Origin of the sequence: Butyricimonas sp. Marseille-P3923 (genome assembly GCF_900184685.1) — a bacterium.
Lineage (GTDB): Bacteria > Bacteroidota > Bacteroidia > Bacteroidales > Marinifilaceae > Butyricimonas > Butyricimonas muris.
In genome coordinates, this window is record NZ_FXXL01000004.1 from 1 (window position 1) to 57,671 (window position 57,671).

General features: G+C 46.6%; 38 protein-coding genes and 1 rRNA gene (1 of these 39 running past the window's edge). 30 read left to right on the forward strand and 9 right to left on the reverse strand.

The annotated features are described in order from the left end of the window. Nucleotides 1–7: 7 nt before the first annotated feature. Nucleotides 8–118: ribosomal RNA gene (rrf, locus tag CS948_RS01805) — 5S ribosomal RNA — on the forward strand. Between the two features lie 287 nt (nucleotides 119–405). On the opposite strand, the gene CS948_RS01810 is transcribed toward rrf, so the two are convergent. The 4 genes from CS948_RS01810 to rsmA all read right to left on the reverse strand — a co-directional run bounded on the left by CS948_RS01810 (nucleotide 406) and on the right by rsmA (nucleotide 5,464). After that, nucleotides 406–1,755, reverse strand: a complete 1,350-nt coding sequence (locus CS948_RS01810) for a deoxyguanosinetriphosphate triphosphohydrolase (RefSeq protein ID WP_099290054.1) — start codon at nucleotides 1,753–1,755, stop codon at nucleotides 406–408. A gap of 79 nt (nucleotides 1,756–1,834) precedes the next feature. Next, a complete protein-coding gene (locus tag CS948_RS01815) occupies nucleotides 1,835–3,142 on the reverse strand; it encodes an acetyl-CoA hydrolase/transferase family protein (protein ID WP_099290055.1) in 1,308 nt (435 codons plus the stop codon). 137 nt (nucleotides 3,143–3,279) lie between these two features. Continuing rightward, nucleotides 3,280–4,647: a magnesium transporter gene (gene mgtE / locus CS948_RS01820; protein ID WP_099290056.1), complete on the reverse strand. Its 1,368-nt coding sequence runs from the start codon at nucleotides 4,645–4,647 to the stop codon at nucleotides 3,280–3,282. A gap of 28 nt (nucleotides 4,648–4,675) precedes the next feature. Next, the gene (rsmA, locus tag CS948_RS01825) at nucleotides 4,676–5,464 is read right to left on the reverse strand and encodes a 16S rRNA (adenine(1518)-N(6)/adenine(1519)-N(6))-dimethyltransferase RsmA (protein WP_099290057.1); all 789 of its coding nucleotides are present in this window, start codon (nucleotides 5,462–5,464) and stop codon (nucleotides 4,676–4,678) included. Between the two features lie 130 nt (nucleotides 5,465–5,594). Between rsmA and CS948_RS01830 the strand changes: the two genes are divergently transcribed. The 5 genes from CS948_RS01830 (at nucleotide 5,595) to nifJ (ending at nucleotide 14,252) form a co-directional block, all read left to right on the forward strand. Continuing rightward, the gene (locus CS948_RS01830) at nucleotides 5,595–6,599 is read left to right on the forward strand and encodes a lysylphosphatidylglycerol synthase transmembrane domain-containing protein (RefSeq protein WP_099290058.1); all 1,005 of its coding nucleotides are present in this window, start codon (nucleotides 5,595–5,597) and stop codon (nucleotides 6,597–6,599) included. After that, nucleotides 6,586–7,212, forward strand: a complete 627-nt coding sequence (gene rsmG / locus CS948_RS01835) for a 16S rRNA (guanine(527)-N(7))-methyltransferase RsmG (protein ID WP_099290059.1) — start codon at nucleotides 6,586–6,588, stop codon at nucleotides 7,210–7,212. The genes CS948_RS01830 and rsmG overlap by 14 nt, the downstream gene beginning before the upstream one ends. A gap of 130 nt (nucleotides 7,213–7,342) precedes the next feature. After that, nucleotides 7,343–9,343, forward strand: a complete 2,001-nt coding sequence (gene rho / locus CS948_RS01840; RefSeq protein ID WP_099290060.1) for a transcription termination factor Rho — start codon at nucleotides 7,343–7,345, stop codon at nucleotides 9,341–9,343. Nucleotides 9,344–9,484: 141 nt separating this feature from the next. Beyond that, nucleotides 9,485–10,660 (forward strand): AAA family ATPase, encoded by a 1,176-nt coding sequence (locus CS948_RS01845; RefSeq protein ID WP_099290061.1) that lies wholly within the window; start codon nucleotides 9,485–9,487, stop codon nucleotides 10,658–10,660. Between the two features lie 55 nt (nucleotides 10,661–10,715). Continuing rightward, nucleotides 10,716–14,252, forward strand: coding sequence for a pyruvate:ferredoxin (flavodoxin) oxidoreductase (gene nifJ / locus CS948_RS01850; protein ID WP_099290385.1), 3,537 nt, complete (start codon nucleotides 10,716–10,718; stop codon nucleotides 14,250–14,252). A gap of 143 nt (nucleotides 14,253–14,395) precedes the next feature. On the opposite strand, the gene CS948_RS01855 is transcribed toward nifJ, so the two are convergent. Next, the gene (locus tag CS948_RS01855; RefSeq protein WP_099290062.1) at nucleotides 14,396–15,718 is read right to left on the reverse strand and encodes a TIGR01777 family oxidoreductase; all 1,323 of its coding nucleotides are present in this window, start codon (nucleotides 15,716–15,718) and stop codon (nucleotides 14,396–14,398) included. Nucleotides 15,719–15,879: 161 nt separating this feature from the next. On the opposite strand from CS948_RS01855, the gene CS948_RS01860 reads away from it, so the two are divergent. Further along, the gene (locus CS948_RS01860) at nucleotides 15,880–16,653 is read left to right on the forward strand and encodes a glucose 1-dehydrogenase (protein WP_099290386.1); all 774 of its coding nucleotides are present in this window, start codon (nucleotides 15,880–15,882) and stop codon (nucleotides 16,651–16,653) included. A gap of 57 nt (nucleotides 16,654–16,710) precedes the next feature. On the opposite strand, the gene CS948_RS01865 is transcribed toward CS948_RS01860, so the two are convergent. Then, nucleotides 16,711–17,322 (reverse strand): hypothetical protein, encoded by a 612-nt coding sequence (locus tag CS948_RS01865; protein ID WP_099290063.1) that lies wholly within the window; start codon nucleotides 17,320–17,322, stop codon nucleotides 16,711–16,713. Between the two features lie 149 nt (nucleotides 17,323–17,471). Here CS948_RS01865 and CS948_RS01870 point away from each other — a divergent pair, with 149 nt between their 5' ends. The 3 genes from CS948_RS01870 (at nucleotide 17,472) to mgtA (ending at nucleotide 22,294) form a co-directional block, all read left to right on the forward strand. Further along, nucleotides 17,472–18,161, forward strand: coding sequence for a response regulator transcription factor (locus CS948_RS01870; RefSeq protein WP_099290064.1), 690 nt, complete (start codon nucleotides 17,472–17,474; stop codon nucleotides 18,159–18,161). Further along, nucleotides 18,158–19,525, forward strand: coding sequence for a HAMP domain-containing sensor histidine kinase (locus CS948_RS01875; RefSeq protein ID WP_099290065.1), 1,368 nt, complete (start codon nucleotides 18,158–18,160; stop codon nucleotides 19,523–19,525). Before CS948_RS01870 ends, CS948_RS01875 begins: the two co-directional genes overlap by 4 nt. Before the next feature lie 114 nt (nucleotides 19,526–19,639). Next, nucleotides 19,640–22,294, forward strand: a complete 2,655-nt coding sequence (mgtA, locus tag CS948_RS01880; protein ID WP_099290066.1) for a magnesium-translocating P-type ATPase — start codon at nucleotides 19,640–19,642, stop codon at nucleotides 22,292–22,294. Between the two features lie 116 nt (nucleotides 22,295–22,410). On the opposite strand, the gene CS948_RS01885 is transcribed toward mgtA, so the two are convergent. Further along, nucleotides 22,411–22,761, reverse strand: coding sequence for a DUF1622 domain-containing protein (locus CS948_RS01885; protein WP_099290067.1), 351 nt, complete (start codon nucleotides 22,759–22,761; stop codon nucleotides 22,411–22,413). 128 nt (nucleotides 22,762–22,889) lie between these two features. Between CS948_RS01885 and CS948_RS01890 the strand changes: the two genes are divergently transcribed. From CS948_RS01890 to CS948_RS01910, 5 genes are all read left to right on the forward strand, one after another. Continuing rightward, a complete protein-coding gene (locus CS948_RS01890; protein WP_099290068.1) occupies nucleotides 22,890–24,854 on the forward strand; it encodes an OPT family oligopeptide transporter in 1,965 nt (654 codons plus the stop codon). A 92-nt stretch (nucleotides 24,855–24,946) separates the two neighbouring features. Next, nucleotides 24,947–26,164, forward strand: coding sequence for a peptidase T (pepT, locus tag CS948_RS01895; protein ID WP_099290069.1), 1,218 nt, complete (start codon nucleotides 24,947–24,949; stop codon nucleotides 26,162–26,164). 109 nt (nucleotides 26,165–26,273) lie between these two features. Next, a complete protein-coding gene (locus CS948_RS01900; protein WP_099290387.1) occupies nucleotides 26,274–27,125 on the forward strand; it encodes a GNAT family N-acetyltransferase in 852 nt (283 codons plus the stop codon). 80 nt (nucleotides 27,126–27,205) lie between these two features. Next, a complete protein-coding gene (locus CS948_RS01905) occupies nucleotides 27,206–28,054 on the forward strand; it encodes an AAA family ATPase (RefSeq protein WP_099290070.1) in 849 nt (282 codons plus the stop codon). 9 nt (nucleotides 28,055–28,063) lie between these two features. Next, nucleotides 28,064–29,851, forward strand: coding sequence for a hypothetical protein (locus tag CS948_RS01910; protein ID WP_099290071.1), 1,788 nt, complete (start codon nucleotides 28,064–28,066; stop codon nucleotides 29,849–29,851). Between the two features lie 118 nt (nucleotides 29,852–29,969). On the opposite strand, the gene CS948_RS01915 is transcribed toward CS948_RS01910, so the two are convergent. Then, complete coding sequence (locus tag CS948_RS01915) at nucleotides 29,970–31,169, reverse strand: aminopeptidase C (protein WP_255301828.1); 1,200 nt, start codon at nucleotides 31,167–31,169, stop codon at nucleotides 29,970–29,972. 66 nt (nucleotides 31,170–31,235) lie between these two features. After that, entirely contained in the window at nucleotides 31,236–31,616 is a 381-nt protein-coding gene (gene crcB / locus CS948_RS01920; protein ID WP_099290072.1) for a fluoride efflux transporter CrcB, read from the reverse strand. Between the two features lie 129 nt (nucleotides 31,617–31,745). On the opposite strand from crcB, the gene CS948_RS01925 reads away from it, so the two are divergent. From CS948_RS01925 to CS948_RS01995, 15 genes are all read left to right on the forward strand, one after another. After that, the gene (locus CS948_RS01925; protein WP_099290073.1) at nucleotides 31,746–33,851 is read left to right on the forward strand and encodes a M3 family metallopeptidase; all 2,106 of its coding nucleotides are present in this window, start codon (nucleotides 31,746–31,748) and stop codon (nucleotides 33,849–33,851) included. Nucleotides 33,852–34,068: 217 nt separating this feature from the next. Continuing rightward, nucleotides 34,069–37,179: a SusC/RagA family TonB-linked outer membrane protein gene (locus CS948_RS01930; RefSeq protein ID WP_099290389.1), complete on the forward strand. Its 3,111-nt coding sequence runs from the start codon at nucleotides 34,069–34,071 to the stop codon at nucleotides 37,177–37,179. A gap of 12 nt (nucleotides 37,180–37,191) precedes the next feature. Continuing rightward, nucleotides 37,192–38,817: a SusD/RagB family nutrient-binding outer membrane lipoprotein gene (locus CS948_RS01935; RefSeq protein ID WP_099290074.1), complete on the forward strand. Its 1,626-nt coding sequence runs from the start codon at nucleotides 37,192–37,194 to the stop codon at nucleotides 38,815–38,817. Between the two features lie 222 nt (nucleotides 38,818–39,039). Beyond that, complete coding sequence (locus tag CS948_RS01940; protein ID WP_227215446.1) at nucleotides 39,040–39,525, forward strand: Dps family protein; 486 nt, start codon at nucleotides 39,040–39,042, stop codon at nucleotides 39,523–39,525. A 120-nt stretch (nucleotides 39,526–39,645) separates the two neighbouring features. Continuing rightward, nucleotides 39,646–40,716 (forward strand): A/G-specific adenine glycosylase, encoded by a 1,071-nt coding sequence (gene mutY, locus CS948_RS01945; RefSeq protein WP_099290075.1) that lies wholly within the window; start codon nucleotides 39,646–39,648, stop codon nucleotides 40,714–40,716. Nucleotides 40,717–40,774: 58 nt separating this feature from the next. After that, nucleotides 40,775–41,365 (forward strand): sigma-70 family RNA polymerase sigma factor, encoded by a 591-nt coding sequence (locus tag CS948_RS01950; protein WP_099290076.1) that lies wholly within the window; start codon nucleotides 40,775–40,777, stop codon nucleotides 41,363–41,365. A gap of 368 nt (nucleotides 41,366–41,733) precedes the next feature. Next, nucleotides 41,734–43,815, forward strand: coding sequence for a hypothetical protein (locus CS948_RS01955; protein ID WP_099290391.1), 2,082 nt, complete (start codon nucleotides 41,734–41,736; stop codon nucleotides 43,813–43,815). A gap of 91 nt (nucleotides 43,816–43,906) precedes the next feature. Further along, entirely contained in the window at nucleotides 43,907–45,070 is a 1,164-nt protein-coding gene (locus CS948_RS01960) for a FecR domain-containing protein (RefSeq protein WP_099290077.1), read from the forward strand. Nucleotides 45,071–45,177: 107 nt separating this feature from the next. Next, nucleotides 45,178–48,792, forward strand: a complete 3,615-nt coding sequence (locus CS948_RS01965) for a SusC/RagA family TonB-linked outer membrane protein (protein WP_141560858.1) — start codon at nucleotides 45,178–45,180, stop codon at nucleotides 48,790–48,792. Nucleotides 48,793–48,804: 12 nt separating this feature from the next. Next, nucleotides 48,805–50,283 carry a RagB/SusD family nutrient uptake outer membrane protein gene (locus tag CS948_RS01970; protein WP_099290079.1) on the forward strand — a complete coding sequence of 493 codons (1,479 nt, stop codon included), beginning with the start codon at nucleotides 48,805–48,807 and terminating at the stop codon, nucleotides 50,281–50,283. A gap of 4 nt (nucleotides 50,284–50,287) precedes the next feature. Next, nucleotides 50,288–51,580: a hypothetical protein gene (locus CS948_RS01975; protein WP_099290080.1), complete on the forward strand. Its 1,293-nt coding sequence runs from the start codon at nucleotides 50,288–50,290 to the stop codon at nucleotides 51,578–51,580. A gap of 103 nt (nucleotides 51,581–51,683) precedes the next feature. Next, nucleotides 51,684–52,658, forward strand: coding sequence for a metallophosphoesterase family protein (locus CS948_RS01980; protein WP_176554867.1), 975 nt, complete (start codon nucleotides 51,684–51,686; stop codon nucleotides 52,656–52,658). Next, nucleotides 52,649–53,791, forward strand: a complete 1,143-nt coding sequence (locus CS948_RS01985; RefSeq protein WP_255301840.1) for an alkaline phosphatase — start codon at nucleotides 52,649–52,651, stop codon at nucleotides 53,789–53,791. The genes CS948_RS01980 and CS948_RS01985 overlap by 10 nt, the downstream gene beginning before the upstream one ends. Nucleotides 53,792–53,795: 4 nt before the next feature. Beyond that, complete coding sequence (locus CS948_RS01990) at nucleotides 53,796–55,463, forward strand: metallophosphoesterase (RefSeq protein WP_099290083.1); 1,668 nt, start codon at nucleotides 53,796–53,798, stop codon at nucleotides 55,461–55,463. Next, on the forward strand, nucleotides 55,463–57,671 hold the 5' portion of the coding sequence (locus CS948_RS01995; protein ID WP_099290084.1) for a GH92 family glycosyl hydrolase. It continues 677 nt past the right edge of the window; only the first 2,209 of its 2,886 coding nucleotides appear in the window; its start codon is at nucleotides 55,463–55,465; the stop codon falls past the right edge of the window. Before CS948_RS01990 ends, CS948_RS01995 begins: the two co-directional genes overlap by 1 nt.

A 57,671-nucleotide genomic window follows, 5' to 3' on the forward strand; every position in this document is an offset into this window, starting at 1 on the left:
TTTATTAAACGGTGTCTATAGCGACGGTGATCCACCTCTTCCCATCCCGAACAGAGAAGTTAAGCCCGTTAGCGCCGATGGTACTGCCGAGAGGTGGGAGAGTAGGTCGATGCCAGATTTAGAGAAGAGCGATTCTGAAAAGAGTCGCTCTTTTTTTATGGTGTAAATAGTATTTTAGCTCTCCCTCTGTTTATAGAGGGAGTACCCCGGAGGGGGGAGGGAGTTCTTTAATTTTAGATTTAATGATTAACGAAGCGTCGCTTATATGACGAGAGGTATTTAATCAAAATCTCTCGATTTAAAATCAACAAACTCCTCCGGCACTTCGTGCCACCTCCTCTATAAACAGAGGATGAGGTGGAATACTATCTTGCTTCGGAAGATATTTCTCTATTTTCAATTGTTTTACCTGATTTCGGGTAGTTCTATGCCTTTTATTTTTCGATATAGGTTTAAGGCATAGGAGTCTGTCATACCGGAAACGTAATCCGTTACGGTTTGTATTTTCGTGTATATGGAGTCGTCTTTATGTACTTTGTATTGTTCCGGCATAACGGAAAGGATATTGCGGGCATAATAAGTTTCCGGTTTTAGAACGGCATCAATGTATTCTTTTAGTATGGTCGCGAGTATTTTGAAACCGGCAATCTGTATTTGGGTGACGATGTTCGTGTGATAAATCCGAGAATATGCCACTTCCGTACAAGCTTCGTAAGCTATTTTGTTAGTACCACTAAGATGGCTTATTAAGCTGCCCTTGAATGTACCGTTCATGATTGCCTCGTAGTTCTGGCAAAAGATGTCGGCACAGGCGTTGATTAATTTATTGATGATCCCGGCTCGTAAGAAGGCGATATATTCATTCTTGTCCGTTACAATTTTGAAGGTACGCGCAATGGTTTTCAAGTCTTCTTTGTCTGCTTCTTTATCGTAGAAATTGAGTAGAATTTTTGTTGTCTCTTCATACGATAGGATTTTCAGTTTGTGGGAATCTTCGATATCCATGATTTGATAACAAATATCATCCGCGGCTTCCACGAGATAGACTAATGGATGGCGGACGTATTGCAGCGGTTTTTCGCTTAATTGGATAATTCCGAGTTCTTCGGCTACTTCTTTGTAAATTTCCTTTTCACTTTGGAAGAAACCGTATTTATGTCCCTTGAGGGAGGCTTTGGATTCAAAAGGATATTTAACGATGGAAGCGAGGGTGGTGAAAGTCATGGTATATCCCCCCGGGCGTCTTCCGTTGAAACTGTGAGTCAATAGACGGAATGCGTTTGCATTTCCTTCAAAGTGACTGATGTCAGCCCATTCTTCGTCAGTCAATAGTTTTTTGAGGTATTGTCCTTCGCCTTCGATGAAAAAATAAGATATGGCTTCTTCGCCCGAATGTCCGAAAGGTGGATTTCCTAAATCGTGGGCGAGACATGCCGTACTCACGATTGTTCCGATTTCTTCCAATATTTCCGGGTGTTCCAGAATTTCTTTGGTTTTGACAAATTGAGCTATCTTATTACCTAGTGAACGTCCCACGCTGGCAACTTCAAGACTATGAGTCAAACGGTTGTGCACGAATATATTTCCCGGGAGGGGAAATACTTGTGTCTTGTTTTGTAAACGACGAAAGGGGGATGAGAATATCAAACGATCGTAATCTCTTTGAAATTGTGAACGATCGTGTGAATGAAACATCGTGATAGTGTTTCCCGGTTGATAGCGTCTTGACGATAATAATTTATTCCAATCCATCATAGTGGTTGCCAGTTTATTTGTGTCACACAAATGTAGTAATAAAAAAAAGAGGAAGCAACCGGCTTCCTCTTTATTGTTCTTATTTTGAAATGAAGTGGTAGTGACTACCAAATCTTTCGAATGCTGCTTTGTCAAGCGACTCTCTGTGATCCGGGTGAGCGATGTTTATAAGTGCTTTCGCTCTGTCTTGGAGTGTTTTGCCGTAAAGGTCCGCAATACCGAATTCCGTTACGATGTAGTGTACGTCGAAACGAGTGGTAACGACTCCGGCTCCATTCAACAGTGTCGGGCAGATTTTGCTAACACCTTTGTTGGTTACGGCGGGAAGGGCAATGATGGGTTTACCACCTTCGCTGGCTGCCGCACCGCGGATGAAATCCAACTGGCCGCCGCTACCGCTGTAGAATTTGGTTCCGAGTGAATCGGCATTTACTTGTCCGGTGATGTCAACGGAAAGTGCAGAGTTAATAGCCGTCATTTTCGGTTGTTGAGCAATGATGAACGGATCATTCGTGTAGCCCACGTCCATCATGGCAACTCCCGGGTTGTCATCAATAAAGTCGTACACTCGTTTTGATCCCATGAGGAAGGTAGAAACGATTTTACCTTTATCGAATTTCTTGTTCATGTTGTTTACAACGCCTTTTTCGTATAACGGTAATACTCCGTCTGCGAACATCTCCGTGTGGATACCCAAGTTTTTGTGGTTTCCCAATTGTGAAAGTACTGCGTTCGGAATGGCACCGATACCCATTTGCAGGGTAGCCCCGTCCTCGATTAGGGTAGCCACGTTTTTACCGATAGCGATATCTTGCTCGGTTAAAACTGACGGGTGAGCCTCGATTAGCGGAGTGTTGTCTTCGCAGAAGATGTCAATGTCAGATAATCTGATGATGGCATCTCCCCATGCTCTGGGAACATTCGGGTTGATGACGCCAATAACCGTTTTCGCATTCTGTACGGCGGCTAACGTGGCGTCCACGGAGGTACCCATGGATACAAAGCCGTGTTTGTCGGGAGGACAAACTTGAATCATAACAACATCCACCGGGTGAATGCCGCTTCTGATTAATTTTTGAGTTTCGCTCAAGTGAACAGGTACATAATCAGCGTATCCTTCTTGGGTGGGTTTACGCACGTTACCGCCCACGAAATAAGACTCCAAACAGAATACACCCTCGAATTCTCCCTCCGCGTAAGGGGCGCTACCCTCGGTGTGCAGGTGTTGTATTCTCACGTTTTTTAATTCGCCGGCACGACCTCTTTTGCAAAGTGCTTGAATTAGACCTTGGGGGGCACAAGCCACGCTGTGAATGTGAATCCGATCGTTGGATTTTACTACTTTTACAGCCTCGTCAAATGACACTGTTTTTATTCCCTGATACATAGTAATTTATTTTATTCTATTCTTATGATTTAATAATAGCTTTCTCGTTTAAAAAACGTCGCAAGTTAGCAACACTCTTTTAATTAAACAATTTTTTCCGTAATTATTAGCTGCCAAATTCGGGCGTTGTGGAATCGTCACATTAGCCACCCCAGAATGGCTTTTCCGGTGAAAAGGTAGATGTTCAGTCCGATAATATCATTTGTCAGTGTGATAAACGGTCCGGTTGCCAGCGCGGGGTCGATTTTCATTTTGTTGAGCAATAGAGGAAATGCGGTTCCGAATATGGATGCGAACATGATCACGATGAATAAGGATATGGTTACCGTGATTGGCATCGCGTAGGAGTTCAAGTTGAAAAAGAGGGATAATATGAAGATGATCGAGGAGCAGATACAGGCGTTGATAGTGGCACACGATATTTCTTTCGTGATACTTTGAAAGATATTTTTCGTGTTGAATGAATTGGAGGCAAGTCCCTTTACCACGATAGCCGAGGATTGTATACCCACGTTTCCGCCCATGGCGGTAATGACGGGAATAAACATTGCCGTGGCAGGAAATAGGGCGATATCCGCCTCGTAGAAAGAGATCATGTATGCCGCTAACATTCCCCCGAATAGCCCGATAATTAACCACGGAAGACGGGCTTTGGTTTGATCCCAAACCGTGTCGGAAGATTCCACGTCCTGACTGATACCGGACATCATCTGGTAATCTTTTTCGGCTTCCTCGCGGATGACGTCTACCACGTCGTCAATCGTGATACGTCCTACTAATCGTCCGATGGAGTCGACAACGGGAATGGCGACCAAGTCGTATTTCTGCATGATGCGTCCCACGGATTCGGCGGATTCGTCTGTCGTCACGTAAGTGACGTCCGGGTTATAGATATTTTTTATTTTCGTGGAGGTGGGGGTCAGGATCATTTTCTTTAAAGATAATCTTCCCTTGAGGATGTTGTCATCATCCACCACGTATATGTAGAATATTTCGTCCAGATTTTCGGCTTGCCGACTGAGTTCGCGCAGGCAGGTAAGGACGGTCCAGTTTTCGTTGACTTTGACAAGCTCTTTTCCCATAAGTCCGCCGGCAGAGTCCTCGTCATAATGCAACAAGTCCACGATGTCGCCGGCTTGTTCAAGGTCTTCCATGTGGGAAAGTACTTCTTGTTGCTGCTCGTTGGGCATACTACCGACAAGGTCGGCTGCATCATCCGAGTCCATGTTGTCAACGAAACGTTTCGCGATTACCTCGGGAGGGAACGAATCAATGAAGCGTTGCCGTTCGTCTTCCTCGATCTCGGCGAGTACGTCTCCGGCTTTCTCTTCATCTAACAGTAGAAACAGGTATTGGGCTTCTTCGGTGTCCAGTTCCTCTATAATTTCTGCAATATCTGCCGGGTGTAACGGTTCTACCAGTTTGGCGACGTCTTCCTTGTTATTGGCTTGAATGAGTTTCTCCAAATGGGAAACAAATTCTTCAGAGAGTTCAAACTGTTGCATATTCTACTGTATTTAGAAGTTTAAAAACCTATTTTTCAGAGGCTTTTAAATTATTAAACGTTTCAATTTCTTTGCATAGAACAATAAAGTCATCCACGCTAAGCTGTTCCGGACGCAAAGATAATCTTTCTGACGTGAAATCGGGTGAAATTATCGGTTTTAACGAGTTGCGTAAGGTTTTGCGGCGTTGGTTAAACCCAGTTTTCACGACATTGAAAAATAGCTTCTCGTCACAATCCAGTTTTTCCCTTTTATTGCGAATCAGTCGAATAACGGCCGATTTTACTTTTGGAGGCGGGTCGAACACTTGTTCCCCCACGGTGAACAGGTATTCAATGTCGTAGAATGTTTGCAGGAATACGCTGAGTATGCCGTATGTTTTGTTGCCGTGGGGGGCACTGATACGTTCCGCCACTTCTTTTTGGATCATGCATACCACTTGGGGGATAAGTTCCCGGTTCTCGAGAATTTTGAAAAAGATTTGAGAAGATATGTTATAAGGCAAATTCCCGATCACGGAAAACGGTTCTTGGTAGAAAGTCCGAATATCCGATTTCAGAAAGTCGCCGTATATGATATGCTGTTTGTGTTCGGGCAATTCCTCGTGTAGATAGTCGATGGATTCCCGGTCGATGTCGATTGCCAGCACGGTGAAGTCGGCATCGGCGAACAGGTGGCGAGTGAGTACCCCCATACCCGGACCTATTTCCAGTACCCCTTTGGTTACGGGTAATAAACTTTCCGTGATTTTACGGGCTATATTCTGGTCTTTCAGAAAATGTTGTCCCAGATGTTTTTTTGCACGAACAATACTCATAGAATGAAATCAGGGTGTTATGGGTTAAACTTCCAATTATTTATTTACTTTTGCATCCAGCTTACAAAATAAAGGTTTTATTTTGAGTTGTGAAAATTATTGGAATGTCAATCTTGACTAAATTTTTTGAATGAAGCCGTTTTATAAACAGATTATAAAATTTTTTGCATTCTTGTGCGTGACGGTCGTTTTATTTTGGCTTGTGTACCGGGATCAGGATCCTGCCGAGTTGATGAAGGCGTTGCGGGAAGATGTGAATTACACGTGGATTTGGGTTGCTATCGGGTTGGGAATGCTTAGTCATATAAGTCGTTCTTTGCGTTGGCAGATGCTTACAAAATCAATGGGGTATAAAATATCGTTCATGAATAGTTTCATGGGGGTGATGATCGGTTACTTTGCCAATCTGGCGATACCGCGTATGGGAGAACTTACCCGGTGCGGGGTGGTGAGTAAATACGAGAATGTGCCTTTTTCAAAATTGCTGGGAACGGTGGTGACCGAGCGGGTTTTCGATATGATCATGTTGTTGTTGCTCACGTTGATTGTCGTGGTGACTCAGTTTAAACAGGTCGGCATATTCCTCGATAATAATGAGGATATTAAAGAAAAGTTATACGGGATGTTTTCTTCTCCCGTGACATGGGGAATATTGGTGCTGTTGGTGCTGGGGTTGATCGGGTTTATCTGGTTTTTGAGAAAAGGCTCTTTCTTTACCCGGTTGCATCATTTTATGACGGGATTGAAAGAAGGTTTGCTGACCGTGAAAGATGTCGAGCATAAATGGTTGTTTATAGGATATACGATTTTCATTTGGTTGATGTATTACTTGATGTTGTATGTTTGTTTCTTCTGTTTCAAATTTACATCCGGGTTAGGTCCCTTGGTGGGATTGACTGTTTTCGTGCTTTCGAGTTACGGGATGGTTGCCCCGGTGCAGGGAGGCGTGGGAGCATGGCATTTCATGGTGATTGCCGCCTTGATGATTTATTTGCCGCACACGGAGGGAATCGAGAGTATGACGAAGACTTTCGCTTTGCTGACGCATGGCACGATGACGCTTTTATACATCGTAGTCGGGGTGATTTGTTTGCTGGTATTACCGATATATAATAGAAATAATAGGAATGATTGAGAAGTATTTTACCGGACTGAACGAGATACAGATAAAACAGTTTAACCGGTTGGAAGGACTCTACCGGGAGTGGAACGAGAAAATCAACGTGGTTTCGAGGAAGGATATTGATGCGCTGGAGATTCATCACGTGTTGCACTCTTTGGCTATCGCGAAAGTGATTTCATTCAAGCCCGGAACGCGGGTGCTGGATGTCGGTACCGGAGGAGGCTTCCCGGGCATTCCTTTGGCTATTTTATTTCCGGAGGTTCATTTCCATTTGGTGGATTCTATCGGGAAAAAGATAAAAGTGGTCAACGAGGTTGCCGTTGCATTAGGATTAAAGAATGTGACGGCAGAGCAGGTGCGGGTGGAGAGTATGAGCGAGAAGTTTGATTTTATTGTCAGTCGTGCGGTGACAGCTTTCCCGGCGTTCGTGGCGTTGACGAGAAAACGTCTTTTGAAGGAGAGTTTCAATGATCTCCCTAACGGGATTATTTATTTGAAAGGGGGAGATTTCGAGGAAGAAATACAGGATTTTAGGGAGCGGATTACCGTGTATAATATCCCGGATTTTTTTGAAGAAGAATTTTTTGAGACCAAGAAGGTTATTTATATGAAATATATGAAATAATTTTTTTTACTAACAATTTGTGAGTAAGAAGAATTCTTTATAAATTTGTCGCAGTTTACATTTCCACTTGGTTCATGCCGAGTGATTTTTACTTACTGAAAAAGAAATAATCCAAATATAACGATACTCTATGTATGATATTTTAGAACTGAATGAAAAGTTACTTTCAGAATTGCGCCAAATAGCAAAGGAACTGAATGTTAAAAGGATTGAATCCTATAAAAAGAAAGAATTAATATACAAAATTCTGGACCAGCAGGCTATGGTGGCTACAGAGGAAACGGCTCCGGTGGAAGCGAAAGAGAAAAAACCTCGTGTGCGTGTCATAAGAGGTGGTGCCGAAAAAGTGGGAGATTCTAAAGGCGGGCTACCTAAATTCAACAAGAATAAGGATAACAAAAAGGTAGAAGACAAGCAGGAGCAACCTCCAAAAGAAGAGGAAAAGAAGCAACCCGAAAAGAAGGAACGCGTGAAGGTGAAGGAAGAGGCTCAGCCGATTAATGTCGTACATAGTGATATTCTGGATCAGGATTTGGTTTTGAGTCGCACGGAGAGCGGGATTGTGGTTGAGAAGAAAGCCGAGGTACAGCCGGAAAAAGCAGCCGAGGTGAAAAGTGAGGAAGTTGTCGAAGCGAAACGTGAGCCGGTTGTTCAAAAACAAGAGCGTAAGTTCTTCGAGAAACGGATAAATAAGAAACAAGATAATAAGGACGCCGCTGTACAGGGGGAAGAGAAAAAAGAAGAAAGTACAGGGGAGAAACCGAAAGAAGAGCAAGGGGAAAGAGTACGTCCTAAATTTATTAAACGCAAACGCGTTGAACGTGACGAGGATGCCATTCGTCAAGATGAAGACGAGGCGAACTTTGAGGAGTCGGAGGGGAAAGAATTTATGCCTGCCAGAGATGAATACGGCAATGAAGGCTATGACAATGCTTCCCCGGAAAATGAAGATAGAAGAGAAAGTACAAGTAACAAAATGCGTTTTGACAAGCGCGATAAATATTACGAGTTCGAGGGGATTATCTTAAATTCCGGGGTGTTGGAAATCATGCCCGACGGGTACGGTTTTTTGAGATCGTCTGATTATAATTACTTGAATTCACCGGATGATATTTACGTGTCTCAGAGCCAAATCAAGTTGTTCGGTTTGGCAACGGGTGACACGGTCGAGGGTACGGTACGTCCCCCGAAAGAAGGAGAGAAGTATTTTCCTTTGATTAAAGTTTCCAAGATTAACGGCAGGACTCCGGATGCCGTTCGTGACCGGATTCCTTTTGATCACTTGACACCGCTTTTCCCGAACGAGAAGTTCAACTTGACCGGAAGCGGACGTGCAACTATCTCTACCCGCGTGGTGGATATGTTTGCCCCGATCGGTAAAGGTCAGCGCGGATTGATCGTGGCTCAGCCCAAGACGGGTAAGACGATGTTGTTGAAAGAAATTGCCAACGCTATTTCAGCTAACCACCCGGAAGTGTATCTGATTATCCTTTTGATTGACGAACGCCCGGAGGAGGTTACCGATATGGCTCGCAGCGTGAAGGCAGAGGTGATTGCTTCTACTTTCGACGAGCCGGCGGAACGTCACGTGAAAGTGGCTAATATCGTGTTGGAGAAAGCGAAGAGAATGGTAGAGTGCGGACATGACGTGGTAATCCTTTTGGATTCTATCACTCGTCTGGCGCGTGCTTATAATACAGTATCTCCCGCGTCCGGTAAGGTTCTTTCCGGTGGTGTGGATGCCAACGCCCTGCACAAGCCGAAACGTTTCTTCGGTGCCGCGCGTAATATCGAAAACGGTGGTTCTTTGACGATTCTGGCAACGGCTTTGACGGATACCGGTTCGAAGATGGATGACGTGATTTTCGAGGAATTCAAGGGAACGGGAAACATGGAGTTGCAGTTGGATCGCAAGTTATCCAACCGTCGTATATACCCGGCTGTAGACCTCACGGCTTCCAGTACGCGTCGTGATGATCTGTTGTTGGAAGACTACACGTTGAACCGGATCTGGATATTGCGTAACTATCTGACTGATATGAATTCAGTGGAAGCTATGCAGTTCGTGAAAGATCGTTTGGAGAAAACTCGGTCGAACGAAGAGTTCCTGATTTCCATGAATGACAAATAATAGGATTCAGGGAAATTCTATAGTATATAACATAGAAAAGCGGGTTAAGGATTACTTAACCCGCTTTTTGTATGTTTTGCAACATGTGGATTACAAAATCCGGCTTTTTTTATTACCTTTGCGTTGCAAAAGAATAGAAAAATGGAGAGCTTACGTAACACGCATAAGATTCTGATGAAAGAAAGAACGTCGGCAATTCGGCGCGGATTGTTGGATACGATAGATAATCGTGCCCGATTGATTGCGATAAAGGGAAGCCGGGGCGTGGGTAAGACTAATTTCCTGTTGGATTTTTGCAAAGAGCATTACAAGGATGATCCCTCTTGCCTGTACGTGAATATCAATAATTTATTCTTCGCGATGGAGGGATTGTACAATTTCGCGGAACGTTTTTACAAACTCGGGGGGAAGGTATTGTTGTTGGATCAGATACACAAGTACCCGAACTGGGATAAAGAGTTACGCGAGGCTTACGACCGTTTCCCGGAATTGCAGATTGTATTCACCGTTTCTTCCATATTAAGAGTAAAGTCAAATAAATACCTTCAAGGCATTGTGGAGATGTACAACTTGAGCGGGTTGTCTTTCCGGGAGTTTTTGGAATTGGAAACGGGACACAAGTTCCCGGTCTATTCTTTCGAGGAAATCGTGGAACGCCACGAGGAGATCGTGGACGATATCTTGGAAAAGGTTCGTCCGTTAGCTTTTTTTAATAACTATTTGAAATATGGTTATTATCCCATATATTTGGAGGAGAAATCACATATTGATTATTTACTGAAGAATATCAATTTAACATTGGAGTTTGATATCCCGTACAATAATCAGATCGAGTTGAAGTATTTGACGAAGCTGAAACAATTGCTTTATATCGTGGCGAACGGTAACAGTAATATAAATATCAGCAAGTTGAGTGCCCGGATCGGAGTTTCCCGTGCAACGGTGTTGAACTACCTGCATTACATGAAGAACGCACGGTTGTTGACGTTGTTGTTTGACAAGGAAAGTGATGATGAGAACGGGTTGAAACCGAATCAGGTGTTTCTGCATAATCCGAATCTGCTGAACGCGGTTTGTCTGGATAATACGGATGCGCTGATGATTCGGAAGACTTTTTTAGCGAGTCAGTTGTGTGCCGTGGCGAGATTACATTATTCCGGAAACGAGGATTTGCTCGTGAACCGGAAATATGAGGTTTCCGTGCGGCAGTCGGACGATAAAGGGCGGGTCCGGGATTCAGTGATTCTGATGACCGATATGATCGAAAAGGGTGAGAAAAATATTATACCCTTGTGGCTTGCCGGTTTCGTGTATTGAGAGAAAATGAAGAATAAATAGAGTGATCAACTATTGTTAGTTAATGTTTAAAAAAATGGCAAAAGAAAAGAAATTTATCACATGCGATGGTAACGCGGCCGCTGCTCATGTAGCTTACATGTTCAGCGAAGTATCGTGTATCTATCCTATTACTCCGTCGTCCCCGATGGCAGAGTATGTTGACGAGTGGGCAGCGAAAGGTCGGAAGAACCTGTTCGGTGAAACTGTTCGTGTAGTTGAAATGCAATCGGAAGCCGGTGCGGCAGGAGCTGTTCACGGTTCATTGCAAGCTGGTGCTTTGACCACGACTTACACGGCATCACAAGGTTTGTTGTTGATGATCCCGAACATGTACAAGATCGCGGGTGAGTTACTTCCTTGCGTTTTCCACGTTAGTGCTCGTGCTTTGGCCGCTCATGCACTTTCTATTTTCGGCGACCACGCAGACGTTTACGCTGCTCGTCAAACCGGATTCGCTATGTTGGCATCCGGCTCTGTACAAGAGGTAATGGATCTTTCTGCCGTGTCTCATTTGACCGCTATCAAATCGAGAGTTCCTTTCGTGAACTTCTTTGACGGATTCCGTACTTCTCACGAGATTCAAAAGATCGAGGAGATTGATATGGAAGAAATCCGCGGTCTTGTGGATATGGAAGCTTTACAAGCATTCCGTGACCGTGCTCAAAACTCGGAACATCCTGAAACAAAGGGTACGGCTCAAAACCCGGATGTATATTTCCAAGGACGTGAAGCTGCTAATAAATTCTATGATGCAGTACCGGATGTAGTGGCTCATTATATGGATGAAATGTCCAAGATTACAGGACGCACTTATCGCCCGTTTGTGTACTATGGTGCAAAGGATGCCGAGAACATCATCATTGCCATGGGTTCGGTAACCGAAACGATTCGTGAGGTGATCGACTACAAGGTGGCGCAAGGAGAGAAAGTGGGTATGGTTGCCGTTCACTTGTATCGTCCGTTCTCTGCTAAATATTTCATGGAAGCGATACCCGCTTCTGTAAAACGTATCGCTGTGCTCGACCGCACGAAAGAGCCGGGAGCTAACGGCGACCCGTTGTATCTTGACGTGAAAGAGGTGTTCTACGGTAAGGAGAATGCCCCGGTGATCGTTGGCGGTCGTTACGGTTTAGGTTCCAAGGATGTAACCCCGGGACAAATTATCGGTGTTTACAAGAACTTGGCGATGAACGAGCCGAAGAATAATTTCACCATGGGTATCGTGGACGATGTTACTTTCCACTCTTTGCCTGTTGAGCCGGAAGTGAAAGTGAACTCCGATGCCATGTACGAGGCTAAATTCTACGGTTTGGGTTCTGATGGTACGGTAGGTGCCAACAAGAACTCTATCAAGATTATTGGTGGTGCTACCAATAAATATTGTCAGGCTTATTTCGCTTACGACTCCAAGAAGTCAGGTGGTTTCACCGCTTCTCACTTGCGTTTCGGTGACGAGCCTATCCGTTCCACGTATTTGATTACCACGCCGGACTTCGTGGCTTGCCATGTGCCTGCGTATATTCATATGTATGATGTGTTGAAAGGATTGAAGAAAGGCGGTTCTTTCTTGTTGAACTCTCTTTGGGATGAGAACGAGGTTGCCAATCACTTGCCGAATCACATGAAACGTTATTTGGCAGAAAACGAAATCAATTTCTATATCATCAACGGAACAAAAATTGGTCAGGCGTTAGGTTTGGGTAACCGTACCAACACGATTATGCAGTCTGCCTTCTTCAAGATCACGAACGTGATTCCTTATGATTTGGCTGTCAACGAGATGAAGAAAGCTATCGACAAGTCATACGGCAAAAAAGGAGAGGCTATCGTGAAGATGAACTATGCTGCTGTTGATGCCGGAGGTATTGATACCAACGTGGTGAAAGTGAACGTGCCCGCTGAATGGAAAAACTTGAAAGATGAAAATTGCGCTCCCGATGCCAACCGTCCGGAATTTATCCGCAACGTGGTTGACGTGATGAACGCTCAAAAGGGTGATGACCTTCCCGTGAGTGCTTTCGTGGGACGTGAAGACGGTTCATTCCCTGCCGGAACTTCCAAATTCGAGAAACGCGGTATCGCTATCAACGTGCCGGAATGGCAAGTAAACAATTGTATTCAGTGTAATCAATGTGCTTACGTTTGTCCTCACGCTGCTATCCGTCCGTTCTTGTTGACTGATGCAGAGTTGGCTGCCGCTCCTGCCGGAACGGAAACGAAGCCCGCTATCGGTAAAGAACTTGCCGGTTACAAATTCAAGATTCAAGTATCCCCGTTAGACTGTACGGGTTGCGGTAACTGTGCCGATGTTTGTCCCGCGAAGGAGAAAGCGCTTATCATGAAGCCGCTTGAATCTCAAGAAGCCGAGATTGCTCGTTTCAAGTACATGGACGAGAAGGTTGGTTACAAACAAGTTGTTGAGCCTAACAACGTGAAGAATTCTCAATTCCAACAACCGTTATTCGAGTTCTCCGGGGCTTGTGCAGGTTGTGGTGAAACTCCTTATATCAAGTTAATCACTCAATTATTCGGAGAACGGATGATGGTGGCTAACGCTACGGGATGTACTTCTATCTATGGTGGTTCTGCCCCGTCAACCCCGTATTGCAAAAACTACGTTTCCGGACGCGGTGTGGCTTGGGCTAACTCCCTGTTCGAGGATAACGCGGAATACGGATTTGGTATGGCTGAAGGTGCTAATCGCCTGCGCGACCGTGCCAAGAGATTGTTGGAAGAGAATTTGTCAACCTTCTCCGCTGACACGCAAGCCGCTATCAACGAGTGGATTGCTGCTTACGAGGATGGTGACAAGACTTTGGCTACCAGCGACAAGATGTCTGCCGCTCTGGCAAAAGAAACTTCCGCTGCCGCTAAAGAGATCATGACGTTGAAACCTTACTTCCCGAAGAAATCTCAATGGATATTCGGTGGTGACGGTTGGGCTTATGATATCGGTTACGGTGGTTTGGACCACGTGTTGGCAAGCGGTCACAACGTTAATGTGTTGGTTGTCGATACGGAAGTTTATTCTAACACCGGAGGTCAATCATCCAAGTCAACCCCCGTGGGTGCTGTGGCTAAATTTGCTGCCAGCGGTAAACGCGTACGCAAGAAAGACTTGGGTGCTATGGCTATGTCTTATGGCTATGTTTACGTGGCACAAGTTGCCATGGGTGCAAATCAGGCTCAATACCTGAAAGCGTTGAAAGAAGCTGAAGCGTATGACGGACCGTCTTTGATTATCGCTTATGCGCCGTGTATCAATCACGGTCTGAAAGCAAGCATGGGTAAATCCCAAGCTGAGGAGAAGAAGGCTGTAGAATGCGGGTACTGGCAGTTGTACCGTTACAACCCGATGTTGGAGGAAGAGGGTAAGAACCCGTTCCAATTGGATTCCAAGGAACCGGATTACTCTAAATTCCGCGACTTCCTGATGGGTGAAGTTCGTTTCAACTCGTTGGCTAAAGCTGCACCGGAAGAAGCAGAGGCACTGTTCGCTAAAACACAACAGGATGCCAAGTGGAAACTGGATGGCTACAAGCGTCGTGCCGAGATGAAATACGGCGAATAATATTCACAATTATTATAGCGAAAACGAGGTTACTTTCGAGTGACCTCGTTTTTATTATATGCGAACGGAGAATTTAATCAAAAAAAGTGAACATTAAAAAGTATAAATATCTTTTCCTGCTTGATTGGCTTTGCGGGGGAGTGCTAGGATATGTGTTTGCTTTGGTCTGTCCATAACAGATTGCTTGTGTCGTACCCGCGGTATGTGGCATTGGCGAGTAATGTTTCTTTTATCTCGTCGGGTAAACTGGGTGTTCGGCTGAGTATCCACAAATATTTGTCGGAACTGCTGCCGATGAGCGCGTATTTGTATCCTGCTTTATCCAGTTCGAGGATGTAATAATCGGCGTAGAACCAGAGGAAGAATGCGACTTTTAGTTTGCCCGGTTGTGTGGTATCGGGCATTTTGGCTCGTCCGACGGCACGTTTGAAATGGTCGTTGCCGTTTTTACCCGTTTGGTACCCGGCATTTTCTACCCGCACTTTTCCGTCGGGGAGTAGCGTGTAGGTTGCCGTCACGTTGGAAAGCCCTCGTTCAAATAGGTGATCAAAGCGGGCGATCTCGTACCAGCGTCCCATGTAACGGGACAAGTCGAGTTGGCCGATCGTGGCGTGGTCTGTTTGTCGCAGGAATTGCTCTATCGTGGCATCGGTGAAGCGGAACCCGAATTCAGTTAAGCGGGTGGGTTTCACGTCTTGCCCCGTGGTGAGAAATGCGGCTCCCTCGCCATACAGCGTGCGGAAGCAGAAGCGGGGAATGGTCACAGTACCCCAAGCGTGGCAGGCTTTTGCCACGGCACGGGTGAAGGCATGTTGCGTGAGTCTTCCCGGTGACACGAGATTGACAACGCCTTCTATCGATTTATTCCCGATAATGAATTGCATCGCCCGGCACAAATCATGGATACTGATCCACGGGAAAGGTTGTGTCCCCGGTGCGATGACTGCGGCGAGTTTCATTTTCAAGGGGAGTAACATCTGCCGCATGGCTCCCCCGTCCGGTGAAAGGACGATGCCGAAACGGGTAATGACCAACCTTGTTGCCGGGGGACAATGCCGGGCTTCCTGTTCCCACGCCTCGCAAAGTTCCGGCAGGAAACCGTTTCCCCGTCTGCCCGTGTATTCGTCGTGTGTTCCCTCTGTCGGGTAATATCCTACGGCGGATGCCGAGATCATCAATTCGGGTTTACGGGGAGCGGCGTTTAAGGCTCTCGTGATACTCCGTGTCACCCAGATACGGCTATCCTGTAATTCTTGCTTGTACGAGGCGCTCCAACGTTTATTGACGGGAGCTCCCGCCAAGTTGATAATTACATCACAGCGTGAAAGTGTTTGTACCAGTTGTTCGAACTTTTTTTCTTGAAAGAATGACCTGTCCAAGGGGACAATCTCGTACCCCGCTTCTGATAGTGAGTTCGTGAGGTGTGTGCCAATAAAACCGCTGGCTCCGCTGATCGCTATATTCATATCCCGTGAATTGTTGTTAATGTATGATATGAAAACGTATTTTGATAATGGAAAGTTGCTTTGAAAGGATAAAATGAACGGGTTGAATGAACATTTTTGAGCTTAAAGGTAACCGGGACGGGGTGAAAAGCGTAACGTGTAAAAATAAAACAAATAAAACTATGGATTTGAATAAAATGTTGAATTTGACGGGCATGGTGGCTGTCGTGACGGGTGGCGGCAACGGTATCGGGTGCGGGAGCGCACATATATTAGCCCAAGCGGGAGCCGACGTGGTGATCGGTGATGTGAATTTGGCGGATGCCGAGGTCGTGGCAGAGGATATACGAGGTATGGGACGTAAAGCGCTGGCATTGAAGTGCGACGTGACGAAGGACGGGGATTTGATGAATCTGGTGCAACGTACGATCGTGGAGTTCGGGAAGTTGAATATTCTAGTGAACAACGTGGGTGTCGGCGGGGGCGGGCAAGAGAATCCTTTCCGCGTGACAGAGGAGTATTTCGAGCGTATATTTAAGGTGAATGTCTTTAGTGCTTGGCGGTTGTGCCAGTTGGCAGTGCCTTACATGAAGCAGGCGGGCTACGGTTCGATCGTGAATATTACTTCCATGGCGAGTATCAACAGGAGTCCGGGCATGAGTGCCTACGCCTCGTCGAAGGCGGCGTTGAATCACATGACGGCGAATCTGGCGATGGATTTCGGACCGGACGTGCGGATTAATGCGGTAGGTCCGGGTGCGGTGGAAACGCGGGCTTTGGAATCGGTACTGACACCCGATATAGAGAAAAAGATGCTAGAACACACGCCGATCAAACGATTGGGGGAGATAGACGATATTGCCGGTGCCGTACTTTTCTTTGCCGCACCCATCTCGAGTTGGATCACGGGGCAGGTTTTGTTCGTGAACGGGGGCGGGGTGCAGACGCTGGATTAGAGAGGAAAGGCGGAATCCGTGTTTCGCGATTCCGCCCGATATGCCGGTAGATGAATCTTAATGAGGTTTTCTTTGAGCTCGATTCTTTTTGTATTCTGCCGTTTCGTCAGGAGATGCCGGTTCCACCTTCGCTATATAGCCTCGGGAGGAGGTGTATTCTCCTTTGGGCGTGTTTATTTTTTTGTCGATATTTTCAAAAAAGACTCTGAGCGGAGTGTCTTCTTGTTCTGCTTTTTGTATTTTGTCGAAAACTTTTTTGCCTTCTTCGTGGGTGAGGTCGATGAAAAACATGGCAGCAAAATATGAAACTCCTACACGGGCTTCTTTTTCGTCGTGACTGATGATGTGAGGAATAGAAACATGATAATTTCTAAGTTTCTGTTTGAATAATTCAAGTTCTTCCAGTGAATAGGGATATCCGACCATGGATGCCCCGCTTTGGATTTCGTTTTGGACGGTAGGTGCGCTGAGCACGACATTCGTGATAACAAAAGCGAGTTTCTTCCCGATGGATTCACGGGTCGCTTTTGCCCATGCTGGGATTTTATCGGCTTTCAAGGAGAAAAGAAGTTGTGGTGTACCGACAGTGTCGAGTCGTATTTGCTCGAAGTCATCAAGAGTGACAATCGGTGTCGGGTCGAGATAATAGGTTTCGAATGTTCTGTACATTTTCCCCTCGACGCCATGGATGGAATCGGTGACATAATACCAGCCCGTGGGGAGGTATTTTTTCTTTAAGTGTGTTTAGAAATAGGTAAGAATCACCCGTTTAATTTTATACCTTTGCGGGAAGGGCAGAATTGTAATAGTTATTGTTTATGGTTAGAATATTAGTTGTAGAAGATGAACAGCGGGTAGCCGATTTGTTGAGAAGGGGATTGGAAGAATCCGGCTATCAGGTGGTGCTGGCTTATGACGGACAGATGGCTCTCCGGTTGTTTAAATCGGGTGATTTTCAATTAATCATTTCTGACGTGGTTTTACCCAAAATGGACGGGTTCGAGTTTTGTAAAGAGGTGCGCCGGGAGAATGCCGGAGTCCCGATTATCATGCTCACGGCTCTCGGGCAGACGGACGATAAGTTGGAGGGATTTGATGCGGGGGCGGATGATTACATGGTGAAGCCGTTTGATTTCCGGGAGTTGGATGCCCGGATAAAGGTGTTGCTGAAACGGGGAAGTAATGACGTGCAGGCTGTTGCCCCGGAAGAGTTAGTGTACGCCGATTTGAGAATTGCTCTCCGCACGAAAACGGTGTACAGGGGAACGGATGAAATAAGGCTTTCACCCAAGGAGTACAATCTGTTGTTGTATATGGCGGAGAACTCGGAACGGGTGTTGAGCCGGATGGAGATCGCGGATAAGGTGTGGAACACGCGTTTTGACACGGGAACGAATTTTATCGACGTGTATATTAATTATTTGCGCAAGAAGATAGACCGGGATTACGAGGTGAAGTTGATTCACACGAAACCGGGTATGGGTTTTATTTTTATGGCAGAGAAATGAAGATCAGGAGTAAGTTGACATTGAGGTACACGGGGGTGACCGCGGTTGTTTTTCTGGGGTTGTTGTCGGCAATCTATTTTTTCTCGGAACGAAGCCGAAGCCGGGAGTTTTTCCGGGATTTGAAGAGTGAGGGAATCACGAAAGCAAATCTTTTTCTGAAAAACCAAGTGGATGCCGTTACCATGCAGTCGATTTACTTGAATAACCGGGAGTTTATCAACGAGGTGGAAGTGGCGGTTTATGATACTTCTTTTCAATTGCTATATCATGATGCGAAGCAGATTGATTTGGTGAAGGAAACCCCGGAGATGATGGAAAGGATAACGCGGAATAAAGTTATCGAATTTTATCAAGGGCGTTATCAAGTCGTGGGGATGTTGTACGAGTTCGAGGGAAAGGAGTATATTATAACGGCGGCGGCTTATGACGGGTACGGTTATGCGCAACGGGAGGCGTTGCGCGTGATGTTGGCTTGTATGTTATTGCTGGGGCTCGCGATATTGTTGGGAGTGGGATATTTGCTTGCGCGGGGGGCGCTGACTCCCGTGTCGGATATGGTGGAAGAGGTGCGGGCTATTACCGCTTCGAATTTGGATACGCGGGTACCGGTACGGTACGAGAATGACGAGTTGGGGGAGTTGGCGGTGACATTCAATCGGATGCTCGATGGACTGGAAAAGTCTTTCGAGGCGCAAAAGATGTTCGTGAGTAATGTGTCCCACGAGTTGCGTACCCCGATGGCGGCTCTTGTTGCCGAGTTGGAGTTGGCTTTGTTGAAAGACCGTGCGCCGGAGGAGTACAGGGAAGCGATACGCAACGTGCTGAATGATGCCCAAGGGGTGGTGAGGCTTTCGGAGGGATTGTTGAATTTAGCGAGAGCCGATTATTTGCCGGAGCGGGTGAAAATGGAGGACGTGCGGTTGGATGAATTGCTGCTGGATGCGCGGGAAATGGTGTTGAAAGCAAATCCTGATTATAAAGTGGAGTTGATTTTCGAGGGGGAAGCCGATGATGACAGGGTGCTCACAGTACTGGGGAATAGCTATTTGTTGAGGACGGCTTTCGTGAATCTGATCGAGAATAATTGCAAATTTTCGGGGGATAAGACTTCACTCGTGCAGATTACGTTTTGGGAGGATATGTCTATTATTCGTTTCTCGGATACGGGGATTGGCATGACGCCGGATGATAGGGAAAAGTTATTTTCTTTATTTTACCGCGGGAGTAACAAGGATTACGCCCCGGGAAACGGGATTGGTATGGTATTGACACGTAAGATCGTGACGATGCACAAGGGGACGATACAGGTAAATTCCCAGCAAGGGGAGGGGACTGTTTTCACGGTGGAGTTGCCGCACGTGTAGAGTTTGAATTCTAACGGTTTTCTAATGGTGTTATAATGTTTCTCTAACGGCTTGTCGTGAAGGGGGTGAGTACTTTTGTCCGTGTAAAGTATAACCCTCTAAAAGAAGACAATTATGATTTGGAGAAAGCACAATAGAAGAGAAGGTGCGGCGTTTAATACGGAGAAGGTGTTTCTTGCTGCCACGCAACCATTGAAAACGGTGTACGCCTATTTTCAGACTTCCTGCCGAGGGTTGACGGACGAGGAGATTAAGGAACGGCAAAAGGAGTACGGGCAAAACGAGATCGTGCATGAACAGGCGCAAAAGGCGGTGGTGATGTTCTGCAAGGCATTTATAAATCCTTTCATCGGGGTGTTGATGGCTCTGGCTATCGTGTCGCTTGTGATCGACGTGTGGATGGCAGCACCCGAAGAACGGGAATGGACGAGCGTGGTCGTGATTTCGACGATGGTGTTGTTGAGTGTCGTGTTGCGCTTTAGCCAAGAGTGGAAATCGAGCAGGGCGTCGGACGCATTGAAAAAGATGGTGAAAAATACTGCCAGCGTGTACCGGAACGGACGGGAAGAAAGCGAGGAAGTGAATATCACGGAACTGGTGCCGGGGGATGTGGTCTACTTGGCGGCGGGAGATATGGTTCCTGCCGACGTGCGTGTCGTGGAGTCGAAAGATTTGTTTGTCAGCCAGTCAGCCTTGACGGGAGAGTCGGATGCCGTGGAGAAGAGTACCGTGATTTCGGGCAACAAGCACCGGAGCGGGAGTGTCGTGGAGCTGGATAATATTTGTTTCATGGGTTCGAACGTGGTAAGCGGTTCGGCTATTGCGGTTGTGTTTGCCACGGGTAAAAACACGTATCTCGGGACGATAGCCAAGAGTATCGTGGGAGTACGGGCGCAGACTGCTTTTGACAAGGGAATCAGTAACGTGAGTTTTTTGTTGATTCGGTTTATGCTGGTGATGGTGCCTTTCGTGTTTCTGGTGAACGGGGTGACGAAAGGGGATTGGTTCGAGGCTTTTATTTTCGCCATATCCGTGGCGGTGGGGCTGACGCCGGAGATGTTGCCGATGATTGTTACCGCTAATTTGTCGAAAGGGGCGGTGGTGATGGCGAGGAAAAAAACGATCGTGAAGAACTTGAACGCCATTCAGAATTTCGGCGCCATGAATATTCTATGCACGGATAAGACGGGCACGTTGACACGGGATCAGATCGTGCTGGAAAAGTATATAAACTCGGACGGGAGTAGCGATGACCGGAAACGGGTGTTGAGGCACGCTTTTTTCAACAGTTATTTCCAGACGGGATTGAAGAACCTGATGGATAGGGCTATTTTGTCGCACGTGAAGGAGTTGCAGATGGAGTACTTGAAAGATAATTACATGAAGATTGACGAGATCCCGTTTGATTTTACCCGTCGCCGGATGTCCGTCGTGGTGGAAGACAGGCTCGGGAAGTGTCAGATTATCACGAAAGGAGCCGTGGAGGAGATGTTGGATATATGTGCTTTTGCCGAGTTTGACGGGGAGGTACACCGGATGACCGACGAGTTGCGTGCCAAGGCTTACGCTATCAGCGAACGGATGAACCGGGAGGGGATGCGGGTACTTGCCGTTGCCCAAAAGAGTTGGATCGAGAAAGGACGGGAGTTCGGGGTGGATGACGAGGCGGAAATGGTGTTGATTGGTTATCTGGCGTTTCTTGATCCGCCGAAACCTTCTGCGGCGAGTGCTATCAAGCAATTGCACGAGCATGGCGTGGAAGTGAAGGTGTTGTCGGGAGATAACGAGGCGGTGGTGAAGACGATTTGCCGGCAGGTGGGAGTGGATACGACTCGTACGCTGACGGGGCAGGAGATCGAGCGGATGACGGACGGGGAGTTGAAAGGAATGGTGGGCGAGGTGACTGTCTTTGCTAAATTGACACCTATGCAGAAAACCCGGATTATCACCTTGTTGCAGGAACAGGATAACACGGTCGGTTTCTTGGGTGACGGGATTAATGATGCTTCTGCCCTGCGGCAATCGGACGTGGGTATATCCGTGGATACGGCGGTGGATATAGCCAAGGAGAGCGCAGATATTATTTTGCTGGAAAAGGATTTGATGGTGTTGGAGGATGGTGTTATCGAGGGACGCAAGACTTTCGGCAATATCATGAAGTATATCAAGATGACGGCGAGTTCTAATTTCGGGAATATGTTCAGCGTGCTGGGGGCGAGTGCTTTTTTGCCTTTCCTGCCGATGTTGCCGATCCATTTGTTGGTACAAAATTTATTGTATGACGTATCGCAAATCACGATCCCTTTTGACCGTCTGGATGCGGAGTACCTGCAAAAGCCCCGGCGGTGGGATGCTTCCGATTTGAGCCGGTTTATGATTTACATCGGTCCTATCAGTTCAATCTTTGATATAGCGACCTATCTGGTGATGTGGTACGTGTTCAAATGTAATTCACCGGAACATCAGGCTTTGTTCCAATCCGGGTGGTTCATCGAGGGGCTGTTGTCGCAAACGTTGATCGTGCACATGATTCGTACCCGTAAGATTCCCTTTATCCAGAGTACGGCATCATGGCCGGTGGTGGGGCTTACACTTTTGATTATGGTGGTCGGTATCATACTCCCGTTTTCGAACGTGGGGGCGGCAATCGGGTTGGTGCCTCTGCCTTGGAGTTATTTCCCGTGGCTGGTGGTGATATTATTGAGCTATTGCGTGCTGACGCAGGTGATCAAACAATGGTATATTAAACGGTTTACTCGCTGGTTATAAAATGAATGAGTCATGGAATTGATATTTTTTATCTTGCTGTACGTTCTCGGTTGCCTGTGTGCCATGTGGCTCACGAATAGGAACAGGAAGCAGCGGAAAAAGAAAAAAAGAATGTATTAGTCTGTTTCTTTCTGTGCTTGCAATTCCCGGATTTCTTTGTTGAGGAAGATGGAGAGAACGGTGCGCAGGACGACAATCCCGCCCAAAATGGCTAACTCGTTCAGACTGGGTTCCAACACGGTTTTGAGGATGTCGGAAGCGATCAGAAATTCAAGTCCCAGAAGAAGATAGGTTCCCAAATCAGCCCGGAGTTCACGTGTTGCGGTAAATGAATATTGCCCCGTGATTCTTCGGGCTTCATTGCGTAAAAAGGCACAGAAAGCGATGATTGCCCCGTAGACAACGATGATCAGGCTGATGACACTGATTGCTATGGATAGTATTTCCAGATAGTGCATGATTTTCATGATGTTGAGTTTATGTCTATGGTTAAAAATACGGAATCGTTTGAGAAAGGTTGTTGCAATTCCCGTTTTTTAGTTAAAATCGTTATCTTTGGGGGCAGTATAAAAATAAATCATTTACTCATATAAAAATGGAAGAAAACAAACAAATGAATTCACTCCCGGATAACGCTTACCGGGAACTCGCCCCGGGCGAGGAGTACAAGCCAATGATGCCGGCTAACACGAATCCCAAGGAGGTGACGCCTTACTCGGTGACGTTCGGTATTATCATGGCGATTATTTTTTCCGCGGCAGCCGCTTATTTGGGACTGAAAGTGGGACAGGTGTTCGAGGCGGCTATTCCGATCGCTATTATTGCCGTTGGTGTGGGCAATATGATGGGTAAGAAGAATATGCTGGGACAAAACGTGATCATCCAGTCTATCGGGGCAAGTTCCGGTGTGGTGGTGGCGGGTGCTATCTTCACGTTGCCGGCCTTGTATATTCTCGGGTTGGAAGCGCAGTTTTATCAAGTGTTTCTTTCCTCTTTGTTCGGGGGATTCTTGGGAATCTTGTTGTTGATCCCTTTCCGGAAGTATTTCGTGAAAGACATGCACGGGAAATATCCTTTCCCGGAAGCCACGGCAACGACCGAGGTACTGGTATCCGGGGAGAAAAAGGGTAATCAGGCGAAATTGTTGGCGGTGAGCGGGCTCATTGGCGGTTTGTATGATTTTTGCGTGAGCACCTTCGGCTGGTGGGCGGAAGGAATCTCTACCCGTTTGATGGGTTGGGGCGAAGTGCTTGCCGATAAAGTGAAAGTGGTATTCAAAATTAACACGAGTGCGGCGGTACTCGGTTTAGGATATATTATCGGTTTGAAGTACGCGGCTATTATCTGTGCCGGTTCTTTTACCGTGTGGTTCGTGTTGATTCCTTTTATCAGCCATTTTGCCGACGGGCAGACTTTGGCAGTAGGAGAGGGTGTTACGATGCTTTTGAGGGACATGAGTCCGGAGCAAATCTTCACGAATTATGCCCGTCATATCGGTATCGGTGGTATCGCTATGGCAGGGGTAATCGGTATTATCCGTTCTTCCGGTATTATCAAACAGGCGTTAGGTCTGGCGGTTAGTGAACTTGGCGGTAAGAAGAATATAGAGGGTAGCGTGGAGCGCACGCAACGGGATTTGAGTATGAGATTGATTCTTTCCGGGGTTATCTCTGTGTTGATTGCGACCTTCGTGTTTTTCCAATTCGGAGTGTTAGGTAATCTGATGCACACGATTATTGCCACGTTGATCGTATTTATTATATCTTTCCTGTTCACGACGGTGGCGGCTAACGCTATTGCTATCGTGGGTTCCAATCCGGTGTCGGGAATGACGTTGATGACATTGATACTGAGTTCTCTGGTGTTGGTAAGTGCCGGGTTGAGCGGAACGAGCGGTATGATGGCTGCCATGATTATCGGTGGTGTGGTTTGTACGGCTTTGTCTATGGCAGGTGGTTTTATCACGGACTTGAAGATCGGTTATTGGCTGGGAACGACTCCCGCCAAGCAGGAAGGTTGGAAATTCTTGGGAACGGCTGTTTCTGCCGCAACCATTGCCGGGGTGATGATGGTATTGAATAAAACTTACGGTTTCGTGGGCGAGGGTGCCTTGGTTGCCCCGCAGGCAAATGCGATGGCGGCAGTGATCAAACCATTGATGGAAGGTGGCGCAACCCCGTGGTTGTTGTATTTTGCGGGTGCTGCTCTGGCATTGATTCTGACGATGATCGGGGTGCCTGCCTTGGCTTTTGCCTTGGGTATGTTTATCCCGTTGGATTTGAATACCCCGTTGTTGATCGGTGGTATCGTTAGCTGGTACGTGGGAAGTCGCAGTAAGGACGAGAACGTGAATAAGGCTCGTCGTGAACGCGGTACGTTGATAGCTTCCGGGTTTATTGCCGGAGGTGCGTTAATGGGTGTAATCAGTGCTATATTGAAATTTGCCGGACTGGATTGGTTCATGTCATGGAGCGGTGCCGAGATGCTGGCGGTAGTGATGTATATTCTGATCATCCTTTACTTCATCTATGATTCGATGAAAGCCAAGCTAACGGATTAATAATTTACGATTTATGATTTACGATTTAAGATTTTACTTTTATCGTAAGTCATAATCAAAAATCTGAAATCATAAATTTAAAATATAATACGATGGATTTAAAAGATCGTTTTTTGAAATACGTGAGTTTCGATACGCAGAGCGACGAGGCTAGCGAGACTTTTCCGTCTACCGAGAAACAGAAGGTGTTGTTGAAATATTTGGTAGAGGAGATGAAGGGACTCGGGTTGACCGAGGTAGAGATGGACGAACACGGTTACGCGATGGGAACTATTCCCGCGACCCCGGGATACGAGGATCGTCCGGTGATAGGTTTTATTTCTCACGTGGACACGAGTCCGGATATGAGCGGGGCGAATATCAAGCCGCAGATTGTCGAGAATTATGATGGGGAAGATATTCGTCTGAACGAGAACTTGATGATGACCGTGAAGGATTTTCCGGAATTGTCAGCGTTTAAAGGACACACGTTGATTACCACGGACGGTACGACATTGTTGGGTGCGGATGATAAGGCCGGTATTGCTGAAATCATGACGGCTGCCGAGTATCTGATGGCTCACCCGGAGATCAAGCATGGCAAGATTCGTATCGGTTTCACTCCTGATGAGGAAGTGGGACGCGGTGTGGATTATTTTAACGTGGAGAAATTCGGTGCCAAGTTCGCTTACACGATAGACGGCGGTTTCGAGGGAGAGTTGGAATACGAGAATTTCAACGCTGCCAGTGCTAAAGTAAGTATTCAAGGACGTAACGTGCATCCGGGATACGCTAAAGATAAGATGATTAACGCGCTGCAAGTGGCTGCCGAGGTTAATAGCCTGTTGCCCGCTTGGGAACGCCCTGAACACACGGACGGGTATGAGGGATTCTATCACCTTGTCGGACTGAACGGTACGGTGGAAAATGCAGAGATCAATTATATTATCCGAGATCATAACCGGGAGAAGTTTGAAGCTAAAAAGCAATTTATCACGAAAGCGGTGGAATTGTTGACGGCTAAATACGGCGAGGGTGTGTTGACGTTGGTATTGAAAGACCAATATTACAATATGCGCGAGATGGTAGAACCGCATCCCGAAGTGATAGAGAAAGCTTTCGAGGCGATGACTCAAGCCGGGGTAACCCCGATCGTTCGCCCTATCCGCGGTGGTACCGATGGGGCCCGTCTTTCATACATGGGATTGCCTTGTCCGAACTTGTTCACGGGAGGTATGAATTTCCACGGGAAGTTTGAATACTGTTCTTTGGACACGATGAACAAAGCGATGCAGACAATTTTGATCTTGATTCAGCTTTGGGCGAAATAAGATCTTCGGAATAAATGGTAGAAGCACTTGGAATTTCACGATTTCAAGTGCTTTTTTTATGAGGATTGGTTATATTTGAGGAGAATATAAATATATAAAGATGATAGATATGGAAATCAAATCTTTGAGTAATATCAGTTTTGACGAGTTATTCGGGGCATTCGAACAGGCTTTTGCCGATTATGAAATCCAATTGAATAAGGCAGAACTCATGACCATGTTGAAAAGGCGCGGTTTTAATCCGGAACTTTCTTTTGCAGCATTTGACGGGGATAAAATCGTTTCGTTTACTTGTAATGGGATCGGGGATTTTAACGGGACGCCGACGGCTTATGACACGGGTACCGGAACGCTGAAAGATTACCGGGGAAGAGGGTTGGCGACACGAATATTTGAATATTCCATCCCTTATCTGAGAGAAGCGGGGATAAAAGAATATTTGCTGGAAGTATTGCAGCATAACACGGGGGCTGTTTCCGTGTACAGGAAATTAGGTTTCGAGGTGACACGCGAGTTCTATTACTTCAGACCGGAGAACGAGCGGATTAATAGAGACGTGAAGGCTATTGACCTTTCGTATTCGTTACGGGCTATAGATATGAACGAGTATGAATCGATACCCGGTTTTTGGGACTTCAAGCCTTCGTGGCAAAATAGTTCCGACGCTATAAATCGGGTGCCGGAAGATTTTATATGTCAAGGTGTTTTCACGGGGGACAGGCTTGTCGGGTACGGGGTTTTTGAACCGATGTCCGGGGATGTTACCCAGATAGCGGTAGATAAGCAATATCGACGTAAAGGTATCGGCTCGTTGCTATTCCAAAAGATGTTGGAGTCTAATAAATATAGCTCTGTCAAGATCGTGAATACTGACGTAGCCTGCGATTCGATGACCGCTTTTTTGAAGTCAAGGAATATTGAACCGACAGGAAAACAGTTCGAGATGATAAAGAAATTGTAAAGAATTAAAAGACTTTTGTTTCTCTTGTTTTGCCGGAAAAGTGTTAACTTTAGCGGTGAATTTAGCAAGATAAATAAAGCATGACAAATAGTACGTATGTAGCCGGACAGGCTACTCTTTTCCCTTTCACGCCCCCGAAGCATTCGGATGATTTGTGTATTCCCGTGCAGACGTGGGAGTTTTTGTGCCACACGTTATACTTGAAACGTTATCCTTTTCTGTTGGGTCCCAAGGGCTGCGGTAAGTCCTCTATTGCCAAGGAATTGGCAACAGCCATGGGCATGGAGTATTTTGCTTTCGACATGGGGCAGGCCTTCAAGCCGAAAAAGATGTTCGTGGGCGGGTTGATTATCGGGGATGACGGGAAGACAAAAGCGGTGCGCTCGGAGTTCTTCAAGGCTTTCGTGTCAACGAAACCCACGTTGATTTTCCTTGACGAGTTGACGCGTACGCCCATGGTGGCGGCGAATTTCCTGATGACGATTCTCGACAGGCAGCAATCGTATATTTATGATGAGGATTCAGGAAAACGATATAACAAAGGAGATAACGTGCTATTCGTGGCGGCGGGAAACGTGGGGTTTGCTTACGTGTCCACGCAACGGTTGGATACGGCTTTTGAAGATCGTTTTATCAAAGTCCGGTTGAATTATCTAACTTCCGCGGAGGAGGCTGATTTGATCCGTGCGCGTTTCCCGAAGGTATCCCGTGACGCGGCGGTACAATTGGCTAGGGTAGCCGAGGTGTTGCGTCTGGCAGAGCAGAAGGAAACTCTATCCGTGTCGCTTTCCACCCGGCAGGTGTTGGATGCGGCGGCATATATGCCTTTGGGCTATCGGTTGAGCGAGGTGATCGAACGGGTGATTCTCACGAATTACGTGATTACGGGAGAGGAAACGATAGCCCGTTCGTTGATACAGACCCTTTAATCGGACGATATGGATTTCCGGCGGATAGAAGAGATATATGACGAGCAATTTATTGATCGGGATTGGTGGGGTGATTTCCCGGTAGCCCGTAATTTGTTGGATCGGGATCTGGGGACGACGGATATATTGAAATTGATCCCGGTATGTGCCAAGATTGCTTATCATATTACGGGGGAGATTCCTAAAATGGTACTCTCGAACAGGGTACCCGCTTTGTCGATGAACCCGAAGCACATTGCCTTGAATCTGAAATTACTCCGTTTCGAGATTTCGGATGAAACACGGGTATTTGTTTTTTTCGGGTATTTCGTGCACGAGTTGGCACACTGGATATACACGGGAAAGGATATTGCCGGGTTGAGCGAGGAAGAGTTGCTTTATACCCCGATGCATTATGATATGATTCATTTTATAGAGAATCGGCGGGTGGAATCCAAGTTGGTAAAGGATTTCCCGGGGTATCACTATTATTTGTATGCTGCCCGGAAGTTGGGATTTGCCATGGGATTGAATGTCGTGGAATCCCGCATGGGGTACTACGGGGGACAGAGCGAAGACGGTTTGCACCGGGGAGGCGACGGGTCGGAAGCTCTGTATGACTACATCTGTACCAAGATATTATATCCGAATCTGCTGGACGAGAGTAATTATATGCGGGAGGTGTTGTCCTTTCCGGGTAATGACGTGAAGGTGAGGCAGGTGAACGCGATATTGAAAGGGATCAAGAATTACGCCGATCTGACTTACAAAGAAGTGGTCTGGTATGCCGGGGCGTTGGCTGATTTGTTTCATGTAAAAGATGTTTGCCCGGATAATTTCTTCTTGCAGGAGATGAAAAAAGCGATGAAGGGGATTGAGGATTTCAAGACGGACAAACAGATTAAAATGGCGGAAACGGTGATTCGGGATCTCCGTAAAACGCTGAACAAGGATACCGTGTTTTCCCCGCAGTTGTTCGTGAGTTCGGAGCGCCAGAAGTTGGAGTGGAAGGGAGCGCTGGGGGCGTGTGATCGTTTGGTAGAGATCGACGCGGAAGTGGCGGAAATCTCCGATGATTTGCTGAACCGGGCGAAAGAGTTGGCAGCCAAGATACAGGTGAGTCTTGCCATGTTTTCGGGAAAGATGGATCGGACGAGGGTGATATACGAGCAGGATTCGGGGGAATTGGATGAGGATGAATTATATCAATCCCGTTACAACCGGAATATTTTCTTTGAGGAAGTGCTGGCTCCCTCTGCCATATTGGAGGTGGTGATATTGCTGGATCTTTCCGGTTCCATGTGCACGGGTGACAAGATTCCTTTGCAGATTGTGATATCTTCTGCGTTGGCTCTGGCTTTCAACAAGTATCCCAATGTCGTGTATTATTCCATATACGGGCATCGTTGTGGTGATGACGGGATAGAAATCACCCGTTTCCATGACCGGGGGGAGAGGTTGCAATTGGGGAAGCTATTTTTACAACAGGCTCTGAATGCGAATGCTGACGGGTATGCCATGTTGTACTGTTTCGATAAATTCAAATCGGACGCGAAGAATAAATTGTTCTTTATGATCTCTGACGGTGCACCTTCTGCCACGGGATATGATGGTGAAGATGCACGTGAACACGTGTGGGTGGTGGTGCAGGAGGCGAAGAAACGGGGGATTGAAGTATTATCTATCGGGATTGATAATTTTGACCAGTCGGATATGTATGAAGAGTTTATTCCTTACGAGGGACCGGAGATTACTACCCGTATTTCGCGATGGATTCGCGAGAAGTTTATGTCGATGGCGGAGGATAATTCGTTTTAAATAGTCCATAAAATCTATAAAGTCCGTAAGGTCATGATGTCCTTTGTGCGAGTTTATGGACTTTTGACCTTATGGACTTTACAGACCTTACAGACTGGAGGTGTGTCAAAACACACCTTTACAATCCTAATTTCTTGCGGATCGCTTTCGGGATAGCATCCTTGTGAACCATGATTGCCACGGTTTGCAAGCGGCAGAAAGGTTCGGACATATAGAGATAGCCGCCGAATTCGCTTCTTTCATCACCCCATGAATTTTTTGTTTTATAGTATAGGGTTCCGTTTTGGTCTTTAAGCAATCCGGTGATGTGCATCAAGTGATCATCCGTGGTCTGGCGATTGTTGAACGTGAATTGCCGTTTGGCATCGTCCACTTTCATTTCCGGCACGGGAGATTCGAATGATTGCAATTTACTTTTTCTTTCTTTTTCGCTGAGGGTAGTCCATTTGTCAATCTCGGCGTTAATCATTTCTTCCGGGTTATCCGTCGGGAGAATTGCCAGTCCGCTAGGATGGCTAAAGCCATTGTGGCTCACGTCACCGTCCCAACAAACGGAGTAACCGTTTTTAAGCGCGTTGTTCATGACTTCCATTAACTCGTCAATCGGCAAGTTGTAATATTGACCGTGCAACCAGTTGTCGGGGATAGGAAGCACGATAGATTTATAGAACGGGAAAGCCTCAAACGAGGTGAGTTCCACGTAATCGTCCAAGTTTAAGTCCAATGATTTCGCGAAACTTTGCGGGGTATATTCTTTTCCCTCGTAAGTGAAAGTTTCGGGAGTATCCCCGAGGTATGCCTCGATATAGCGCGTGAAACCCTTGGTCCACACGGGAGTAATTTGTCTGTTCGGATTTTTATTTACCCCGTCGAGGATGCCTTGCAGGGCAGCAACCATTTCCGCATGAATGTGGAAATCCCGTCCGTATTGCAATCCGGGGTACACGTCTTCCGGAACGATACCGTATTTCTCGATAGCGTACAGCACGTCATGCGCTTGTCCGCCTTCACTGAAATTAGTTTTCCCGTGGAATTGGATGTAGCGTAGTCCTTTCTCGAAGTAAACGTTTTTGGCAACGTATAATTCTGCCAAATCATAGACCGGCTTGCCTTTCCGGAGCAATTCGGATTCGAGGAAAGAGAGTGCGGCGTAATCCCAACAGGTGCCGACGCTTTGTTGATTTTTTACCGGGGTCGCTTTTAAGTCTGCCACGGTTGTAAACTTGTACCCGGAACGGGGACCACCCTTTTGGGCAAATAAGGTCGTGCTGATTACGGAAAACAAAACGACCATGCATAATGAAAGATGTTTAATCATGTCTGAGTTATTTTTAGCATTTCTGGTTTGGTCACAAAGCTAACGAAATTTATTTATTGACTAAACTTATTTGGATAAACTTTGCATCAGATAATATCCGCCCCACGTCGCGGCAAGCCCAAGTATTACGCTTAACCCGATATTGAGGGAAAGCAAAAAATAGGCTTTCGCGCTTAATAATTGCAGGTTATCCAGCGAAAAGGTCGAAAAGGTAGTGAAACTCCCGCAGAAACCCACCGCCAGTAATAGTCTATGATTGTTCGTGAGGATGTTGGCGTGGGCTAATAGTCCGGCGATGACACCCATGAGAAAACAACCCGCGATGTTCACGATAAAAACTCCTACCGGGAACGCCGTATCGAAATTCTTTTGAATAAAACCACTTAGCCAGTAACGGGAAACTCCGCCGAACATGGAACCGAGCGCGACAAACAATAGATTACTCATGTTATATTTATATAGATTGGTAAAAAATCTTTTTATGACAAAATTAATGCTTTGTAGTAGATAATCTATATCTTTACCTTGTTTTTTGGATTGGTGCAGAAGAACGATTTAAATATCAAATTATTATTTATGAAAAAAAGAGTTATATTACTTTTGAGTGTTACCGCTTTGGTCGCATCTTGCAAAGAAGGAGCGAAGCAGACGGAGAATCCGTTGATGCAGAAATTTGAAACCCCGTTTCAAGCGCCGCCTTTCGATAAAATCAAACTGGCAGATTACAAACCTGCTTTCGAAGAAGGAATGAAACAGCATAAGGCTGAAATTGAGGCAATCGTGAACAACCCGGAAGCCCCGACTTTCGAGAACACGATCGTGGCTTTCGATCAATCCGGAAAGTTGTTGAACCGGACGTCGGCTATTTTCTTTAATCTTTGCGAAGCTGTCACGAGCGATGACATGTTGGCGTTGGCGATGGAAATCAGTCCTGCCGTGACCGCTCACGGGGATGAGATTAACATGAACCCGAAGCTGTTTGCCCGCATCAAGACGTTGTATGACAAAAAAGAATCGCTGGGCTTGGACCCTTTGGCATTACGTACGCTGGAAAAATACTACGATGATTTCGTGCGCGGGGGTGCTAATCTGAATGATGAGGACAAGGCTAAGATGATGAAAATTAACGGGGAACTGGCTAAACTGAGTTTGCAGTACGGCAACAACCTGTTGAAAGAAACGAATGCTTTCACGCTGGTGATTGATGATGCCAAAGACTTGGAAGGGCTTCCCGATAACGCGATTGCTTCAGCCGCTGCCGAGGCAAAGAACCGGGGAATGGAAGGGAAATGGGTATTCACGGTACAGAAACCGAGCATGTTGCCTTTCCTGACGTACGCCAAAAAACGGGATTTGAGGGAAAAATTATATAAAGGTTACTATATGCGGGCAAATAACGATAACGCTAATGACAATAAAGCGGTACTTGCCCAAATGGTGAACCTCAGAACGGAAAAAGCTAAATTGTTGGGTTTTGATACTTATGCCGCTTACGTGATTGACGTGAATATGGCAAAGACACCGGAAGCGGTACATGCTTTCTTGGAGAGGGTATGGACTCCCGCGTTGAAAGTTGCCAAACAGGAATTGGCTGAAATGCAGAAGATCGCGAACAAGGAAGGCATGCGGGAGAAGTTGGAGAGCTGGGACTGGTGGTATTATGCCGAGAAGCTGCGGAAACAGAAATATGACTTGGACGAGTCTGAAATGATGCCTTACTTGAAACTGGAGAATGTACGCGACGGAATGTTCGAGGTGGCAAACAAGCTCTACGGTATCACTTTGGAGAAACGGACGGATATACCTTTATATCACCCGGAAGTGGAAACTTACGAGGTAAAGGACGTTGACGGTAGTTCGTTGGGTATCCTTTATCTGGATTATTTCACCCGTGCCAGCAAATCGGCGGGTGCGTGGATGACGGAATTTCGCCATTACACGAAAGAGAACGGCAAGGAAGAGATGCCGTTGGTATCCGTGGTCTACAATTTCTCGCCTGCCGTTGGCGATGCTCCCGTGTTGCTGACTTGGGACGACACGGAAACCATGTTCCACGAGTTCGGTCACGCCCTGCACGGATTCTTTACCCGCGGCGATTATCAACGTATAGCCGGGACAATACCTCACGATATGGTGGAATTGCCTTCACAGGTTATGGAAAACTGGGCAAGCGAACCGGAAGTATTGAAAATGTATGCTAAACACTATCAGACGGGTGAACCGATGCCGGACGCGTTAATCAAGAAAATACAGGAGAGTGGGCATTTCAATCAAGGATTTGCCACGGTGGAATATGTTGCCGCTTCATTGTTGGATATGGACTGGTATTCACAAACCGAACCGCAACAATTTGACGTGAACGCTTTCGAGAAAGCATCCATGGATAAATACGGGCTGATCAAGGAGATTTTACCCCGCTATCGTTCCACTTATTTCTCCCATATTTTTGACGGGGGATATTCTGCCGGTTATTACGTGTATCTTTGGGCTGAAGTATTGGATGCCGATGCGTTCCAAGCTTTCAAGGCTTCCGGGGATATTTACAATAAAGAATTGGCTGCTAAATTCAGAAAGTATATTTTGTCTGAAGGCGGGTATGACGATCCCATGGGGCAGTACGTCAAGTTCCGGGGACAACAACCGTCCGAAGAGCCGCTTTTGATGAAGAGAGGTTTAAAATAGTAATAATAAGGAGTTGTGTCAAGAGTCTTTTTAAACTCCCTCTCCCCTTCGGGGTACTCCCTCTATAAACAGAGGGAGAGCTGGAACACCACCTTGCTTTGGTAAGAGTCTCCAGCTCCTCCTCTGTTTATAGAGGAGGTGGCGGCGAAGCCGACGGAGGAGTTTAAGAAGTAAATATAGACTTTTGACACAACCCCATACTTCTTGAATGGCGTTTATGGCATATACGCGTCTGTGTATAATCGTGATTTGTGTGTTAGCGTGTGGAAAAGTAACTTTTTCTGCGGAGAAGTATCGTGTTCATTTGTTTCACGTAACCGATACAATCATTGCCGGGGATGAGCGAATTGTGGTGCATGGTAAAGTTCTCGATACAACGCATCTTCCTATGGTAGGAGTCCACGTACTGGAAAAAGGAACGACGAACGGGGTCGTTACAGATTGGGAAGGAAATTTCTCCATGAAAGTAAGGCGAACCGGAACGTTGATCGTTTCTTTTGTCGGCTACCATACTCAATTTGTGGCTGTCGAGGGCAAAAAAGATATCCGGATCACGCTGGAACAGGAGAGTGTTCTGTTGGACGATGTCATCGTGACGGCATTGGGAATCCGTAAAAAAGAAAATTCCTTGTCTTATGCCGCTTCCCGGGTGAACCGGAATGAATTGATTCGGGTGAAAGATCCGAATATGATCGTGACACTTATGGGAAAGATCGCGGGAATGCAGGTGAACCGGAGTTCTTCCGGTATGGGCGGTTCCGTGAAAGTCGTGATGCGCGGTAATCGTTCGGTGGCGGGTAATAACCAGCCTTTATACGTGATAGACGGAATCCCGATGCTGAACGAGAGCAGCGAACAGCCGAGTACGTCTATCGGGGGTACGGCTGATGCCGGAAACAGGGATGCCGGGGATGGTATTTCCAATCTTAACCCGGAAGACATAGAGAGTATCAGTATATTGAAAGGAGCCCCGGCAGCCGCTTTATACGGGACGCAGGCTGCCAACGGGGTTATCTTGATTACCACGAAACACGGGGAAGCGGGGAAGCAGGAAGTTTCTTTCTCTTCGAGCGTGTTGATTGATAAAGCCATGATGCTCCCGAAACTGCAAAATCATTATGGCGTGAGCGACGAGGTGGAAAGTTGGGGAGAGAGAAAAGATATAAACACGGGGAACCCGATTTCTTCTTTTTTTAAGACGGGAGTGACCGCGATTCATTCCCTTACCTTTTCAACCGGAAACGAACACACGCAAACTTATTTCTCCTACGCGAACACGGAGGGAAAAGGGATTATGGAAACGCATCGTTTGTCAAAACACAACATAAACCTGCGGGAATGTGCAACTTTTTATGACGGGCTTTTAAAAATAGACGGAAGTGTCAATTTATTGAAGCAAACGGTGAAAAATCGTCCGGTGCCGGGCGGCTTTTACATGAATCCGTTAGTCGGGTTATACCGTTTTCCCCGGGGAATGGATATCACGGAGTATAAAAATCATTTTGAAGTATGGAATGAAGAGCGCCGGTTGAACGTGCAGAATTGGCACGCCCCGACGGAGGACTTCGAGCAAAATCCCTATTGGGTACTGGAACGTATCAAAGGGCAGGATCAGAGAACACGGGTGATAGCCTCTATTGCCATGCGTCTGATTCTTTCTGCTCATTTTTCGTTGCAGGCCCGCGGAAGCGTGGATTACTTGAACGATAAGTTCCGTCAGAAATACTACGCTTCCACGGCTCCGGCGTTGGCGGGAAGTAATGGACGTTATATCGACGCGAGCCACGAGCAGACTTTGACTTATGGAGATGTGCTCGGGACTTATAAACGAAAGTTCGAGAACTTTTCTTTGGATATATCTTTAGGGGTAAGTATAAATAATAACAAGACAAATGAACTTCGCTACGATTCGAAAACAGCTTCATTGAAATATGCCAATGTATTCAATATCGCGAACATCAATATGACGACGTCCGCTTATATTGCCGAGCAAATCGATGCCACGAGGCAGATGCAATCCTTGTTTGCAACGGCACAGCTGGGTTTCCGGGACTATTTGTTCCTCGATATTTCCGCCCGTAATGATTGGAGTTCCACGTTGGCTTATACTTCCCGTGAATCCATCGGCTTTTTCTATCCTTCCGTGGGATTCTCTTGGTTGATAGACCGGACGTTTTCCCTGCCCGAATGGATCACGGGCGGAAAGATTCGCGGGGCATGGAGTATGGTCGGGAATGATATCCCCTTGTATATCACGCACCCCGTGTCACACGTGTTGGCGGGAGGCGGAATACAGGCTTCCGACGCTGCCCCTTTCGAGGAAATGAAACCGGAGAAAAACGTGGCGTTTGAAGCGGGAACCGAGTGGCGGTTGTTCAACGACCGCTTGCGAGTGGACCTCACGTGTTACAACACGGTCACGAAGAATCAGTTTTTCAAACTGGCGGCGAAAGATGGTGACACGTACGCTTATCGTTACGTGAATGCCGGGGAAATACGGAACACGGGGGTAGAGATCGAGTTGAAAGGAACCCCTTTTGAGGATACAAAAGTCAAATGGGAAACCGGGATAAATTACGCTTCCAACAAAAATAAAGTACTTCGCTTACACGAAGAACTGCCTGTTTTCCAGTACGGGCCTTATGGCTTTTCGTCAAGTTACGCGATGAAATTGAAAGAGGGAGGTTCCTTCGGGGATATCTACGGCAAGGCTTTCAAGCGGGATGATAACGGGAAGATTCTATACGAGACGGAAGGCGATTTGAAAGGATTACCACGAGTGGAGGGTGACGGTAACACGGTGAGAGTGGGGAATGCCAATCCAAATTTCACGCTGGGATGGACGAATACCTTCTCGTGGCGGAATTTTATGATGACATTCCTGATAGATGGGCGTGTCGGTGGAAAAGTGTTGTCACAGACACGGGCGGATATGGACTTGTACGGGGTAACGAGAGCCACCGGGGATGCTCGTGACCGGGGGTATGTCATGCTGGAGGGCGAGAGGATCACCAACGTGAAAGGATTTTACAAATCCATTGTCGGGGGACGTGCGGGAGTGACGGAATACTACATGTACGATGCCACGAATTTCCGTTTGCGGGAATTTTCCTTGGGATACTCTTTCCCGAAACAATGGTTGGAATCGGTACGGGTACTACGGGATATACATCTGGCTTTTACCGCCCGGAATCTGTTTTTTATATACAGGAAAGCACCTTTCGATCCGGATTTGATTCTTTCTACCGGGAACGATAATCAAGCGATAGAAGTTTACGGGATGCCTACTACCCGTGGTATGGGATTTAGTCTGCGTGTTACCTTTTAATCGGATGGCGGTATGGAAAAGAGAGTATTTGTCTACATGGTTCTGTTTCTGGGATGTATCGCTTGCACGGGACATTTTAAGGATTTGAACACGGATAAAACCGGGATCACGGATGAGGATACGCGTATCGACTGGAACCATATCGGGATACCTCTCGGTGTGGTGCAGCAGGGCATCTATTTTAATTATGATTTCGGCAAGGGGAAGAATTGGACATACCAGATCATGCAGAACCTGAGCGCCGATATGTTCAGTGGTTATATGCACGATTACAAGCCGTTGAACGGCGGTTCCCACAATTCTGATTATAATCTTCAAGACGGGTGGAACGGGACGTTCTGGGGATACACGTACGCTTATATCATGCCGCAGATCAAACGGTTGGAGGATTCCACGAGAACAGAGAATCCTCTTTTCTACGCGATCACGAAAATATTGAAAGTCGAAGTGATGCATCGGGTGTCCGATTACTACGGTCCGATCATATATTCCAATTTCGGGGGGATGAAATCGGTGTATATGCCGGATACGCAACAGGATGTTTATCATGCTTTTTTTGACGATCTGAAAGAGGCGGTAAAGACGCTGAGCGATTATATGGATAAGCCCGATGAAGTTTTTGATTTTTCCCGTTTTGATATTCTGATGGACGGGGAGATCCTTTCGTGGATTAAATTTGCCAATTCATTGCGTATGCGTTTGGCGGTACGGATAGCAATGGCTGAACCGGAAAAAGCCAGAACGGAATTTCAGTCGGCTATCAGTGATGAACACGGGTATTTTGAAGACCCTTTCGAGCTCGTGAAGGTATCTACCCGCGACGGGTACACCAATCCTTTGGGCGAGATCAACCGGGTATGGGGGGAAGTGTACATGAATGCTTCCATGGAATCCATTTTAAACGGTTTCGATGATCCCCGGCGGAAAGTGTTTTTTGAGCCCTGCATGGAAGACGTTTGTTTGCCGGATAAGAACGGTAAGGATTCCGTCATTATTCCTTTAAAGGGACAATACCGGGGGATTCGCCAAGGTACAATGTTCGCACACCCTTATTATGCGGCTCTGTCCAAGATATACGTGAACGTGAATACCGACGCGATCTTAATGACGGCGGCAGAGGTATGGTTTTTACGGGCGGAAGCAGCTCTGCGGGGTTGGACATCGGAAGAAGCCGGGGATTGCTACGAGAGAGGGGTGAAATGTTCTTTCTCGCAATGGCAGGTACCCGACGCGGACGCTTATTTGCAGGGTGATAACCGGGCATCAGATTTCAAGGATGTATTCACGCCCGAGAATGATATCAAAGCCCGTTGCAAGGTATCCCCTTGTTGGGATGAATCCGCATCGCCGGAAATAAAGCTGGAAAGAATTATCACGCAGAAATGGTTGGCTATTTTCCCGGAGGGATGTGAGGCTTGGGCGGAACAGCGAAGAACGGGATATCCGAGACTTTTTCCTGTGAAATACAATAATAGCCGGAATGGTTGTATCGACACGGAAATCATGATACGTCGTCTGAACTTTCCTTCGACTCTTCTGGATGAAAGCGCGGAACAATACAAGGCATTGGTGGATGCTCTAGGGGGAAAGGACAACGCTGGAACCCGTTTGTGGTGGGATACGGGGAGAAATTTTTAAGAAATAGAAGGATTCAAAGATTCATAGGGATTACCTTATCGCGGGTAAACTTTTATTATGGAAATGTAAAGCATCCGAAATATGGGTATTTAGTCGTTCTTTGGTTAGAGTGTCGAAAAAATATAGTAAAAATTAAATGTTCCGCGTGAAACTTTATCAACCGCTTTTCGTTTCTATAGGTGTTTACAATGAAATACAAAGAACCTTTAAATATTTATAGTTATGATGAAAGGAAATATTGGTTTAGACGCATCAATGATCAAATCCAGCAAAACCATTTTAAATAACCTGCTTGCTGATCATTTTGTTTTACTGGCTAAAACATGGAATTACCACTGGAATATGAAAGGCGCGAGCTTCAGATCTTATCACACGTTCTTGGAGGATCTTTATAACGGCCTGATTGAAGATATCGACAGTATTGCCGAGCGTGTTCGTGATTTGGACGAACGTCCTATCGGGTCTTTGAAAGGCTGTCTGGAGCACAACCGCATCAAAGAACAAGACGAGGAGAAACCGCTTCCCGATGCAAAGGGGATGTTGGCAGCCTTGTTGGATGACAATGCAGAAGTTATCCGTCAGATACGTTCTGATTTGGAAACCATGGATAAAGAAGGCTCGAAAGATTTCGGAACATCCAATTTCTTGGAAGACATGATTGAGAAAAAGGAAAAAGTAACTTGGATGATCCGTGCCCATTTGGAATAAGGATAGATTTTTATGTTATGAGTGAATGAGGGGGACTGTCGATTATCGGCAGTTCTCTTTTTTTATGTTCGCCTTGTATTCCGATGTTTTTTGTATCTTCGTACCCGTTAATCAGGAGATATGGATGATAGAGAGATAAGTGGTATTTTAATCCACTGGTACGAGAAGAACAAACGGGAATTGCCGTGGCGGGAAACCGGCGATCCTTACTTGATTTGGATCTCGGAGATTATACTCCAGCAAACCAGAGTGGCGCAGGGGTTGGATTATTTCAACCGTTTCGTGCAACGTTTTCCCGATGTGCGTTCCCTCGCGGAAGCTGACGAAGATGAGGTGATGAAATACTGGCAAGGCTTGGGTTATTATAGTCGTGCCCGCAACCTGCACGCGGCGGCAAAGCAAATCGTGGATTCTTTCGACGGCGTTTTTCCCCGGACGAGAGAGGATATCTTATCACTGAAAGGGATCGGGGATTACACGGCTGCCGCGATAGCTTCTTTCGCCTATCAACAACCTTACGCCACGGTAGACGGCAACGTGTACCGGGTGTTAGCCCGGCTGTTCGATTTGGAGATGCCTATTGATAGCGGCGAGGGAAAGAAGTATTTCACGGAATTGGCACAATCGTTACTGGACGAACGGCATCCCGATCTGTTCAATCAGGCGATGATGGAATTCGGGGCTTTGCAGTGTGTCCCGAAATCCCCGGCTTGCGATTCTTGCCCTTTGAACGGGAAGTGTCTGGCATTGGCTTCCGGGCGAGTGGAGCAATTACCCGTGAAGAACGGGAAGACCATGGTTAAACCCCGTTATTTTAATTATTTGCATATCCGCGGTCAGGGTAAAACCTTGCTTTCCAAGCGCACGGGAAATGACATTTGGCGTAATCTTTACGAGTTCCCGTTGGTCGAAACGGTATCTCCCGTGTCTTGGGGAGAGTTGCAACAAGTGACCGGATTCAATACATTATTCGGCGGAATGACGGGTATCAACGTGAAACGGGAGTTCACGGCTAAAAAGCATGTGCTGTCCCACCGGGTAATTTACGCCGTGTTCTACGAGATTCTGGTAGATGCTTTCTCTCCTGCCATGCAGAAGTACCTTCAGGTGCCGGATGAGGAGGTAGGTAATTACGCGGTATCCCGTTTGGTGCAGTCTTACATGGAAAAACGGGAAACTTTGTTGTTTTGATAAATAAAATTATTCCTTTTTGGTGTGTCACTGGTGAAAAAGATTTATTTTTGTATTGATGCGGAAAGATGATAGAGATATACTTGACAGGTTCACGAAGAATCGTAAGGAAGGGATTCGAATGCTGTTCGATCGTTACTATCGTCCTCTGGTGTTGTATGCCGGGACATTGATTAGTGACGACACGATGGCGGAAGATCTCGTTCAGGAATTTTTCGTGCGTTTGTGGGAAGATGATTATCTCGAACGTATCGAAAGCAAGGCGCTCAGTTCTTATCTTTTCTCTTCCGTGCGCAATAGTTGTTATACATACTTGCACAAGAACGATGTGATGCGTGCCCGTGTGGACTTCACGTCCATTGACGTGGCGGCTGATTCGGCGGCTGCTTTAAGCCAAGAAATCGTGGATAGGGTAACTGCCGTGATAGCCCGAATGCCCGAACAGACGGGGCGGGTGCTGAATTGCGTGTTGATGCAGGACATGAAATATCAGGAAACAGCCGACGAGTTGCATGTATCCCTGAACACCGTGAAAACTTTGTTGCGCAACGGGATGCGGCTTTTGCGTGAAGAACTGCAAAGCGAACAGGAGTTGATTCTATTATTCGTTTGCGCGGGTAATTCGGAAAGTTGCCCCGACGCGGGGTAACGTAGCTATCCTGAAACTATACTCGTGCTACACCATATTGAGCCTTATTGGTTTATGCTTGTTTCCCGTTGGAATGTTCATGGCAGGGATGGCTTGAATATTTGTCAAGTTAAATTAGATTATTTCTTGTTAAAACGTGGGCGAAGAGTGGGCTATAAGTAGGCTAAGTGTAGGCGATGCCGCCTAATAGTCACCTAATAGTCGCCCAAAACTCACCCAACTCGGTTTTATATCCTGCTTAAAGCCCTCTTAAAGGTTATATGAAGTGATAGCTTTGCGTGAATATTTTAAAATATATATATTTGCCACCCTTTTTCATGAGGAGTAATTATTTTCAAGTAGAATGTAGTTTTAAACAGAGACAGACGATGAAAAGATTTTTTTCAACCTGCCTGTTGTTTTGGGTGGGCATATTCTTACTATTGGTCGGTTGTAAGAAGGATGAGGTGACAGTTGTCGAAGACGAGGATATTGTGGATAATGAATTACCCGTCAGGTTGACGGTGGCGGATTATAACGAGAATAACACGTATTATTTGTTGAATGATGACGAATCCCCGGATGTTTATTTCGATTCGAAGCAGCGAAGTTTTCTCGTGACGCAGCCCTTGCAAATTTCGCTGGATGACGAGCTCAATTTCCAGATTCGTTTTTATAGCCCGAGAGCCTTGAAAGGCGTGACGATTTGGGCAACCATCGAGGGGTACGACGAGGAGGTCGAGTTTATGTCGCTCGAGAAAATCATGCCGTTCCAACAGCTTCGGGTGCCTGTGCCTTTTGTCACCACGGATATGACCGCATACACTCGCGGCGGAAAAAAGATTCTTATCACGGCAAACCCGGATTTGACGGCGGAGGATATCTCTTTTAGAATTGAGTGTGACGATCCTTATTGGGCAAGGTTGCAATCTATCCGTTGTAAATGGAATATCGCTTTTGGCAGGTATAGCGACACGCAGGCAAGCTGGAAGTATAAAATGAAGGCTTCACACACGCGTGAGGCGGTGGCGATCGCGTTGAACATGAGTTATATGTTTTCGTCGGAGAAGTTCGAGAAGGCGTTGCACGAGTTCGGACCTCTACATAGTAATAATGACAGGGTGGAGATTGACAAGCATGCTTTATTGACAAGAGTGCTTAATCACCGCGGGTTGGTTTTCGGTTATACCACGGGTGTGATGGGATTGGGTGGCGGCACGACGTACGGGATGCACGAGGTGTGTTACCTTGAGCATTATGCCGATGATAAGAGCATCACGGAAACCCTTTTTCATGAGTTCGCGCATTGCGTGGGATACGGGCATGCCGGGAATATGACCTATGAGCAGACGGGACCCGGGTGGATTACCTTGTGTAATAACGTGTACGTCGAGTTGTCGCGTGAAAAGGAGTTGCCCGTTTACTCCCGCCGTTTCCTGCATACCCGTAAGTGCAAGAACAGGTATTTTGACGATATATACGTGGCGTCAAAATATATTATCGAGGATCCGGAACTTGATGCCCTAGATGGTGGTTTGTCCCCGTTGCGCGGGGTGACGGACACGGGTGGGGATGACGGTATGCCGCTGACTTTCCGGTTGGATTACGCGGATGTGCCCGGGGCAACGACCGCCACTTTCCGCCCGAAAGACGTGTATGCGTACGGGAATACCTTGTACGTGGTGAATGATGCCGACAATAATTATAGCGTGGAGGTGTTCAATCTCGAGCCTAACAGTATGAAACAGCATTTGCATAGTATCCGGGAATGGTTGCGGGGGGATGAAACGGAAACGTTCGGTGGTAGACCGAATGGTGTTACGCGTGCTAACGGGAAGATATATGTCACTCACGAGGGGAGTCGCACGGAGATTTTCGATGCGAGGGATTACCGGTTTGTCACGTGTATCGGAACCGGGGCGTGGGGTACGGGGCCTTCTCAAACCGTGCACGCTTTCGACGTTGTGCTTTATAAGGGGATGGTGGCGATTCATGACAAGCGTTATATTGATTTCGTGGAAGAGGGGGTGTTGACGCCCGGAAACGTGGCACCGCGTTTGTACATTCGGTCGGAGCATTTGGGCGAGGTGAGCGCCGCTTACGGCATGGTGGTCGATGAACGGGCGGGATTGCTTTATTCCACCCATCCGTCCAAGCGTATAGATGTTTTCGCTCTTGGTGATATACGCGAGGGTGTGACGCTTAAACGTGTCAAGCAGTTGGCTTATCGTAACATGCCTTACGCGCTGGATTTTTACAAGGGTAGGTTGTTCGTGACTTCTAACGGCAACGAGAAGTTTTGCGAAGTTGACCCGGAAACGGGGGATATCGTGAAGGATTACACGACGGTCGGTGACATCACGTTGCAAGCCCCCGAGAAGTTCTGTATCCGCCGTAGCACGTTGTTTATTGTCGACCGCACGAAGGACGGGCCGTGTCTTTACGCTATTCCCATGCGGGAGTTGAAATAGGAGCGTATGGTTGTTTTTTTTCAAAAAAAAATACACCCTTCATTCACCCGTTTTGATTTTTATTTAGTCTTACTTGTATAAAAAACAAAGTATGACTATATCGAATTACATAGAAGAGTTGATTTACCGTGTGTTAGCAGGAGATGCAAGCGAGGAGGAACGATGTGAGTTGGAGGCGTGGGTGCGGGAGAGCGAGGAGCATCGAGTGTTTTTTCACAAGGTGGAGCGGGCTTGGTACACGGGGAAGTATGCCGTGAGATGGAAAAATGTGGAGATGAGTTCCGCGTGGAAAGCTGTGGAGCACAAGCGGGAAGCCCGTGGGCGGAAGCGTGTGGTGCGTATCGGATGGAGTGTGGCGGCGGCAGTGGTGCTGGCGGTCGGGTTGGCGTGGATGTTTTTGCCGTCGGGGGAAGAGAATATGCCCGTGGCGATGGTGCAGGCTCCGGTGGGTAAGCCCGGGGAGTCGAAGGCGTTGCTGGTGCTTTCGTCGGGAGAGCGGGTTGCTTTGGGAGGCGAGCAGGCGGACACGATACGGGAGAACGGGCAATCGATTTTGCGGGAGAAGGATTATATTGATTATAGCCGGGAGAAAGGTGATGGAGTGACGGAAACGGTTTATAATGAGTTGATTGTGCCTGTTGGTGGGGAGTACCGTTTGTTGCTTGCCGATGGGACTGTCGTTTACATGAATTCGGAATCCCGCTTGAAATATCCGGTACGGTTCACCGGGAGCGAGCGATTGGTGGAGTTGGAAGGAGAGGCTTATTTCGAGGTGGAGCGGGATGAGGAGCGTCCTTTCGTGGTACGCACGAGTCGGTTGGACGTGACGGTATTGGGTACCGGGTTTAACGTGATGGCTTACAAGAAGGATGCCCGCACGGAAGTCACTTTGGTGAACGGGAAGGTGGACGTGACGAGCGGGAAGATTAGCGAGGTGTTGACCCCGAACCGACAGTTCGTGATGAATAACGAGAGTGGTGAATACGAGGTGCGTACGGTGGATGCGGATGCTTATGCCGCATGGAAAAAGGGAACTTTGAATTTTGACGCGATGCCATTGGAGGAGTTGGGGGATAAGTTGGCACGTTGGTACGGGGTGAGTTTCTTTTTCAGTAACGAGCGTTTGAAGCAGTTGAAGTTCACGGGTGCTTTTCGGAAATATAATGACATGGATTATATTCTTTCTTTGATAGAGGCAACGACGGATGTAACTTTTAAAATCAATGGAGATGCAATTATAGTTAACGAAAAATAAAGTAGAAAACCGCTTCCGAAGGGGCATAAAAATACCGGAAAGTGTTGGGAGCACGATCCGGTAGTTACTCCCGGGGGAGCATTAAGAATCACTTAATTCACAAATGTATGAAAAAAAGTAATGTAGTGTGGCTTGTTTTGTCAAAAAATAAGCGGCAGCAATTATGGAGAATTATGAAACTAACATGGATTTTGTGTGTCTGTTTCGTGTGTACGTTGTCCGCGAACAGTTTGGCACAGCAAAAATTGAGTATGAATTTGGGGGAAACGTCGATTAAGACGGTTTTCGAGGAGATTCGTAAGCAAACGAACAAGATCGTGATTTATAATGACGACCGGTTGGCGTTGCGGAAGAAGGTGAACGCGGATTTCAAGGACATGGAGTTGGCAGATGTGTTGGAACGTGTACTTGCCGGGAGCGGTATGACGTACAAGTTCGTGGACGATTATATCGTGATCACTCCTGCCGTGAAGCCCGCACAGGATGAGAAAAAAGCGTTTCGGGTAAAAGGTTTCGTGTACGACCAGAACAAGGAGGCTTTGCCGGGAGTGACGGTGAAAGTGGCAGGGGTACCCCTCGGGACTTCTACCGATGTGAACGGGTGGTTTACCATGGAATTGACCGAGAAAGCGACTTTGGAATTTTCATTCGTGGGGTATAAAAGGAAGACTTTGGCTTTGACCGATCAGATGTTGAAAGATACGATTCGGGTTTACATGGAGGAAGAGGTGAACGAGATGGATGAGGTTGTCGTGACCGGTTATCAGGAAATCCGCAAGGATCGGATGACAGGTTCGGTGACTGTTATTACAGCCAAGGAGTTGGAGAATAGTGCGTTCAAGAGCATAGATCAGATTCTGGAAGGTAAGGTTGCCGGGTTGTATTCTTTCAAGACCAGTGGAGCACCGGGAACACGGGCAAACATTCGTATCCGTGGTGATAACTCTATTTCGGGTAGTAAAGAGCCGATGTGGGTGGTAGACGGTCTGCCTTTGCAAGGTGGAGTGGCTTCTATCAACGTGCTTAACGCCGGAAATATTCAAGAGTCTGCACTTGATCACGGTATCGGTAACCTTTCTCCGGCAGATATTGAGTCTATCACGATTTTGAAGGATGCGGCAGCATCGGCTATCTATGGTGCGCGGGCTGCTAATGGTGTGATCGTGATCAAGACGAAACGCGGTTTCGAGGGGGATGCTACTTTTAGTTATAACGGTAGTTTCGGTATAGTATCGGCACCGAGTATTGATTTGGACTTTATGAATGGTCGCGAGAAGGTGGATTTTGAGCTTCAGTTGATGCGGGATTTCCATCGTGCCGATCAAGCCGGTTTGGCGGGTAAAGCTTACGATAATTATAAACAAGGACGTATTAGTGCGGATGCATACAATGCCGAGTTGAATCGATTACGTTCCACGAACACGGATTGGTTTGACGAGATTTTCCGGAAAGGATTCTCGCATTCTCATTTCTTGTCAATGCGTGGAGGTTCACAAAAGACGAACTACTATGCTTCATTGAATTATAGCGGTCAAGATGGTGTATTGAAAAGTAATCACTATAATAATTTGGGCGCTAAATTGGAAGTTCGTCATAAACCTGTAGAGAATTTGGAATTGAATTTCCAAGTAGAAGGAAGTTATCGCGAGAGCGTTGACCATGCCTCTGTTATAGACCCGTTCAAGTATGCCGTTTTTGCCAATCCGTACGAGAAGCCGTATAACGAGGATGGTAGTTACGCTGCTGATTTGAGTTATTTGGGAGATAATTGGAGTTCTCTGAAATACGGGTATAAGTTTGATACATTCAATATCTTGCGTGAGTTGAATGAAACACAGAACAAGAGTATTGCCTCGGATGCGTCTGCCCGTTTGGGATTCAATTACAAAATTATGGAGGGATTGACCGCAGATGTAAGCGGAGCGTTGACGTATAGTACGAATAACACGGAGAAGTGGGCAGGTCCTGAAACGTATGCTTCTTATGCGAATGCAAATTTCGTGAGAGCGGCATTGATGATAAATCCGGAAAATGAAATACCGGCAGGTTATAATAACGGTTATTTGAGAGAAGGTTCCGGTCGTTCTACGGCTTTTGCGCTGAGAGGATTGCTTAGCTATAATAACGATCAGTTGGAGGGACATTCTTTCTCTGTTGTTGTCGGTTCTGAGATTTCAGGTAGTAAAAGTTATAATAATTTTCACAATTTCCCGGAATTTAACCAGCTCTATCGTTTTACCACTTTCCCTTCTTTTGACGATCCAGAAGGACAAATCAAGTATGAAAACTTTGTACGACAAAATATATTCAACAATATGATGGGTACGGGGGAGGCGCAGGATCGTTCGGCTTCTTTCTTTGCGGCATTTACTTACACCTTGCGGGATAAATATGTATTCAACGTGAACGCCCGTTTCGATGGGGCGGATATTATCGGTACGGATAATCGCTTCACCCCGTTGTGGTCAGCCAGTTTCCGTTGGAATGCCATGCGGGAGAATTTCTTGAAGAACGTGAACTTTATTTCCGATTTGGCAGTACGTGTTTCTTACGGGTACACTGGAAATATCGACCGTAGTTCTTACCCGATGCCATTGGTATATTTGAGTGGAGAGAAATATGATGGATTGTTTATTGCAGAAAGTGTAACTTTTCCGAATCCGAATATCAAGTGGGATCGTAAGGAAGACCGGAATATCGGTTTGGACTTCGGCTTCTGGAACAATCGTATCGGTGGTACGTTTAACTACTACTATAATACCACTCGCGATTTGTTAGGTGACATGACTACTCCTATTTCTTATGGGCGTAAAAGTATTCGTACTAATGTATCTTCATTGGAGAATAAAGGATGGGAATTCAACATTAATCTCCGTTTAGATTTAAGCAAAGATTTGATTTGGGTAAACTCATTCAATATCGCACAAAACAAGAACAAAATTACCGACACCTTTATCAAGAATTTCGAGGAGTTTCAAGATGTGAGTTGGAATGGTAGTACTGCTAATATCGAGGGTTATGCTACTGGAACCATATTCGGACACCGTTTTGCAGGGGTAAATCCTGTCACGGGTAATGCAATGTTCTATTTGACGGAGAGAGCCAGAGAAGTGTGGGCGGAGAATAAAGAGGTCGCTTTAGAGGAGATTCCGTACGTAATGGAGGATACGGATAGCGAATTAGACCAAAATGTATTGAGAGCTTCTTTGGTGAATTTGGGAACCTTGAACCCGAAAGTGACCGGGGGATTTAGTTCTACCTTGTCTTGGAAACAGCTGGAGGTACGCCTTGGTTTTGCTTACAGTGCGGGACATCGGTTGGAAACATTTAACGAGCGGAAATATGCACCTAACGGAAGTACAAGAAGTGAAGTACATTTTTCTCGAACCAATCGTTTAAAGAGTGCCATGAATCGTTGGAGGACTCCGGGGGATATTACCGATACGCCTCGTTATAGCTTTAGGGGGGCTTATTATCACCAGATGTTGACGGATGATAAGTATGAAAAAGCTGATTTCTTGGCATTCCGTAATTTGACGATATCCTATGATTTGCGTGGTGATTGGTTTAAATATGTTGGGTTGAGCCGTTGTAGAGTGGGATTACAGGTGGAAAATGTATTTGTGTTTACGAAGTACGGCGGTTTGGACGTGACTACCGGAGGTGCATTCAATTACCCGAATCCTCGTACTTATATGTTTAATCTTTCTTTGGGTTTTTAAAAGACGGATGTTATGAGAAAGTTTATATATTTAATTAGTGTTTTATTCGTTTTAGGTGTTACCTCTTGTAAAGAGTTTTTGAATGTAACCCCTAAGAACGTGATCTCAATGGAGGACTTGCAGAGTATCAAGCAAGCATTATCCAGTTTTTTGTATAGTATACCTGCCGAGGGAAATGGGTATAATAAAATAGTATGGTCTCCTTTTATGCGTATGAGTGAAGATATACCTATGATTTCTTATACAAGAGAGTGGGATTTGTCACTTTTAGCAGCAGATGATGAGGGGATGTCTGTTGAGGATGTCGAACGAGTTGATTGGAGATCAGAGGGGACACAAGGATTCTGGGGTAGATATTATGAACCTATTGGTTTGATGAATTTATTTATCCATGAGGCGGAAACGGCTGCTGGCGATGAGGATATGCGGGATTATGTTATGGGAGAGGCATATGTAATTCGGGCATATTGTTTCTTTAAATTGGTTCAGTATTTTGCTCCTTATGACAATAATGAATTAGGTATTCCTTTGTGTTTAAACTCTTACGATGATTTCGAGAATGTGGATTTGTCCCGTGCTCCGCAGACAAAGGTATACGCTCAAATTTTGAGTGATTTACATGAGGCGGAAATTCGTTTGGAGCGTACACCTATGCGGAGTAGTTTTAACCGGCTATACGATACTCATGTCTTAAATCGGTTGTTTGCACAAGTTTATCTATTTAAAGCACTTTCTCCTGCAGCGGAGGCAGATGATTGGAAAAATGCAATCTTATATGCTTCAAAAGAAACAGATGGTGCGGAATTGGAAAAAAATCCTGATAATTTAGCTAATTTGTTCCATGCGGAAAAACAGAATAGCGCAATAGTAAATATTGAAGCAGCTCTACGTGTGAGATTTGGAGGTGTTGCTTATGGTAATGATTATTTATATCGAGGTTTGTTGGTAGATGAGGGGTTTTTGAGTACTCATTTTCCAGAAACGGAAGGAGATATTAGACGAGAGTATTATTTTTCAAGAGAGCAAGTTTATGATCCTGGAGTTGGTTGGAATGTTAGATTAACTTTCGATAAATATGCTACTTATTCTTGGGGGGCTACATTTGGAAATGTATTTATAGGTTTTCGTTTAGCAGAAACTTTCTTGATTCAAGCAGAGGCATTGGCTATGACCGATCAGTTGGATGAAGCAAAGGCTATCTTAGAGCGTTTTAAGGAGGCGAGGTATACCGAAACTTTCACGACTCCTTCGGATAAAGAGGGATTATTGCGGGATATCTATCGTGAGCGTCGTAAAGAGTTTATGGGTGAAGAGGATTATAATTGGATGGATATGAAACGTTTGGGCGTGAAAACGGAGCGTACAATTATGGATCAGACTTATACGTTGAATGGTGCGGGAGATTATCGTTACACGTTCCCAATTCCGACAAGCGAGTTGGAGAATAACAAGCATTTAAAGCAAAATCCGGTTTGGCAATTAAAAGATTAACATTATGAAGACAAAGAATTTATTATATTTACTTTTATCGCTGGGCATTTTTATCGGATGTACACCGGAAGAAGGAGAAGTGCTCGATTTTAGTAATGTTGAAATTGAGAAAGTAGAGTTAGGTGCAGATGCTGAGCAGTTGATCGCTGATGGGGTGGCTACTTTGACATTGGACCCGAAACTTTATCAAGTAGCGGAGGGAAAAGATGGGGAGAAAGTGTATGGTAGAATACCGGTAGATAGGATTTCCGAGGATATGGTTAAGTATTTCATGGAGGATGGGACGGAATTGGAGGGACCGGAATACAGAACGACAGATATGTCAAAAGGTAAAGTGAGTTTTTATATCACGGCGAACGGAATGAAATCCGATTTGTTTACCGTGACATTGCGAAAACCTTTTGCGGAGGATGTATATGAAACAATTACTTATCCGGTAGTATTTCACGTGGCACAAACTACAGAGAGTGTAACTGGTGGTGCGAAGTTAGATGCAAGTTTGATTTATGAGTTTTTCAACACGATGATGAAAACTTTTGAGCGTAAAGTAGCTTTTGGTCCAAATAGTGTTGATACTCGAATCCGTTTCCAATTGGCAGAATATACTCCTGATGGAACAAAAATGCAGGAAAAAGGGATAAATCGGTGGTCGGCAGCTAAGGAGGGAACGGATTGGTACTATTTTTCACAGAATGTTGAAGGAGAGATCAAAGGTTATCAGGCTAAAAAACTTTTATGGGATTATAAAAAGTATTTGAATATTTGGATTGTAGAAGATTTGGGAACATCAGTTGCAGCTCCTCCTGCTTATATATTGAATGGAACAGAATTCTTGGAGGGGATACCTAGCATGCAGGAGAAAACTGAGGAGGAGTTTGAAGCGATGGAGAAAGATGATTGGAGGCTTAGCGACATCGGTATGATGTTTGATATTGCGCAGTTTTCGACAGGTGATGGTTTACGGTGGGGACAACTTGGTCAAGTAGGTATGTTTTTCGGATTGTTGCCGACAGAGTTCACAGGAGTGGAAGGGATAACATCAGATTATTGCGAGGATACCGTGCCTTATGATATTTACCGGGAAGAGTGGTATGATGATAAAGGAAATGATGTTAATAATCGTTTGAAGATAACCGAGAATGGATTGTTATTTTATTCCACGAATATCATGGATTTCTATTCTTTTAGAACTGACATTACCATGGATCAGATGAAACGTATCCGTACTATCACAGATAACTGTCCACTCCGTTGGGCTTGGAAGAGCAAGTGGGCATTCACGGGAAAAGAAGATTAATAATAGTCTTGTATGTTGTGAATTAAGAGAAGGGGGAAGCTGAAAAAGGCTTCTTCCTTACTCTTCTTATGTTGTAATGTGTGACTTTTTGAATTGTGTGTTTATGAATAGAGGATGTCGTATTTTCTCTGTCCTGCTGTTATTGGTTTTTCTGGTGAGTGGTTTGGTAGCCCAGCCTCATTTAAAATTTAACGAGGGGGGACGGTTTAAGGTCGTGCAGGTGACTGATATGCACATTAACTTGAAGAAGGGGCAGTCGGAAGTGTGTTTTGAATTGTTGGAGGAGGTGATTCGGGAGGAGCGACCGGACTTGGTGGTGTTTACGGGGGATCAGGTGACAGAGTTGAATCCGCGAGCGACATGGGGACGGTTGGTGGAGCAAATGAAAACGTGCGGGGTGGCATGGACGATGGTTTTCGGAAATCATGATCACGAGCAGGGAATGAGTCGGGAGGAGATTTACGAGATGGTGAAGGAGGCTCCCAATTGCTTGATGAGCAAGGGGAACGTGAAGGGTGTCGGGAATTACGTGTTGGAGATAGAGGAGAAGCAGAGCCGGGCGACGGCTGCTGTGCTTTATTTTTTGGATTCGCATAGTAATTGCGAGTTGAAAGAGGTGGGGGGATACCAGTGGGTGGATTTTTCACAGATAGCTTGGTTGCGGGAGCAGAGCGCAAGACGAGAGTGTCCGTCGCTGCTGTTTATGCATATCCCGTTGCCGGAATATAACTATGCTTGGAACGGGAAGACGTTCGGGGTAAGGTTGGAAGAAATTTGTTGCCCGCGGCTGAATAGCGGGTTGTTTACCGTGTTGAAAGAGTCGGGGCAGGTGATGGGGGTGTTCGCGGGGCATGACCATGAAAATGACTTTATAGGTGTATATTATGATATAGCGTTGGGATACGGGCGTGTGTCCGCCGGGAAAAATGCCTACGGGTGTTTGGAACCGGGGGTGCGGGTGATTGAATTGACAGAAGGGAAACGGGAATTTGAAACGTATGTCCGGCTGAAAGGCGGGGAGGCGAAAAACAGATGCAAGTATCCGGTAGATTTTGAAGACTTGAAAAAATTGAAGTAATGATTAGATTGTGTTTTGTGTTGTTTGTGTGCGCTTTGCTCATTTGTCCGGCAATGGTTGCCGGACAGGGCAAAGATCGTGAGATTAAAGTGACTTGGGACAAGGAGAGCCCGGTGAAAAAGATTGTATCCCCGACGAAAGGGAAGGTGAAGAACGTGGTCTTTATGATTGGCGACGGTATGAGTCTGATGACGATGTATTCCACTTGGGCTGCCAACCGGGGAAAGTTGAATATTGAGAATTGCCGATGCGTGGGGTTGGCGAAGACTTATTGTTATGACCGTTTGATTACCGATTCCGGGGCATCCGGTACGGCTTTGGCGACAGGACATAAGACTCGCTACCATTCGGTGGGGGTTGATCCGGACGGGAAGCCGTTGACTACTTTGACGGATTTGGCTGCCGCTAAAAAGAAGTCCACGGGGGTAGTGGTTACCTGCCGTTTGAATGATGCCACCCCGGCGGCTTTCTGTGCGCACAATAGTGACCGGGAGCAGGCGGAAGCGATTATCGCAGATTACGTGGGGTGTGGTGTCGATTTTATTTTTGGTGGCGGTAAGCGGTATTTTTGTGAACGGGAGGATGGTCGCGATATTATGGAAGAGATGCGGGCGTTGGGGTACCGGACTCCGGAGAATAAGGAGCAATTGGACGCTATCGAAAGCGGAAAAGTGCTTGCCGTTTGGGCGGATCACGATTTGCCTCGTCCGGCAGAGCGGGGAGAGATGCTGACGGAGGGTACCTTGAAAGCCTTGGAACTTTTGTCACGTAACAAAAAAGGTTTTTTCCTGATGGTGGAGGCGTCGCAGATAGACGATTACGGGCATTCCAATCAACTTCGTCCTCTGGTGGAGGAGGTACTGGATTTTGACCGTACGATAGGCAAGGTGTTCGAGTGGGCGGCTGCCGACGGGAATACGCTGGTGGTGGTGACTGCCGATCATGAAACCGGAGGACTGACTTTGGTGGGCGGTGATTTGGAACGAGGTGAGATCGTGGGTAAGTTTTCCACGGGTAGCCATAGCGGTGTTATGGTTCCGGTTTATGCCTTTGGTCCCGGGGCGGAAGCGTTCACGGGTATTTATGAAAATACCGATATTTTCGAGAAGATTAAATCGCTGTTGAAATTATAAAGAGATGGTGAAATATATTGCATTGTTTTTTATCCTTGTCGTGTGGGCGGGAGCGGGGAAGGTTGCTTGCGGACAACGGGATGTTACCTTTATCATTGCGGCTGATTTGCATTTCGATTTTTTGCCCGAGACGGATCAGTACTATCACGTGGTGGCGATGAATCGGGTGCCGGGACATTTCGTGATGCCCGACGGGGAGGTGATTAGCCGGGTGGATGGCGTGGTGATAGCCGGTGATATATTTGACCGTTCCCGTCCGGAAATCATTGACCTTTACCGTCAGCGGTATGAACGCGGGGAGGGGGAAAGGCGGATTCATTTTCCGGTTTATCCCGGTTTGGGGAATCATGATTTGGACGTGGCGAAGGATGGCGCACCCAATAACGAGGAACATTTGCAGTTGATAAAGAATTATTTGGATTCTCTTTTGGCTGTTCGTTTGCGAAACGGGGAGATTCTGAACTGGCATCCTTCCAGCCGGAGTTATTCGTGGAACGCGGGGGATGTGCATTTCGTGCACGCGCAACGGTACGCGGGAGATACTTCCTATTGCGAGAGTAATTTGGAGTGGTTGAAAGCGGATTTGCAGACGTACGCTTCCAACGGGGAACCGGTTGTTTATATTCAGCACTATGGCACGGACTCGTGGGCAATCGAATGGTGGCCTCGGGAGGCACGGGAGGAGTTGTTCGATGTGCTTGATAAATATAATGTTGCCGCTTTCTTTGCCGGGCATACGCATACCGCCATGATGCCGGAGTACCGGGGATACCCGATTTACGAGGTGAATAACGCTTGGAAAGACGAGGATGGCAATGGCTCTTTTGCCGTGTTGCGCATCAAGGATGACCGGGTGACGGTGGCTTCCTGCCGTTGGAAAAACGGGGAGGGGGAGTTGGAAACGGTGGAGCCGGTGTTGAATCGTACGCTTCCGGAAAAGGCTCGGGAGAAGATTCACTATAACGCGTTTTCGCATAATGACTATTGGCGCCGCCGTCCGTTGGAGGACGCCTTGTCCTGTCGCTTTAATTGCGTGGAGGCGGATTTGTGGCTGATAGACGGGGACGTGTACGTGGGGCATAGCAAGCCGTTTTTTCGTCGAGCTGCCCGCACGTTCGAGAATATGTACTTGAAACCTTTGGTGGCACGGATAGAGGCAAACGGGGGAAAGGTGTATCCCGGTAGTGAACGCCCTTTTTTCTTGATGGTTGAGTTTAAAAGTGATGCGGAGGAACTCTATCGAGTGTTGAAAGAGAAGATGAAACCTTACCGGAAATATTTTTGCTCGCTGGACGAGGGGGAATACCGGGAAGGAGCCGTGTTGCTTTTTATCTCCGGTAAACGTCCCACGCGTGTGTTGTCGCGAGAACAGAGTCGCTTTATGTTTCTCGACGGGATGATTCGGGATCTCGGGGTTGGGAAGCCGACTACGTTGATTCCGGTGGTCAGTGATCATTATTCCCGCTATTTTACTTGGCGGGGGAGAGGGAAGATGCCGGAAGAGGAGTACAGGAAGATGAAGGAGATACTGGATAAGGCTCATGGCGAGAATAAGCTTTTCCGCTGGTGGGGGGAGCCGGAGAGAAAAGCGGTGAAGAAATTGTTTTTGGAGATAGGTGTTGATTTGGTGGGTACGGATGATTTGAAGATGTTACGTAAGTTGCTTGAATGATGAAAATAATAAATACGGCGTACATGGCGTTGTTGCTGTGTGTGGCTTGTTCCGAGCCGAAAGATTCGGCGATTAATGCAGTCAATCCTTTTGTCGGGACGGGGTTCCACGGGCATACGTACCCGGGGGCAACGGTGCCGCAAGGGATGGTGCAGTTGAGTCCGGATACGCGGCGAGGGAATTGGGATGCCTGTTCCGGTTATCATTATAGTGATTCAACTCTGTTCGGGTTTTCGCACACGCATTTGAGTGGGACGGGTTGCATCGACTGGGGTGATATTCTGGTATATCCCTCTTCCCGAGAGCTTTCGCCTGACGGGACTGCCGACTGGATGCCTCCTCATCCGTTTTCTCATGAACGGGAAGAGGCTATGCCCGGTTATTATCGGGTGGAGTTGCCCGCGGAGGGGATAGAAGTGGAACTGACCGCTACCCCTTACACGGGAGTGCATCGTTATACTTTCGAGCGGGGTGGCGAGGTGTCGATTGTTGTGGATTTGGCGCACGCGTTGAGTGACGATAAAATCAAAGAGGCACGGATGGAACGAACCGGTGATAACGAGATACGCGGGGGGCGTAATACTTCCGGGTGGGTGGATAATCAGCATATTTATTTTATAGCCCGTTTCTCCCGTCCGTTTCATTCTCTACGATGGGTGAAAGGGGGAAAAACGGTTGATTCTGTCGATTCCATCACGGGAGAAAGATTGCAGGTTATTGCCACGTTCCGTCTTTTACCGAAGGAGTCAGTGGAAATGTACGTGGGGTTGTCGTGTGTCAGCGAGGAAAATGCTCGCGATAATCTGGAACATGATTTCACGGGAGATGGATTTGACCATTTCCGCCGGGAAGCGGAACAACGGTGGCGGCAAGTGCTTTCCCGCGTACGGGTGAAGGGGGACACGTCGGCTGAATGTGCTAATTTTTATACCGCCTTGTATCATAGTTTTCTCACGCCCAATTTAGTCAGTGATGCCAATGGTGACTATCGGCGTCATGATATGAAGACGGGTAAGGTTGACGGTCGCCGTAAGCAGTATTCTACTTTTTCTTTGTGGGATACTTTTCGAGCATGGCATCCTTTGATGACGCTTCTGGATACGACTTTGGTCGGCGATATGGTCAATTCCATGCTGAATATTTATGATGTCACGGGAGAACTTCCCATTTGGTCGCTTTCCTCGGGTGAAACGAATACGATGATTGGTTATCACGCCGTTTCCGTGATAGCGGACGCCTATTTGAAAGGCATCCGCGGTTTCGATGCCCGCCAAGCGTTGGAGGCGATGACTCGTTCTGCCGAGAAAAATGCCAAAGGGGCGGCTTATTATACCCGTTATGGTTTTATTCCTTCCGATTTACGTCGGGAATCCGTATCCTGCTTGCTGGAATTTGCTTATGACGATTGGTGTATTTCCCGTTTGGCTACGGCATTGGGAGAGAGTGAAACAGCACGGCGTTTCGCTCTCCGTGCCGGTAATTACTCGAATGTATTTGACGGTTCCGGTCGTTTTTTTCGTCCCAAGCGATTGGACGGTAATTGGGAACCGGCGTTTGACCCTTGCCGGGTTGGGCGTGCTTACACGGAGGCTAATGCTTGGCAATATCGTTTCTTTGTTCCTCATGATGTACGGGGGATGATACAGCTTTACGGGGGAGAGGCGATGTTTCTTGCGGATTTGGATTCTCTTTTCCATGGGACTTCGACGGTCGAGAGCGATTTGCCCGATATTACCGGATTGATTGGTCAGTATGCTCATGGCAATGAACCGAGCCATCACATGGCGTATCTTTATACTTACGCGGGACAGCCTTGGAAAACGCAGGAAATGGTACGTCGCATCTTGAAAGAGATGTACCGACCGACTCCTGACGGCATTTGCGGTAACGAGGATTGTGGGCAGATGTCCGCTTGGTACATTATGAGCAGTCTGGGGTTCTATCCCGTGTGTCCCGGTTCCAACGAGTTTATTCTCACGTCCCCTTTGTTTCCCGAGGCGACGATTTGTTTGGCAAATGGTAAACGATTGGTCATTACAGCCAATGAGCCCGCTTCTAATACTTACATCCGCCGGGTGTGTCTGAATGGCAGGGAAATGAAGCGTTGTTTTATTACTTACGAGGAGTTGATGCAAGGAGGTGAGTTGTCGTTTGAACTTTCAGCGGAGCCTTGTACGGAATGGGGCGGTTACGGTTCGGGGCAACCTT

What these genes read in the sequence shown, in the direction of transcription:
- CS948_RS01855 (WP_099290062.1), bottom strand. Translation starts at nt 15,718, where the DNA reads ATGAATATAGCGATCAGCGGAGCCAGCGGTTTTATTGGCACACACCTC.
- CS948_RS01905 (WP_099290070.1), top strand. Translation starts at nt 27,206, where the DNA reads ATGACAAATAGTACGTATGTAGCCGGACAGGCTACTCTTTTCCCTTTC.
- mutY (WP_099290075.1), top strand. Translation starts at nt 39,646, where the DNA reads ATGGATGATAGAGAGATAAGTGGTATTTTAATCCACTGGTACGAGAAG.
- CS948_RS01900 (WP_099290387.1), top strand. Translation starts at nt 26,274, where the DNA reads ATGGAAATCAAATCTTTGAGTAATATCAGTTTTGACGAGTTATTCGGG.
- CS948_RS01975 (WP_099290080.1), top strand. Translation starts at nt 50,288, where the DNA reads ATGAAGACAAAGAATTTATTATATTTACTTTTATCGCTGGGCATTTTT.
- CS948_RS01890 (WP_099290068.1), top strand. Translation starts at nt 22,890, where the DNA reads ATGGAAGAAAACAAACAAATGAATTCACTCCCGGATAACGCTTACCGG.
- CS948_RS01930 (WP_099290389.1), top strand. Translation starts at nt 34,069, where the DNA reads ATGGCATATACGCGTCTGTGTATAATCGTGATTTGTGTGTTAGCGTGT.
- CS948_RS01875 (WP_099290065.1), top strand. Translation starts at nt 18,158, where the DNA reads ATGAAGATCAGGAGTAAGTTGACATTGAGGTACACGGGGGTGACCGCG.
- crcB (WP_099290072.1), bottom strand. Translation starts at nt 31,616, where the DNA reads ATGAGTAATCTATTGTTTGTCGCGCTCGGTTCCATGTTCGGCGGAGTT.
- mgtA (WP_099290066.1), top strand. Translation starts at nt 19,640, where the DNA reads ATGATTTGGAGAAAGCACAATAGAAGAGAAGGTGCGGCGTTTAATACG.
- CS948_RS01865 (WP_099290063.1), bottom strand. Translation starts at nt 17,322, where the DNA reads ATGTACAGAACATTCGAAACCTATTATCTCGACCCGACACCGATTGTC.
- CS948_RS01870 (WP_099290064.1), top strand. Translation starts at nt 17,472, where the DNA reads ATGGTTAGAATATTAGTTGTAGAAGATGAACAGCGGGTAGCCGATTTG.
- CS948_RS01845 (WP_099290061.1), top strand. Translation starts at nt 9,485, where the DNA reads ATGGAGAGCTTACGTAACACGCATAAGATTCTGATGAAAGAAAGAACG.
- CS948_RS01925 (WP_099290073.1), top strand. Translation starts at nt 31,746, where the DNA reads ATGAAAAAAAGAGTTATATTACTTTTGAGTGTTACCGCTTTGGTCGCA.
- rsmA (WP_099290057.1), bottom strand. Translation starts at nt 5,464, where the DNA reads ATGAGTATTGTTCGTGCAAAAAAACATCTGGGACAACATTTTCTGAAA.
- CS948_RS01830 (WP_099290058.1), top strand. Translation starts at nt 5,595, where the DNA reads ATGAAGCCGTTTTATAAACAGATTATAAAATTTTTTGCATTCTTGTGC.
- nifJ (WP_099290385.1), top strand. Translation starts at nt 10,716, where the DNA reads ATGGCAAAAGAAAAGAAATTTATCACATGCGATGGTAACGCGGCCGCT.
- rho (WP_099290060.1), top strand. Translation starts at nt 7,343, where the DNA reads ATGTATGATATTTTAGAACTGAATGAAAAGTTACTTTCAGAATTGCGC.
- pepT (WP_099290069.1), top strand. Translation starts at nt 24,947, where the DNA reads ATGGATTTAAAAGATCGTTTTTTGAAATACGTGAGTTTCGATACGCAG.
- CS948_RS01970 (WP_099290079.1), top strand. Translation starts at nt 48,805, where the DNA reads ATGAGAAAGTTTATATATTTAATTAGTGTTTTATTCGTTTTAGGTGTT.
- CS948_RS01810 (WP_099290054.1), bottom strand. Translation starts at nt 1,755, where the DNA reads ATGATGGATTGGAATAAATTATTATCGTCAAGACGCTATCAACCGGGA.
- CS948_RS01860 (WP_099290386.1), top strand. Translation starts at nt 15,880, where the DNA reads ATGGATTTGAATAAAATGTTGAATTTGACGGGCATGGTGGCTGTCGTG.
- CS948_RS01910 (WP_099290071.1), top strand. Translation starts at nt 28,064, where the DNA reads ATGGATTTCCGGCGGATAGAAGAGATATATGACGAGCAATTTATTGAT.
- mgtE (WP_099290056.1), bottom strand. Translation starts at nt 4,647, where the DNA reads ATGCAACAGTTTGAACTCTCTGAAGAATTTGTTTCCCATTTGGAGAAA.
- CS948_RS01990 (WP_099290083.1), top strand. Translation starts at nt 53,796, where the DNA reads ATGGTGAAATATATTGCATTGTTTTTTATCCTTGTCGTGTGGGCGGGA.
- CS948_RS01915 (WP_255301828.1), bottom strand. Translation starts at nt 31,169, where the DNA reads ATGATTAAACATCTTTCATTATGCATGGTCGTTTTGTTTTCCGTAATC.
- CS948_RS01960 (WP_099290077.1), top strand. Translation starts at nt 43,907, where the DNA reads ATGACTATATCGAATTACATAGAAGAGTTGATTTACCGTGTGTTAGCA.
- CS948_RS01980 (WP_176554867.1), top strand. Translation starts at nt 51,684, where the DNA reads ATGAATAGAGGATGTCGTATTTTCTCTGTCCTGCTGTTATTGGTTTTT.
- CS948_RS01815 (WP_099290055.1), bottom strand. Translation starts at nt 3,142, where the DNA reads ATGTATCAGGGAATAAAAACAGTGTCATTTGACGAGGCTGTAAAAGTA.
- CS948_RS01940 (WP_227215446.1), top strand. Translation starts at nt 39,040, where the DNA reads ATGATGAAAGGAAATATTGGTTTAGACGCATCAATGATCAAATCCAGC.
- CS948_RS01955 (WP_099290391.1), top strand. Translation starts at nt 41,734, where the DNA reads ATGAAAAGATTTTTTTCAACCTGCCTGTTGTTTTGGGTGGGCATATTC.
- CS948_RS01950 (WP_099290076.1), top strand. Translation starts at nt 40,775, where the DNA reads ATGCGGAAAGATGATAGAGATATACTTGACAGGTTCACGAAGAATCGT.
- CS948_RS01965 (WP_141560858.1), top strand. Translation starts at nt 45,178, where the DNA reads ATGAAAAAAAGTAATGTAGTGTGGCTTGTTTTGTCAAAAAATAAGCGG.
- CS948_RS01885 (WP_099290067.1), bottom strand. Translation starts at nt 22,761, where the DNA reads ATGAAAATCATGCACTATCTGGAAATACTATCCATAGCAATCAGTGTC.
- CS948_RS01935 (WP_099290074.1), top strand. Translation starts at nt 37,192, where the DNA reads ATGGAAAAGAGAGTATTTGTCTACATGGTTCTGTTTCTGGGATGTATC.